At 69.3% G+C, this 43,228-nt stretch carries 46 protein-coding genes and 1 tRNA gene; 31 read left to right on the forward strand and 16 right to left on the reverse strand.

Annotated elements, in window-relative coordinates; translation table 11 throughout:
* Positions 1–172 precede the first annotated feature (172 nt).
* Both ASG29_RS08790 and ASG29_RS08795 read left to right on the forward strand, forming a co-directional pair.
* A complete protein-coding gene (locus tag ASG29_RS08790; protein ID WP_055982919.1) occupies positions 173–502 on the forward strand; it encodes a hypothetical protein in 330 nt (109 codons plus the stop codon).
* A gap of 103 nt (positions 503–605) precedes the next feature.
* Positions 606–1,022 carry a hypothetical protein gene (locus ASG29_RS08795; RefSeq protein WP_055985335.1) on the forward strand — a complete coding sequence of 139 codons (417 nt, stop codon included), beginning with the start codon at positions 606–608 and terminating at the stop codon, positions 1,020–1,022.
* On the opposite strand, the gene ASG29_RS08800 is transcribed toward ASG29_RS08795, so the two are convergent.
* The 5 genes from ASG29_RS08800 to ASG29_RS08820 all read right to left on the reverse strand — a co-directional run bounded on the left by ASG29_RS08800 (position 1,019) and on the right by ASG29_RS08820 (position 4,813).
* Positions 1,019–1,975 carry a cell wall hydrolase gene (locus ASG29_RS08800; protein WP_082515870.1) on the reverse strand — a complete coding sequence of 319 codons (957 nt, stop codon included), beginning with the start codon at positions 1,973–1,975 and terminating at the stop codon, positions 1,019–1,021. The two genes, ASG29_RS08795 and ASG29_RS08800, sit on opposite strands and share 4 nt — an antisense overlap.
* 53 nt (positions 1,976–2,028) lie before the next feature.
* The gene (locus ASG29_RS08805; protein ID WP_055982921.1) at positions 2,029–2,223 is read right to left on the reverse strand and encodes a hypothetical protein; all 195 of its coding nucleotides are present in this window, start codon (positions 2,221–2,223) and stop codon (positions 2,029–2,031) included.
* A complete protein-coding gene (gene tgt, locus ASG29_RS08810) occupies positions 2,220–3,362 on the reverse strand; it encodes a tRNA guanosine(34) transglycosylase Tgt (protein WP_055982923.1) in 1,143 nt (380 codons plus the stop codon). Before tgt ends, ASG29_RS08805 begins: the two co-directional genes overlap by 4 nt.
* Positions 3,359–3,883, reverse strand: coding sequence for a hypothetical protein (locus tag ASG29_RS08815; protein WP_055982925.1), 525 nt, complete (start codon positions 3,881–3,883; stop codon positions 3,359–3,361). The genes tgt and ASG29_RS08815 overlap by 4 nt, the downstream gene beginning before the upstream one ends.
* 114 nt (positions 3,884–3,997) lie before the next feature.
* Positions 3,998–4,813: an LD-carboxypeptidase gene (locus ASG29_RS08820; RefSeq protein WP_055982927.1), complete on the reverse strand. Its 816-nt coding sequence runs from the start codon at positions 4,811–4,813 to the stop codon at positions 3,998–4,000.
* A gap of 131 nt (positions 4,814–4,944) precedes the next feature.
* Between ASG29_RS08820 and ASG29_RS08825 the strand changes: the two genes are divergently transcribed.
* The 12 genes from ASG29_RS08825 (at position 4,945) to ASG29_RS08880 (ending at position 14,194) form a co-directional block, all read left to right on the forward strand.
* Complete coding sequence (locus ASG29_RS08825; protein ID WP_055982929.1) at positions 4,945–6,348, forward strand: glutamate ligase domain-containing protein; 1,404 nt, start codon at positions 4,945–4,947, stop codon at positions 6,346–6,348.
* A gap of 55 nt (positions 6,349–6,403) precedes the next feature.
* Entirely contained in the window at positions 6,404–6,805 is a 402-nt protein-coding gene (locus tag ASG29_RS08830; protein WP_055982931.1) for a hypothetical protein, read from the forward strand.
* Positions 6,802–7,005 (forward strand): helix-turn-helix transcriptional regulator, encoded by a 204-nt coding sequence (locus ASG29_RS08835; protein ID WP_055982933.1) that lies wholly within the window; start codon positions 6,802–6,804, stop codon positions 7,003–7,005. Before ASG29_RS08830 ends, ASG29_RS08835 begins: the two co-directional genes overlap by 4 nt.
* Before the next feature lie 31 nt (positions 7,006–7,036).
* On the forward strand, positions 7,037–7,753 hold the full coding sequence (locus tag ASG29_RS08840) for an alpha/beta hydrolase (protein WP_055982935.1): 717 nt from the start codon (positions 7,037–7,039) through the stop codon (positions 7,751–7,753).
* Complete coding sequence (locus tag ASG29_RS08845) at positions 7,750–8,454, forward strand: tetratricopeptide repeat protein (RefSeq protein ID WP_055982937.1); 705 nt, start codon at positions 7,750–7,752, stop codon at positions 8,452–8,454. The genes ASG29_RS08840 and ASG29_RS08845 overlap by 4 nt, the downstream gene beginning before the upstream one ends.
* A 14-nt stretch (positions 8,455–8,468) precedes the next feature.
* Entirely contained in the window at positions 8,469–8,903 is a 435-nt protein-coding gene (locus ASG29_RS08850; RefSeq protein WP_055985340.1) for a VOC family protein, read from the forward strand.
* Positions 8,903–9,628: a hydroxyacylglutathione hydrolase gene (gene gloB, locus ASG29_RS08855; protein ID WP_055982939.1), complete on the forward strand. Its 726-nt coding sequence runs from the start codon at positions 8,903–8,905 to the stop codon at positions 9,626–9,628. The genes ASG29_RS08850 and gloB overlap by 1 nt, the downstream gene beginning before the upstream one ends.
* Positions 9,629–9,665: 37 nt before the next feature.
* Positions 9,666–10,073: a hypothetical protein gene (locus ASG29_RS08860; protein ID WP_055982941.1), complete on the forward strand. Its 408-nt coding sequence runs from the start codon at positions 9,666–9,668 to the stop codon at positions 10,071–10,073.
* A gap of 4 nt (positions 10,074–10,077) precedes the next feature.
* Positions 10,078–10,431 carry a hypothetical protein gene (locus ASG29_RS08865; protein ID WP_055982942.1) on the forward strand — a complete coding sequence of 118 codons (354 nt, stop codon included), beginning with the start codon at positions 10,078–10,080 and terminating at the stop codon, positions 10,429–10,431.
* 3 nt (positions 10,432–10,434) lie between these two features.
* Complete coding sequence (locus ASG29_RS08870) at positions 10,435–11,745, forward strand: cystathionine gamma-synthase family protein (protein WP_055982944.1); 1,311 nt, start codon at positions 10,435–10,437, stop codon at positions 11,743–11,745.
* Positions 11,746–11,755: 10 nt separating this feature from the next.
* Positions 11,756–12,517, forward strand: a complete 762-nt coding sequence (locus ASG29_RS08875) for an SIMPL domain-containing protein (RefSeq protein ID WP_055982946.1) — start codon at positions 11,756–11,758, stop codon at positions 12,515–12,517.
* Positions 12,518–12,739: 222 nt separating this feature from the next.
* A complete protein-coding gene (locus tag ASG29_RS08880; protein ID WP_055982949.1) occupies positions 12,740–14,194 on the forward strand; it encodes a flavin-containing monooxygenase in 1,455 nt (484 codons plus the stop codon).
* Positions 14,195–14,309: 115 nt separating this feature from the next.
* Here ASG29_RS08880 and ASG29_RS08885 read toward each other — a convergent pair whose 3' ends face one another.
* From ASG29_RS08885 to ASG29_RS08895, 3 genes are all read right to left on the reverse strand, one after another.
* Positions 14,310–15,452 (reverse strand): serine hydrolase domain-containing protein, encoded by a 1,143-nt coding sequence (locus tag ASG29_RS08885; protein ID WP_055982951.1) that lies wholly within the window; start codon positions 15,450–15,452, stop codon positions 14,310–14,312.
* Positions 15,453–15,639: 187 nt separating this feature from the next.
* The gene (locus tag ASG29_RS08890; protein WP_235532841.1) at positions 15,640–15,927 is read right to left on the reverse strand and encodes a hypothetical protein; all 288 of its coding nucleotides are present in this window, start codon (positions 15,925–15,927) and stop codon (positions 15,640–15,642) included.
* A complete protein-coding gene (locus ASG29_RS08895; protein WP_235532843.1) occupies positions 15,924–16,886 on the reverse strand; it encodes a glycerophosphodiester phosphodiesterase in 963 nt (320 codons plus the stop codon). The genes ASG29_RS08890 and ASG29_RS08895 overlap by 4 nt, the downstream gene beginning before the upstream one ends.
* A gap of 112 nt (positions 16,887–16,998) precedes the next feature.
* On the opposite strand from ASG29_RS08895, the gene ASG29_RS08900 reads away from it, so the two are divergent.
* Genes ASG29_RS08900 through ASG29_RS08910 form a run of 3 tightly spaced genes read left to right on the forward strand, consistent with a single transcriptional unit; the run spans position 16,999 to position 20,704 of the window.
* Positions 16,999–17,502, forward strand: coding sequence for a 2Fe-2S iron-sulfur cluster-binding protein (locus ASG29_RS08900; protein ID WP_156457958.1), 504 nt, complete (start codon positions 16,999–17,001; stop codon positions 17,500–17,502).
* Positions 17,499–18,464, forward strand: coding sequence for an FAD binding domain-containing protein (locus ASG29_RS08905; protein ID WP_055982954.1), 966 nt, complete (start codon positions 17,499–17,501; stop codon positions 18,462–18,464). The genes ASG29_RS08900 and ASG29_RS08905 overlap by 4 nt, the downstream gene beginning before the upstream one ends.
* A complete protein-coding gene (locus ASG29_RS08910; protein ID WP_055982956.1) occupies positions 18,461–20,704 on the forward strand; it encodes a xanthine dehydrogenase family protein molybdopterin-binding subunit in 2,244 nt (747 codons plus the stop codon). Before ASG29_RS08905 ends, ASG29_RS08910 begins: the two co-directional genes overlap by 4 nt.
* A gap of 82 nt (positions 20,705–20,786) precedes the next feature.
* On the opposite strand, the gene alr is transcribed toward ASG29_RS08910, so the two are convergent.
* Together alr and ASG29_RS08920 are read right to left on the reverse strand one after the other, a co-directional pair.
* The gene (gene alr / locus ASG29_RS08915; protein ID WP_055982959.1) at positions 20,787–21,812 is read right to left on the reverse strand and encodes an alanine racemase; all 1,026 of its coding nucleotides are present in this window, start codon (positions 21,810–21,812) and stop codon (positions 20,787–20,789) included.
* Positions 21,809–23,425, reverse strand: a complete 1,617-nt coding sequence (locus tag ASG29_RS08920) for an MFS transporter (protein ID WP_055982961.1) — start codon at positions 23,423–23,425, stop codon at positions 21,809–21,811. Before ASG29_RS08920 ends, alr begins: the two co-directional genes overlap by 4 nt.
* Before the next feature lie 197 nt (positions 23,426–23,622).
* Between ASG29_RS08920 and ASG29_RS08925 the strand changes: the two genes are divergently transcribed.
* The 8 genes from ASG29_RS08925 to ASG29_RS08960 all read left to right on the forward strand — a co-directional run bounded on the left by ASG29_RS08925 (position 23,623) and on the right by ASG29_RS08960 (position 32,001).
* Entirely contained in the window at positions 23,623–24,603 is a 981-nt protein-coding gene (locus ASG29_RS08925) for a M48 family metallopeptidase (RefSeq protein ID WP_055982964.1), read from the forward strand.
* A 207-nt stretch (positions 24,604–24,810) separates the two neighbouring features.
* Entirely contained in the window at positions 24,811–25,539 is a 729-nt protein-coding gene (gene dapB, locus ASG29_RS08930) for a 4-hydroxy-tetrahydrodipicolinate reductase (protein ID WP_055982966.1), read from the forward strand.
* Complete coding sequence (gene nth / locus ASG29_RS08935; RefSeq protein WP_055982968.1) at positions 25,536–26,204, forward strand: endonuclease III; 669 nt, start codon at positions 25,536–25,538, stop codon at positions 26,202–26,204. Before dapB ends, nth begins: the two co-directional genes overlap by 4 nt.
* Positions 26,201–26,566: a hypothetical protein gene (locus tag ASG29_RS08940; RefSeq protein ID WP_055982969.1), complete on the forward strand. Its 366-nt coding sequence runs from the start codon at positions 26,201–26,203 to the stop codon at positions 26,564–26,566. Before nth ends, ASG29_RS08940 begins: the two co-directional genes overlap by 4 nt.
* A gap of 45 nt (positions 26,567–26,611) precedes the next feature.
* Positions 26,612–26,688 (forward strand) — tRNA-Arg (locus tag ASG29_RS08945).
* 283 nt (positions 26,689–26,971) lie between these two features.
* Positions 26,972–27,481, forward strand: coding sequence for an RNA polymerase sigma factor (locus tag ASG29_RS08950; protein WP_162242958.1), 510 nt, complete (start codon positions 26,972–26,974; stop codon positions 27,479–27,481).
* A gap of 13 nt (positions 27,482–27,494) precedes the next feature.
* Positions 27,495–28,496 (forward strand): FecR family protein, encoded by a 1,002-nt coding sequence (locus ASG29_RS08955; protein WP_055982974.1) that lies wholly within the window; start codon positions 27,495–27,497, stop codon positions 28,494–28,496.
* A 463-nt stretch (positions 28,497–28,959) separates the two neighbouring features.
* The gene (locus ASG29_RS08960) at positions 28,960–32,001 is read left to right on the forward strand and encodes a TonB-dependent receptor plug domain-containing protein (protein WP_235532844.1); all 3,042 of its coding nucleotides are present in this window, start codon (positions 28,960–28,962) and stop codon (positions 31,999–32,001) included.
* Between the two features lie 407 nt (positions 32,002–32,408).
* On the opposite strand, the gene ASG29_RS16705 is transcribed toward ASG29_RS08960, so the two are convergent.
* Entirely contained in the window at positions 32,409–33,116 is a 708-nt protein-coding gene (locus tag ASG29_RS16705; protein ID WP_156457959.1) for a hypothetical protein, read from the reverse strand.
* Between ASG29_RS16705 and ASG29_RS08970 the strand changes: the two genes are divergently transcribed.
* Positions 33,103–33,534: a hypothetical protein gene (locus tag ASG29_RS08970; protein WP_156457960.1), complete on the forward strand. Its 432-nt coding sequence runs from the start codon at positions 33,103–33,105 to the stop codon at positions 33,532–33,534. The two genes, ASG29_RS16705 and ASG29_RS08970, sit on opposite strands and share 14 nt — an antisense overlap.
* Positions 33,535–33,591: 57 nt before the next feature.
* On the opposite strand, the gene phhA is transcribed toward ASG29_RS08970, so the two are convergent.
* Positions 33,592–34,476, reverse strand: coding sequence for a phenylalanine 4-monooxygenase (gene phhA, locus ASG29_RS08975; protein ID WP_055982981.1), 885 nt, complete (start codon positions 34,474–34,476; stop codon positions 33,592–33,594).
* 22 nt (positions 34,477–34,498) lie between these two features.
* Here phhA and ASG29_RS08980 point away from each other — a divergent pair, with 22 nt between their 5' ends.
* Positions 34,499–35,161, forward strand: a complete 663-nt coding sequence (locus tag ASG29_RS08980) for a DUF2459 domain-containing protein (protein WP_055982984.1) — start codon at positions 34,499–34,501, stop codon at positions 35,159–35,161.
* Here ASG29_RS08980 and ASG29_RS08985 read toward each other — a convergent pair.
* From ASG29_RS08985 to ASG29_RS08995, 3 genes are all read right to left on the reverse strand, one after another.
* Positions 35,158–35,538, reverse strand: coding sequence for a hypothetical protein (locus ASG29_RS08985; RefSeq protein WP_055982986.1), 381 nt, complete (start codon positions 35,536–35,538; stop codon positions 35,158–35,160). The two genes, ASG29_RS08980 and ASG29_RS08985, sit on opposite strands and share 4 nt — an antisense overlap.
* Before the next feature lie 392 nt (positions 35,539–35,930).
* Complete coding sequence (locus tag ASG29_RS08990) at positions 35,931–36,374, reverse strand: DUF3597 domain-containing protein (protein ID WP_055982988.1); 444 nt, start codon at positions 36,372–36,374, stop codon at positions 35,931–35,933.
* Entirely contained in the window at positions 36,371–37,618 is a 1,248-nt protein-coding gene (locus tag ASG29_RS08995; RefSeq protein WP_055982990.1) for a hypothetical protein, read from the reverse strand. The genes ASG29_RS08990 and ASG29_RS08995 overlap by 4 nt, the downstream gene beginning before the upstream one ends.
* A 172-nt stretch (positions 37,619–37,790) precedes the next feature.
* Here ASG29_RS08995 and ASG29_RS09000 point away from each other — a divergent pair, with 172 nt between their 5' ends.
* The 3 genes from ASG29_RS09000 (at position 37,791) to ASG29_RS16410 (ending at position 39,374) form a co-directional block, all read left to right on the forward strand.
* Positions 37,791–38,063 (forward strand): BrnT family toxin, encoded by a 273-nt coding sequence (locus ASG29_RS09000; protein WP_055982992.1) that lies wholly within the window; start codon positions 37,791–37,793, stop codon positions 38,061–38,063.
* A complete protein-coding gene (locus tag ASG29_RS09005; RefSeq protein ID WP_055982993.1) occupies positions 38,023–38,307 on the forward strand; it encodes a BrnA antitoxin family protein in 285 nt (94 codons plus the stop codon). Before ASG29_RS09000 ends, ASG29_RS09005 begins: the two co-directional genes overlap by 41 nt.
* A 143-nt stretch (positions 38,308–38,450) precedes the next feature.
* Positions 38,451–39,374 carry a RelA/SpoT domain-containing protein gene (locus ASG29_RS16410; protein WP_235532845.1) on the forward strand — a complete coding sequence of 308 codons (924 nt, stop codon included), beginning with the start codon at positions 38,451–38,453 and terminating at the stop codon, positions 39,372–39,374.
* A 23-nt stretch (positions 39,375–39,397) separates the two neighbouring features.
* On the opposite strand, the gene uvrA is transcribed toward ASG29_RS16410, so the two are convergent.
* Positions 39,398–42,295, reverse strand: coding sequence for an excinuclease ABC subunit UvrA (gene uvrA, locus ASG29_RS09010; RefSeq protein ID WP_055982995.1), 2,898 nt, complete (start codon positions 42,293–42,295; stop codon positions 39,398–39,400).
* 277 nt (positions 42,296–42,572) lie between these two features.
* Here uvrA and ASG29_RS17510 point away from each other — a divergent pair, with 277 nt between their 5' ends.
* Complete coding sequence (locus ASG29_RS17510) at positions 42,573–43,199, forward strand: PEPxxWA-CTERM sorting domain-containing protein (protein ID WP_055982997.1); 627 nt, start codon at positions 42,573–42,575, stop codon at positions 43,197–43,199.
* The last annotated feature ends 29 nt before the right edge of the window (positions 43,200–43,228 follow it).

Raw genomic sequence — 43,228 nt, forward strand, 5'->3', positions numbered from 1 at the left:
CCTCACCCAACCCTCTCCCCGCAGGGGAGAGGGCTTGCGCGGTAATCTGAACGGCCCCGCCGGATCCGCGACAGGCGGTTACACTTTCGTACGATCCTTGCGAAACATCCGCGACGGTTGCGCCCTATTTCCTTTCCATCGGCTTCAAACGCCGGTGAAAAGGAGATTTATCATGAACCGCTTCAAGACCGCCTTCGTCGCCGCGCTCACCATGGCCGCGGTCGCGGCGCCCGCCGTCGCGCAGGCCGCCCCGTGGCAGTCGATCAACCAGCGGCAGGCGCGGCTGGACCAGCGGATCGACCAGGGCATCCGTTCGGGCGCGCTGAACCGTAACGAGGCGTATCGCCTGCGCACCGATTTCCGCGGCCTCGCCAATCTGGAGCAGCGCTATCGCCGGTCCAACGGGCTGTCGAACTGGGAACGGCAGGACCTGAACCGCCGCTTCGACGCGCTGAGCGCGCGCGTGAAGATCCAGAAGCGCGACCGCCAGTATCGCCGCTGACCCCGTCGCGCGCCCCGCCGGTTTCCGGCGGGGCGTTGCGCGTGCGCAACCAAATCGTCGTGCCGATCATTCGTCCCGTCGTGAAGGCAATGGGAGAATGATGATGAAGGCGATGATGCTGGCCGCCATCGGCGGCGCCGCGATGCTCGCGGGATGTTCCACCTACGGCGACGGTTACGGTCCGCGCAACGCGGGCTACAACGGCTGGGGCGCGTACGACTACAACCGTGCCGATCCGGCGGCGGGCGGCTATTACGCCGATCGCTACTATCGCGACGCGCCGACCTATCGCGAGCGTCGGCTGTCGCGGCGCGACCGCGTGTATGCCGGACAGGACGGCCGCTATTACTGCCGCCGCAGCGACGGGACGACCGGCCTGATCGTCGGCGGCCTGGCGGGCGGTGCGCTGGGCTCGATCATCTCTCCCGGCGGATCGGGCCTGCTCGGCGCCCTGCTGGGCGGCGCGGGCGGTGCGGCACTGGGCCAGTCGGTCGATCGCAACAACGTGCGCTGCCGCTAACGCAGCGGGCGACCCGAATCCTTCCAGCGATCGAGGATCGTGGATTCGGGCAGCCGTTGCTCCGGCGCGACCGGGGCGAGGGGTGCGCCGCTGGTGACATAGCGGTCGCGCATGTCGGGCGGCGGCGGCGCGGGTGGCGTCGTCGCCGCTTCCGGTACCGCCTGCGTCGATCGAAGGTGCGGTCCCGGCACCGGTTCGCCACCGCGATACCGCTGCACGAAGGCGGCGGCGGTGCCCCAGAACCCCTTCCACCGGTGGAAGAAATGGGCGCCGACCGCGTCGGTCATCACCAGCGTCCGGTTCCACGCGGGCGTGACCGCGAACGTATGGTAATGCGTCGCAAGGCCCACGGGCGTGTACACCAGCCCGTTCAGGACCGCCGCCGCATTGCGCGTCGCCCGTGCCCAGCCGCCGCGCGCGGGCGCCCGCGCCATCGCGCCGTCGCAGGCGAAGCTGAACTGGCACACCGATCTTTCAGAGCCCTGATACACCACGCCGCAGATCGTGGCGGGGAAGGCGGGGTGGCGCACGCGGTTCAGCACGACCTGTGCCACCGCCTGCTGCCCCGCATCGCTTTCGCTCGCCGCCTCGTAATAGACCGCGGTGGCAAGGCAATCGAGCGCGCGACCGCGGTCGACCGGCGCGATCCCCGACAGCGAGAAGGCGCGCGCGGGTGCGGTGGTCGGCGCGCTGCCCGCGATCGGCAGCGGCGGTAGCGGCGTGGTGCCCGTCACCCCGCGCGCAGGGGAAGCGAGCGCATAGGATGCCGGAGGCGACGGTGCCGGGCGCGGCGCGGCAGGAATCGCGCGGTCGATCGCCGCCGGGGGAGGCGCAGGCACGGGCGCCAGCAACCGCAGCCCGGCCTGTGCGGCAAGCACGCCCCCCGCCAGCACCACCGCGCCCCACACGGCCAGTGCGGCATGGACAAGCGGAAAGGGGCGGGGCGGGGTCACGCGCCGCCCATACCCGCTATCTCCTTACATCTGCTTGCCGAACCGCGGTCGGATCACCCCTTCCTGTCGCGGTTCGCGAACAGCACCGCGGCGGCGACCGCGGCGGAGCCGATGCCGACGCCCAGGCCGATCTTGCCCAATTGCCAGTGACGCTCGCGCCGCTCCGCCGCGGCCTTTTCCGCGCCCGCGCCCTCGTTCGCCTTCGCCGCGGCGACCGTGGCGAGGATTTCGTTGGGTTCGTCGGTCATCGTTTCTGCTCTCCCTTGCCCGCGGCATACAGCGCGCGGAAATCGTTGGCGAACGTGGTCAGCCGCCCGGCCGCGATCGCGGCGCGCAGGTCGGCCATCAACGCCTGATAGAAGGCGATATTGTGTTCCGTCATCAGCATCGCGCCCAGCATCTCCGCGCTGCGGACCAGATGGTGCAGGTACGCGCGGCTCCACGTCGCGCACACGCTGCACGCGCATTCGGGGTCGAGCGGGCCGGTATCCTCCGCGAAGCGGGCGTTGCGGATGTTGATCGGGCCGGTGCGGGTGAACGCCTGCCCCGTGCGCCCCGATCGCGTCGGCAGGACGCAGTCGAACATGTCGACCCCGCGTTCCACCGCGCCGACGATGTCGTCGGGCTTGCCCACCCCCATCAGGTAGCGGGGGCGATCCGCGGGCAATTGTCGCGGCGCGTAATCGAGGCAGGCGAACATCGCCTCCTGCCCCTCGCCCACCGCCAGTCCGCCGATGGCATAGCCGTCGAAGCCGATGTCGATCAGCGCGTCGGCGGACCAGCGGCGCAGCCCCTCGTCCAGCGCGCCCTGCTGGATGCCGAACACCGCGTTGCGCGACGCATGGTCGCCGCCCGCGTCGAACGCGTCGCGGCTGCGCCGCGCCCAGCGCATCGAGCGTTCCATCGCCGCCGCCTGCACCTCGCGCGGCGAGGTCGTCGGGACCAGTTCGTCGAACGCCATGACGATGTTCGACCCCAGCAGCCGCTGGATCTCGATCGAGCGTTCGGGGGTCAGCAGGTGCTTCGTCCCGTCAAGGTGGCTGGCGAACGCCACGCCCTCCTCGCTCCGCTTCGTCAGCGCGGACAGGCTCATCACCTGATAGCCGCCCGAATCGGTCAGGATCGGCCGGTCCCAGCCCATGAAGTCGTGCAAGCCCCCCAGCCGCGCGACCCGCTCCGCGCCGGGGCGCAGCATGAGGTGATAGGTATTGCCCAGGATCACGTCCGCGCCGGTCGCGCGCACGTCCGCGGGCTTCATCGCCTTCACCGTGGCGGCGGTGCCGACGGGCATGAACGCGGGCGTGCGGATGTCGCCGCGCTCCATCGCCAGGACGCCCGTGCGCGCACGCCCGTCGGTGGCGTGGATATCGAAGGCGACGCGCGTCATCGCCGCGGCGGTCGCCCGCGGGGCGGCTGCGACGGCTTCTCGCCGGGCTTCGGCCCCTGCGTCGGCCCGTTGGCGCCGATCGGCCCGGTGCGATAGGTGACGAGTTCGGCGCGGCTTATCAGTTTGTCCCCGTCGCGATCGTAGCGCGCGAACAGGCGGCTGAAATGATCCTGCATCTCGTTCAGCGTGACCTTGTCGTCCTGATCGCGGTCGACCTCGTACGGGCTGGGCAGGGCGGCGCGATCGCCCAGGTAGCGCAGCGCCCAGTCGGAAAAGGCGATGTAGCGCATCGTGCCCGTCTTCCCCGTGTCGATCGCCTCGAACGACGTCTTCACGCCCGACAGCAGTTCGGACCGGTCGACCATCGCATCGTCGTCGGCATCGAACGTGGCGATCAGCATCGCGACCGGCTCCACCACCATCGTCGCGGGCGTCTGCGGCGTGGCGGGCAGCGGGCCGGACACGATGATCGGCGGCGCTTCCTGCGGCACGGCGGCGGCGAGCAGGAGGGGGAGGATCATGCGGGATTACCTTGGGGAACGCGGGAACGCGGCGTGACTAGCATGGCGATCCGGGCGAAACGATGGCGAGCTTTCGCCGTGTGACCATTCGTCATTGCGAGCATGAAACGGCGTTCACGCGATCCCGAACGGCACCACGCGGTTGGATTGCGTATGCCCCACCTCCGCGCGGCCGAGGTACGGCACCCCCATGTCGCGGCACCAGCGCGCCATCATCGTCTCCAGCGTCTCGCCCCATTTCGGCTCGTTCTCCCCCACGTCGGTCACCGCGCCCAGCCGGACGCCCGCGATGCTGCGCAACTGGGTCGCGTTGGCCATCGTGAACAGCATCCGGTCGATCGCGTACATCGCCTCCGACACTTCCTCCACGATCAGGACATGGTCGGCCAGGTCGGGCAGATAGGGCGTGCCGATCAGCGCGGTCAGGATCGACAGGTTGAACGCCGCCGCCGGGCGCCCGTCGAGGCCGGGTTCCAGCGCGGTGCGATCCTTTCGCGCCATCCACGCCAGCGCGCGCGCGACGGTGGCGTCGCCCTGCTTGCGGCGGATGTCGGCGGGCATCGGGCCGTGGACCGGCCGCCCGATGCGGCGCGCATATAACGCGCCTAGCAGGAAGCCGACGTCGGAATAGCCCATGTACGTCTTGTGCCGCGCCGCCTCGCCCAGCTTCGGCATGATCTCCGCCAGGATACGGTTCGATCCGTAGCCGCCGCGCAGGAACCACAGGGCGTCGATCGACGGATCGTTGGCATATTGCAGGAACGCCGCCGCGCGCGTCGCGTCCGACCCCGCGAAATGCCCGTCGTGGTCGTAGCATTGCGGATGGAAGATCAGGTCGACCTCCGGATAGGCGACCGCGGCGAAGGCGGCGACGGGCGCGATCACGTCCGGGTTCGCCACGCTGCTGGAAGCCAGGACCCCGATCTTCATTCTCGCGCTCCATTCGAACCGATCGTGCTCCCGCGACGGCGGGAGCCCAGTCTGGATCCCCGCCTTCGCGGGGATACACGTGCGACGGGTCAGCTTGCCCCCCCGCACGTTAATCGCGATAGCCCGACATCATGCAGGACAGCAATGTATCGGGCGCGCGCTTCTTCCTCGTCGGGATCGGCGGATCGGGGATGATGCCGCTGGCGATGATCCTCGCCGGGCGCGGTGCGATCGTCGCGGGCTCCGACCGCGGGCTGGATCAGGGCCGCGTGCCCGCCAAGTTCGACGCGCTGACCGCGCTGGGCATCGCGCTCCACCCGCAGGACGGCAGCGGGATCGTGTCGCCTGAGCAGGTCGTCGTCGCCAGCGCGGCGGTGGAGGACAATGTGGCCGATATCGTCGCCGCCACGCGCCTCAATTGCCGCCGGATGTCGCGCGCGGACCTGAACGCCGCGCTGTTCAACGCCGCCGCGCTGCCGATCGGCGTCGCGGGGACCAGCGGGAAATCCAGCGTCACCGGCATGATCGCCGCGATCCTGTATGCCGAGGGACGCGACCCCACGGTCATGAACGGCGCGGTGATGAAGGATTTCGCGCGCGCCGACCGCCCCTTCGCCAGCGCGCTGGTGGGCGAGGGCGACGCCTATGTCAGCGAGGTGGACGAAAGCGACGGATCGATCGCGTTGTACGCGCCGCGGGTCGCGGTGCTGAACAACGTCAGCCTGGACCACAAGTCGCTGGAGGAGCTGAACCGCCTGTTCGGCGACTTCATCGGCAAGGCGGGCCACGCGGTCGTGAACGCCGACAATCCCGATGCCGCCGCGCTGGCGACGACGCTGCCCGCGGCGCGCGTCACGCGCTTCTCGCTGCGCGGCGACGCCGATCTCGTCGCGACCGATATCGAGGAGCGGCCGTTCGCGGTGTCGTTCACGCTGGGCGCCCACCGCGTCGATTTGCAGGTGCCCGGCCGCCACAATGTCGCGAACGCGCTCGCCGCGATCGGGGCGAGCGTCGCCGCCGGGGTCCCGCTCGACCGCGCCTGCGCCGCGATCGGCACCTTCACCGGCCTGCGCCGTCGCTTCGATCTCGTCGGAGAAGCGAAAGGCGTCGCGGTGATCGACGATTTCGGGCACAACCCGGACAAGATCGCCGCCACGCTCGACACGCTCCACGCCTTCCCCGGCCGCATCCTCGCGCTGTTCCAGCCGCACGGCTACGGCCCGTTGAAGGTGATGCGCGGCGAGCTGGTCGCGATGCTGGCGGCGAAGCTGGGGGCGCAGGACGAACTGGTCCTGTGCGATCCCGTCTACCAGGGCGGCACCGTGGTGCGCGAGGTGACGAGCGCCGACATCGTCCGCGACCTGACGCTGGCGGGCGCGACCGCGCGACACATCGCGTCGCGCGAGGCGGCGGCGGCGCATCTGGTCGCCGTCGCCCGTCCCGGCGACCGCATCGTCGTGATGGGCGCGCGGGACGATACGCTGAGCCTGCTGGCGGCGGACATCGTGCGCGCGCTCGATGGAAAGGACGCTTGACGTAAAGCGAGCTTGTCATGTAAAGCGTGCTTCACACAACGAAGGAGCGCGACTCATGTCCTCGACCCCGGCCCAGCGCCGCTACAACCGCGACGTCCTGCAATTCAGCGCCGCCTACGCCGTGCTCCTGTTCGCCGCGATCTGGCTGTTCCGGCATCATATCGCCGTCGGGCCGCTCGCGCTCTTCGCCGCGCTGCTACCCGCCTTGCCGATCATCGGGATCTTCGCCGCGATCGGCCGCTACATCGTGGCGGAACGCGACGAATATCAGCGGATGCTGGTGATCCGGCAGACGCTCGTCGCCAGCGGCCTCGCGCTCACGATCGCGACCGCATGGGGCTTCATGGAAAGCTTCGGCGTCGCGCGGCACGTCGATGCCTATTGGATCGCGGTCGTGTGGTTCGCGGGGCTTGGCCTGGGCGCGTGCGTCAACCGGGTGCTGGAGCGGCGCGTGTGACGAACCACCTGCGCGACCTGCGCGCGCAACGCGGGTGGAGCCAGCAGCATCTGGCGGACCTGCTGGAGGTCAGCCGCCAGAGCGTCAACGCGATCGAGACCGGGCGCTACGACCCCTCGCTCCCGCTCGCCTTCCGCATCGCCGAACTGTTCGACCTCGGCATCGAGGCGGTGTTCGTCAGCCCGTCGAAGCCCGGGTGACGGCCTGCGCGGGGACGCCTATATCCGGTCGATGACCGAGCCACAGCGTCCCCGCATCGCCTTCCACCTGACGCAGGGCCGCGGGCCGACGATCGTCTTCCTGCCCGGCTATGCCAGCGACATGCAGGGGACGAAGGCGCTGGCGCTGGAGGGATGGGCGCGCGACACGGGGCGCGGATTCCTGCGCTTCGACTATGCCGGTTGCGGGCAGAGCGAGGGCGCGTTCGAGGAACAGTCGCTGGCCGACTGGCGCGACGATGCGGTCGCGATGATCGACGCGGCGACGACCGGCCCGGTCGTGCTGGTGGGCAGCTCGATGGGCGGCTGGATCGCGCTGCTGGTGGCGCAGGCGCTGGGCGACCGCATCGCCGCGCTGGTCGGCATCGCGCCCGCGCCCGACTTCACCGACTGGGGCTTCAGCCAGGAGGAGAAACTGTACCTCCTCCAGCACGGGCGCCTGGAACGCCCCAATCCCTACGGCCCCGAACCCACCGTCTATACCCGCCGCTTCTGGCAATCGGGGGAGGCGAACCGCGTGATGGCGGGGCCGATCGCGTTCGATGGTCCGGTGCGCTTCCTCCAGGGGCAGCAGGACACCGACGTGCCGTGGCACCGTACCGTCGCGCTGGCGGGCCTGATCCGTTCGCCGCACGTTCAGACGTGGCTGGTCAAGGACGGCGGCCACCGCCTCTCGCGCGAGGACGATATCGCGTTGCTGATCCGGGCGGTCGAGGACGTCGTGCCATGATCCTGTTCCTGCTGGCGCAGGCCGCCGCGCCGTCGTGCATCGCGCAGGCGCAGGCCGATCCCGCCGCGGCGGAGCGAACCGCGCGCGCCACGGTCGGGGGCGGTGCGACCGCGAAGCAATGCCTGGGCCTCGCGCTGGCGGGGCAGGACCGTTTCGCGGAGGCGGCGGGCGCCTTCGCCGATGCCGCCCGCGCGGGGGAACTGGCGAAGGATCCGCGCGCCGCGGATTACTGGGCGCAGGCGGGCAATGCGTGGCTGGCGGCGGGCGACGCCGCGAAGGCGCGCCCCGCGCTCGACGCCGCGCTGGCGGCGGGCACGCTGACCGGGCTGGCGCGCGGGGAGGCGTATCTGGACCGCGCCCGCGCGCTCGTCGCGGCGGGAAACATTGCGGCGGCGCGCACCGATATCGACCAGGCGCTGGTGTCGGCGGAGGCGGATCCGCTCGCGTGGCTGCTGTCCGCCACGCTGGCGCGCCGCGCCGGCGACCTTGCGCGCGCGAAGGCGGACATCGCGCAGGCGCTGCGCCGCGCCGCCGACGATGCGCAGGTGCAGCTGGAGGCGGGCAACATCGCCGCGGCGGGCGGCGACGCGGACAAGGCGCAGGCGGCGTGGCGGGAGGCGGCGCGGCTGGCACCCGATGCCCCCGCCGGGCGTTCAGCCGCCAACGCGCTTACGCAATTCGCCACGAAGGAGGCCAAGTGAAATATCTCCACACCATGATCCGCGTCGCCGATCCCGACGCCACGATCGCCTTCTTCGACCTGCTGGGCCTAAAGGAAGTCCGCCGGATGGAGAATGAGGCGGGTCGTTTCACGCTCATCTTCCTCGCCACGCCCGAGGACATGAATGCGCCGGGCGAGCGCGCCAATGCGGAGGTCGAACTGACGTACAACTGGCCCGCGGAGGATGGCAGCGCGCCCGAGGACTATAGCGGCGGACGCAATTTCGGCCACCTGGCCTATCGCGTCGACGATATCTACGACACGTGCCAGCGCATCCTCGACGCCGGACACATCGTCCACCGCCCGCCGCGGGACGGGCACATGGCGTTCGTGAAGACCCCCGACGGCATCTCGATCGAGCTGTTGCAGGACGGCGTGCTGGCCCCCGCCGAACCGTGGAAGTCGATGCCCAACACGGGCAGCTGGTGATGCTGGACATCGTCCGCGTACCGGTACTGAGCGACAATTACAGCTGGCTCGTCCATGACGATACCGGCGCGACGATGGTGGTCGATCCGGGCGAGGCGGGGCCCGTCCTCGCCGCCGCGCGCGAGCGCGGCTGGTCGATCGACGCGATCTGGATCACGCACTGGCACCCCGACCACACCGGCGGGAATGCGGACATCGTCGCCGCGACCGGCGCGCGCGTGATCGGGCCGGAGGCCGAGCGGGCGAAGATCCCGACGCTGGACGACGGCGTGGCGGACGGCGACACGATCGCGCTAGGGCGGAGCAATGCCACCGTCCTGCACGTCCCCGGCCATACCGCGGGGCATGTCGCCTTCCACTTCGCCGATGCGGGCGTCGTCTTCACCGGCGACACGTTGTTCGCGATGGGATGCGGCCGGTTGTTCGAGGGCGATGCGGCGCAGATGTTCGGCAACATGCAGCGGTATGCCGCGATGCCCGACGCGACGCGCGTGTATTGCGGGCACGAATATACGCAGTCGAACGGCCGCTTCGCGCTGTCGGTCGATCCCGGCAACGACGCGCTGGCGACGCGCATGGCGGACGTCGATCGCCGCCGTGCGGCGGGCGAGGCGACCGTGCCCACCACGATCGGGGAGGAGCGCGCGACGAACCCGTTCCTGCGCGCCGCGGACGCGGCGGAGCTGGCGCGGCTGCGCAGCGGCAAGGATGCATTCAAGGGCTGAATGCCCTATGGCGACACCGGGGGGAAGGAGACGAACGATGCGCGGACTGCCGATCTTCCTCGCCGCCGCGGCGGCCGGTGCCGCCGTCGCGGGCAGTGCGCAGGACCGCGCCCCCGATCCGCCGTCGCGGGCGCAGATCGCCTATACGAAGCTGATCGCGGGCAAGGTGCCGGGCAAGCCGGTCGATTGCATCGACACGCGCTTCACCCGCCCGACGCTGAGCGCGTACGGCGACCGGCTTATCTACCGCGTCAGCCGCAAGCTGGTGTACGTCAACCGCACGACCGGCGGGTGCGAGGCGGTGGCGCGCGACGACGTGCTCATCACGCGCCAGTACCAGACACGGCTGTGCCGCGGCGACATCGCGCAGACCGCGGACCGGCAGACCGGCTTTCCCAACGGCGGCTGCGCGCTGGGCGACTTCACCCCGTACACCGCGCCCTGAATCCGTGCGCGCCCTTGCCCTGATCGCGCTGGCCGCCGTGGCCGCGACCGCGTCGTCGGACCCGCGCGCCGGGCGCGTCGCGGGCAAGCCGGCGACCTGCGTGTCGTTCGGCCAGACCGAGCGGCTGGTGATCGCCGACCCCGCGACCCTGACGCTGCGCGACGGCCGCCGGCTGTGGGTGACGCAGCCGCTGGCGCGCTGTACGCCGATGAACGTGAACGATATTCTGATCCTGGAACCGCAGGGCGCGCAATTGTGCCGCGGCGACCGGTTCCGCACCGTGCAACCCGGCACGTCGATCCCGGGGGCATCCTGCCGCCTGGGGACGTTCGTGCCCTATGACCTCCCCAAGGAATGATCGATGACCATGCCGACCGAAGATGACCTGACCGGTGTCGAGGGGCGCGTGTCGCCCAAGCCCGAGCTGGAGAAGATCGGCGATCGCAAGCTGAAGCCGTCGACGCTGATGATGGGGCACGGCTACGATCCGATGCTGTCGGAAGGATCGCTGAAGCCGCCGATCTTCCTCACCTCCACCTTCGTCTTCCCCAACGCCGCGGCGGGGAAGCGCCATTTCGAAGGCGTGACGGGCAAGCGTCCCGGCGGCGCGGAGGGCCTCGTCTATTCCCGTTTCAACGGGCCGAACCAGGAAATCCTGGAGGATCGCCTCGGCATCTGGGAAGGGGCGGAGGATGCGCTGGCCTTTTCCAGCGGCATGTCCGCGATCGCGACCCTGTTCCTGGCGATGGTGAAGCCGGGCGACACGATCGTCCATTCCGGCCCGCTCTACGCCGCGACCGAGACGCTGATCGGCCGCGTGCTGGGCAAGTTCGGCGTAACGTGGCTCGATTTCCCCGCGGGCGCGACGCGGGAGGAGATCGACGCCGTCATGACGAAGGCGGCGGAGGGTAACGTCGCGCTGATCTACCTCGAAAGCCCCGCGAACCCGACCAACGCGCTGGTCGACGTGGAGGCGGTCGCCGCCAGCCGCGACGCGATCTTCGGCGCGGAAAAGCCGCCGATCGCGATCGACAACACCTTCCTCGGCCCGCTGTGGCACAAGCCGCTGGAACATTGCGCGGACCTCGTCATCTATTCGCTGACCAAATATGCGGGCGGGCATTCGGATCTGGTCGCGGGCGGCCTGCTGGGGTCGAAGGAGGCGATCAACGTCGTGCGCGCGATGCGCAATACGATCGGCACGATCTGCGACCCCAATACCGCCTGGATGCTGTTGCGCAGCCTGGAGACGCTGGAGTTGCGGATGAGCCGCGCGGGCGAGAATGCGGAAAAGGTCTGCACGTACCTGCGCGATCATCCGAAGGTGGAGCATGTCGGCTATCTCGGCTTCCTCGCCGACGGCACCGATCGGCAGGCGGACATCTATCGCCGCCATTGCAGCGGCGGCGGCTCGACCTTCTCGCTGTACCTGAAGGGCGGCGAGGCGGAGGCGTTCCGGTTCCTCGACGCGCTGCGCATCGCCAAGCTGGCGGTCAGCCTTGGCGGGACCGAGACGCTGGCGTCGCATCCCGCGGGCATGACTCACCTGTCGGTGCCCGACGCGCGCAAGCAGGCGCTGGGGATCACCGACAACCTCGTCCGCATCTCGATCGGCGTGGAGGACGCGGACGACCTGATCGCCGACATGGAACAGGCGCTGGCCGCGATTTGAGGAGAAAGGCATGATCCGTCCCCTGCTTCTGGCCACCGCGCTGATCCTTCCCGTCGCCGCGGCGGCGCAGGACGATGCGCGGCGCGACCGCACGATCCGCGTCATGGGCAGCGGCACGGTGGAGACCGCGCCCGATGTCGCGCGGATCGATTACTGGGTGCGCGGGGAGGGCGCGACGCCCGACGCCGCCACCGCCGCGCTGGCGCAGCGGCAGAAGGCGATCGCCGCGGGTGTGACCGGCCTGCTGGGCGGGCAGGCGGAGGTGACGACCGCAAACGTCACCGTCATCGAGGTGCGCGACAAGGCGTGCGACGACAATCGCGGCTACGGCTCGAACCCGCGGCTGAGCCAGGGGGCGTGCGCGATCGTCGGCCACCTCGCCACGATGCAGGCGGGGGTGAAGACGCGCGCGGTCGACAAATCGGCGACCGCCGTGGGCCTCGCCTCCCGCCTCGGCGCCAGCGACGCGCGGCTGGCGGGGTTCGAGCTGTCGAACCCCGCGGACGCGAAGCGCCGGGCGACGGTGGCGGCGATCGCGGATGCGAAGGCGCGCGCGGAAACGCTGGCGGCGGGTGCGGGCGCGCGGCTGGGCGAGCTGGTGTCGGTCAGCGACCAGTCGGGGGGCGGACCGGCGGAGATGGTCGTGACCGGTAGCAGGCCCGCCGCCGCGCCGCCGCCGCCGCCCCCGCCGCCGCCGGTGGCGATCGATATCAAACCGCGCCCGATCGAGACGCGCCAGCAGGTGTACGTCGCCTATTCGATCGCGCCGTAATCTTCCTTCCTGCGTCATGCCGGGCTTGTCGCGGCATCCACCGCGCCGCGCCCCCGCCGCGTCGGGGTGCGCGGCCCGGTGGACCCCGGCACACGGCCGGGGTGACGGCGGAGTGGAAAGCGACGGGGCGTGCGCGATGACGGCGGATGCTCTGAAGCGATCGACTTAACCCCTTCCCATCCGCCGCCGACCGCGCCATCCTGCGCGGCGAGGAGAGAGCGGATGGCGAAGCGTATCGCGGTGATCGGTGCGGGCATGGGCGGGCTGTGCGCGGCCATCAAGGCGCGCGAGGCGGGGCATGAGGTCCTGCTGTACGAACATGCCGACAGCGTGGGCGGCACGTGGCGCGCGAACCGCTATCCCGGCGTCGCGTGCGACGTGCCCGCGATCCTGTACCAGTTCAGCTTCGCGCCCAATCCGCACTGGAGCCACCATTACGCCCGCGGGCCGGAGATCCACGCCTATACGCAAAGCCTCGTCGATCAGTTCGGCCTGTCCGACTGCCTCCACCTGAACGAGGGCGTCGAGAGCGCGACGTGGAACGGCACCGCGTGGGATATCGTGACCGAGAAGGGCGCGCGCGAGACGGTCGATGCGATCGTCCCCGCGCTGGGCCAATTGTCGCGCCCGCAATTCCCCGCGATCCCGGGGCGCGAGGATTTCGCGGGCGCGATGTTCCACGCCGCCGACTGGCCCGAGGGGCTGGACCTGACGGGCAAGCGCGTCGGCGTCGTCGGCTCCGCCGCCAGCGCGGTGCAACTGATCCCCGAGGTCGCGAAGGCGGCGGCGCATACGGTGGTGTTCCAGCGCACCGCCAACTGGGTCATCCCGCGCAACGACACCGCGGTGACCGACGAGACGAAGGCGCTGATGGCGACCAACCTGGACGTTGCGATGCGGCTGGGCGCCGCGAGCCGCGCGATGATCTTCGACCAGTCCGACGCCTTCTTCTGGCAGGCGTTCCAGTTCACGCCGGAAGGGCGCGCCGCCTTCACCCGCACCGCGCTGGACCATCTGGCGGCGCAGGTGCCGGACGAGGAATTGCGCGCGAAGCTGACGCCGGATTACCCGATCGGGTGCAAGCGGATCCTGATCTGCGACGATTTCTATCCCGCGCTGATGCGCGACGACGTGACGCTGGAAACCGCCGCGATCGAGCGGATCGAGGCGGGCGGGGTACGCACCGCGGACGGTTTCCACGACCTCGATATACTGGTCTTCGCCACCGGGTTCGAGACGACCGAATGGAAATGGTCGATGGACGTGACGGGGGAGGGCGGCACGACGCTGCGCGAGGCGTGGAAGGACGGGCCGGAGGCGTATCTGGGCATCATGGTCCACGGCTTCCCGAACATGTTCATGCTGTACGGGCCGAACACGAACCTGGGCCATAATTCCATCAGCTTCATGATCGAGCGGCAGGTGGATTTCCTGCTCTCGACGCTGGCGGAGGTCGAGAAGGACGACGCCCGCGCCGCCGACGTGACGGCGGAGGGGCAGCGCCGCTTCAACGACCGCATCGCCGCGCTGCTGGAGAATACGGTGTGGGCCGACCCGCATTGCCGCAGCTGGTACAAGGCGGCGAACGGCCGCGTGTACCAGAACTGGGCCGGCAGCTGCGCCGATTATGCCGCGGAAACCAGCGTGGTGGATCGCGAAGCGGTGGCGATCGCCTGAAGACAAGCCCCTCCCCTTCGGGGGAGGAATTGGGGGTGGGGCAGGTGCATCACCGAGGCCGGCGCCCGTAACGCCAGCCGACCCTTGATCGGGAAGGAAAGGCGCCCCTCCGGGATCACCGCCCCCGCGCCAGCCGCTCCTCCTGCGGCGCGAACGCGCTCCGCCTGCCGCGAACGCCGTCCGCCACGCCGGTCGCGAAATAGGCGACGCCCGTTCCCGCGGCGCGGTTCACCCACAGGCCCGAGCGCAGGCCATAGGCGTCGCCCGCATGCCCCACGCGCGCCACGCCGTCCCCGAACGGATCGTCGCGGCACCCGTCGCGACGCGTCGCCAGCGTCTGCACCGCCAGCGCGTAGCGGCACAGGAACCCGCCGTCCCCGCCCTCGCCGGTCACGCCGTTGCCGCCGTCGAAGGTCCACACCGGCGTCGTCAGCACCGCCACCGACGCGGGCGTCAGGAAGCCGTCGCCGTCGTTCAGCAGCACGCGCCCCACCCTCGCCAGATCGCGCATCGACACGCGCAATCCCCCCTGCGGCGAGAACAGCGCGCCATTGTCCCCGGGGACGTAGTGCGCGAGATCGCACGGCCCGGCGGGTGCGTTGACCGGGCAGGGCGGCGGCGCGCCCTTCAGGTCGTCGGTCGCGACCCCGCCGTCGGCGCGGTACAGCACCACCGCCTGCGCCGCGCGTGCCGGGCGGCACGCGGCCCAGTTGAAACAGGCGTCCAGCCCGAGCGGACCGATGACCAGCCGCGCCATCGCGCGGTCGAACCGCTCCTGCGTCACCCGCTCGATCACCGACGCGACGACGGGGAAGTTGAGGTTGGTGTAGCGGAAGAACGTCCCCGGCGCGTGCCCCGCGTCCCACGCGCGCGGATCGCCGACGCGCGCGCGGACGGTGTCGCCCAGCGGGATCGCATAGTCGGCGGCGTCGGTCAGGCCCGAACGATGCGACAGAAGCAGGCGCAGCGTGATCGCCGCATCGGGAAAGCGCGGGTGCCGCAACCGCCAGCCGAGATAGTCGGACACGTCGCGATCGAGGTCGAGCGTCCCGGCTTCGACCAGCCGCATGACGCCCATCGCCACCACGGTCTTGGATATGCTGGCGATCCGCACCGGATCATCCGCCGTGACGCGCCGCCCGGTCCGCCGGTCCGCGACCCCGCGCGCATCGACCTCGGTGATGCCCGAACGATCGAACGCCACCCGCACCTCCGCCGCGCGCGGCGCGCAGGCGGCGAGGAGGAGCGCGGCGATCAAAGCTGCCCAAGGGCGACGGCCGGACGGTCGCGAAATGCGGGCGAGCAGCCCCGACCACGCCGTCACCCCGGACGTGTTCCGGGGTCCATCGTGCCGCCGGATCTTCGGCCGATGCTTGTGCGGCGCGATGGATGCCGGGTCGGGCCCGGCATGACGGCGATGGTCGCGGCCACCGGCGCCCACCCCGCTACCGCCCGCCGTAAGGCGCGCGATAGCCGTCATAATCGCCGCAGCCGTCGCGATCCTTGCGGCATTTCTTCTCCCACGCGCGGCGCTCCTTCTCCTCGCGCTCCGCCGCCTTGCGTTGCTGGCGCACCCATTTCTCGTCGCGCTCCTTCGGGCTGGTGGTGACGCCGTCGACCACCGCCGCGCCCGCCCTTACCGGCAGGGTCGCGACGTCCCACGCCGCCTTCGCCACGCATCCGCCCGTCGCCAGCAGCGGCAACGCCGCCAGCAGGATCAATCCACGCATCATTTCCCCTTCCGTGCCGCGACGCCGATGGCGGGGAAGTCGGTGAAGAAACCGTCCACCCCCTGCGCCAGCGCCGCGCGTATCTCGCCCGTGATATCGCCATGTCCGCGCGGGTTCAGCCCGTGACGGAAGCCGGCGCGCACGAAATAATTCTCCGCCCGGTACGTCCACGGATGGACCCGCAGCCCCGCGGCATGCGCATCCGCGACCAGCGGCGTGGCCGCGTCGCCGTCCCACAGCATCGCCTTGTCGGGCCCGATGCCCCAGGCGTAACGCGCGACGTCGCGCAGCCCCGCGGGCGTCGTCATCGCGGCATAGCTGCCCACCGCGCCGTCCGCGGGCGCACCGTCCGCCGCGACAAGCTGGATCAGCCGCAGCCGCGTCATCCCCGCCAGCCGCTTCAGGTTCGCGACCTCGAACGACTGGATGAAGGCGGGCGCGTCCGGCGCGTCCCACCCCGCGGCATGCAGCGCGGCGACCAGCGGCGCGTCGGTCGGATGCCCGATCGATGCGAAATAGGTCGGATGCTTGGTTTCGGGATAGATGCCGACCCCCGCCTCCTTCGCCAGTGCGATGATCTCCACCAGCGTCGGGATCGTCTCCTGCCCGTCGAAGGCACGGTTGTCGGGGCGCAGCAGCGGCAACCGCTCCCTCGCGCGCAGCGTCTTCAGCTCGGCGAGCGTGAAATCCTCGGTGAACCAGCCCGTCTGCCGCTTCCCGTCGATCTCCTTCGTCGTCCGCCGCGCGGCGAATTCGGGATGGTCGGCGACGTCGGTCGTCTCCGAAATCTCGTTCTCGTGCCGCGCGACCAGCACGTCGTCCTTCGTCGGGACCAGGTCGGGCTCGATCACGTCCGCCCCCTGCGCGATCGCCAGCCGGTACGCCGCCAGCGTGTGTTCGGGCCGCTCCCCGCTGGCGCCGCGGTGCGCGATGACGATCGGTGGGGACAGCGGGGACGGCATCGGCCTATCCTGCATCGGCGCGCATCCGCTGACCAGCAGCGATGTGAGAATGGTTCGCACGGAAACCCCCGGCTTTCCCGGCGTTTGGCTATCGATACGAGGAAGACGCTCCATGCATTTCACCATCAACGGCCAATCCCGCGAGGCCGACGTCGACATCCGCACGTCGCTGCTCGACCTGTGCCGCGAACATCTCGGCCTCACCGGCAGCAAGAAGGGATGCGACCACGGCCAGTGCGGCGCGTGCACCATGCTGGTCGACGGCCGCCGCATCAATTCCTGCCTGACGCTGGCGGTGATGCATCAGGATGACGACATCGTGACGATCGAGGGGCTAGGGCAGGTCGGCAACCTCCACCCGATGCAGGACGCCTTCGTCCGCCACGACGGCTATCAGTGCGGCTATTGCACGCCGGGGCAGATCTGCTCCGCGGTGGGCATGCTGGACGAGGTCAGGAAGGGCTGGCCCAGTCACGTCACGGGCGACCTGACCGACGTCAGCCTCGACGACGGGGAGATCAGCGAGCGGATGAGCGGCAACATCTGCCGCTGCGCCGCCTATCCCAACATCGTCGACGCGATCCGTGAAGTGTCCGCCGCGGAGAAGGTCGCATGAAGACGTTCGATTACGCCCGCGCCGACACCGTCGAGGCCGCGACGACCGGCGGCGGCCGCTTCATCGCGGGCGGGACCAACCTGCTCGACCTGATGAAATTGCAGGTGGAGACGCCCGAGAAGCTGATCGACATCAGCCGCCTGGACCTGACGCATATCGAGGAGCGCGAGGACGGCGGGCTGACGATCGGCGCGCTGGTGCCCAACAGCGACCTCGCCGCCGATCCGCGCGTCATCGCGAAATACGAGGTGCTGAGCCGCGCGTTGCTCGCGGGCGCATCGGGGCAGTTGCGGAACAAGGCGACGACGGGGGGCAATCTGCTCCAGCGGACGCGCTGCTATTATTTCTACGACACCGCCGCGAACTGCAACAAGCGGGCGCCCGGATCGGGCTGCGACGCGATCGGCGGGTTCAACCGCATCATGGCGGTGCTGGGCACCAGCGACAGCTGCATCGCGACGCACCCCGGCGACATGCCGGTGGCGATGCGCGCGCTCGACGCCGTCATCGTCACGCAGCGGCCCGACGGCGACAAAAGGCGGCTGTCGATCCACGATTTCTACCGCCTGCCGGGCGACACGCCGCAGATCGAGACCGTGCTGGAGCCGGGCGAGCTCATCACCCATGTCGAACTGCCCGCCCCGCCGAAGGGGAAGCAATTGTACCGCAAGGTCCGCGACCGCGCGTCCTACGCCTTCGCGCTCGTGTCGGTCGCCGCGGTGATCGACATGCAGGACGGGACGATCGCGGGCGCGTCGCTCGCCTTCGGCGGGCTCGGCCCGATGCCGTGGCGCGACGCCGCGGTGGAGGCGGCGCTGGTCGGCAAGGCCCCCTCGACCGAGGTGTTCGAGGCCGCCGCCGCCGCGCTGCTGCGCGATGCGCGCGGTTTCGGCTCCAACGATTTCAAGATCCCGCTCGCCCGCCGAACGCTGATCGCCTGCCTCCGGGATCTGACCGCATGAGTATCCTCGATATCTTCACGTCGCGCGACACCAATGCGCTGACGATGGACAAGCCGCACCCCGACAGCCTGCTCGACACGGGCGCGCAGGGGCTGATCGGCAAGCCGCTCGACCGCGTCGAAGGCCCGCTGAAGGTCGCCGGCAAGGCGACCTACGCCGCCGAATATCCCGCGGAGAACCTGGCGTACGGCGTCCTCGTCCGCGCGACGGTGGGCGCGGGGCGGGTGAAGGCGATCCACGCCGACGCGGTGCAGTCGATGCCCGGCATCATCGCGGTCGTCACCGACTATGCCGCCTTCATCCGCAATCCCGCGCAGGGCGGCGAGATGGCGGCGCCGGTGCAGGGCGTGGAGGACATCCAGTATCACGGCGAACCGATCGCGGTCGTCGTGGCGGAGGATTTCGAGACTGCGCGCGACGCCGCGACGCAGCTTCAGGTCGAATACGAATATGCCGAGGGCCGCTACGACTTCGACCGCCTTCGCGACGAAACCGACACGCCCCCCGACGGTCAGGTGCCCGCGCACAGCGAGCAGGGCGACCCCGACGGTGCCTTCGCCGCGGCGGCGGTGAAGATCGACGTGACCTATACGACGCCCAGCCAGAATTCCGCCGCGATGGAACCGCACGCCTCCACCGCGGAATGGAAGGAGGACGGCACGCTCCTGCTCCACGGCGCCTACCAGATGGTCGCGAGCGATCAGGCGCAGCTTGCCGACGCGCTGGGCGTGAAGGCGGACAAGGTCCGCATCATCTCGCGCTACGTCGGCGGCGGGTTCGGCTCGAAACTGGGCATCGCCCCCGAAAGCGTCGCGGCGGCGATCGCGGCGAAGCAATTGGGCCGCCCGGTCAAGATCGTGATGGCGCGCCAGCAGGTGTTCGACGCCACCGTGCGCCGCTCGAACACCGAGCAGAACGTGAAGCTGGGCGCGGACGCGGACGGGCGGATCGTCGCGCTGGTCCACGATTCGATCGTCTCCAACCTGCCGGAGGAGGATTATTTCGAACCCGTCGGCATCGGCACCCACTTCGCCTATGCGGGCGAGAACCGGCGCATCAACCACGACATGGTCCGCCTGAACCGTACCGCGTCGGGATCGATGCGCGCGCCGGGCGAGGCCGTCGGGCAGATGGCGCTGGAATGCGCGATGGACGAACTGGCGGAGGCGACCGGCCTCGACCCGATCGAGCTTCGCCGCCGCAACGAGCCGCAGCAGGATCCGGAAAAGCAGATCCCCTTCTCCTCGCGGCAGATGATCCCCTGCCTCGACAAGGGCGCGGACCTGTTCGGCTGGGCGGCGCGCAAGCCCGCCGGGCAGGACCGGCGCGGCGAATGGCTCCACGGCATCGGCGTCGCCGCCGCGGTGCGATCGAACATGCTGATGAAATCGTCGGCACAGGTTACGCTGACCACCGACGGCCGCGCGATCGTCGAAACCGACATGACCGATATCGGCACCGGCACCTACACGATCCTGGCGCAGATCGCGGGCGAGACGCTGGGCCTGCCGCTCGACCGCGTCGTCGTCCATCTGGGCGACGGCGCGGCGGCGCCCTCCGCCGGATCGGGCGGGTCGTGGGGCGCGGGATCGGCGGGATCGTCGGTATATCTCGCGTGCGAGATGCTGCGCGAACGGATCGCGAAGAAGATGGGGGTCGATCCTGAGGCGATGACGCTGAAGGATGGGCGCGTCATCGCGGAGAATCGCGCGGTCGACCTGACCGACCTCGTGGACGAGAATATCGTCGTCACCGGCCAGATCGCGCCGGGCAAGCAGGAGAAGGCGTTCACGCAGGCCAGCTACGGCGCGCATTTCTGCGCGGTGAAGGTGAATGCGGTCACGGGCGAGGTGCGCGTCGAGCGGATGCTGGGCGTGTTCGCCGCGGGCCGCATCCTGAACGAGAAGACCGCGCGGTCGCAATGCCTGGGCGGCATGACCTTCGGGATCGGCGCCGCGCTGACCGAGGATCTCGTCCACGACACGCGCAACGGGAAGATCGTGAACCACGACCTGGCCGAATATCACCTGCCCGTGAACGCGGACGTGCCGCAGCAGGAGGTCGTCTTCCTCGACGAACGCGACATCCACGCGAACCCGATCCATGCGAAGGGAATCGGCGAACTGGGCATCTCGGGCGCGGGCGCGGCGGTCGCGAACGCGATCTACAACGCATGCGGCGTGCGCGTGCGCGACTATCCGATCACCTGCGACAAGTTGCTGCCGGGGTTGCCGGACTGACCTGCTGCCACCGTTCGGCCTGAGCGAAGTCGAAGGCCATGCGCGGCGCATGTGCTTCGACTACGCTCAGCACGAACGGTGGTTAGGCCCACACCCGCGCGAACCTCTTCCCCAGCCCGGTCAGCAATTCATACTGGCTCATCCCCGACGCCGCCGCCGCGCGCGGCAGGTCGGGGTCGAACCGCACCCGGTCCCCCTCGCCGACGGCCGTAGTGCCCAGGTCGAGCGCGACGAGGTCCATCGATACCCGCCCGATCACCGGCAGCACCGCGTCGCCCGCGAACGCGCGGCCGCGATCCGAGAAACCGCGCCAGTATCCGTCGGCATAGCCGAGGTTCACGATCCCCACCCACGTCTCCGCCGCCGCGATCCAGCAGGCGTTATACCCCACCGTCGCGCCCGCCGGCACCAGCCGCCGCTGCAACACCTCCGCCTCGATCGTCGCCACCGGCCGCACGACGTCGGCCAGCGCGGGGGAGGGGATGCCGCCGTACAGCGCCAGCCCCGGCCGCGTGAGGTCGAAGGCGTATTCGGCGCCCAGCGCGATTCCCGCCGAATTGGCCAGGCTCATCCGCCGCGCCCCCGTCCGCCCGCGCAGCGCGGCGAACGCCGCCAGCTGCCGCGCGTTCATCGCGCTGTCGTCGTCCGCGCAGGCGAGGTGGCTCATCAGCGTGTCGATGCTCAGGCCGTCGAGCAGCCCCGCCGCGATGTCGTCCGCCGATATGCCCAGCCGGTTCATGCCCGTGTCGACCATCACGTCGCACGCGCCCCCGTGCGCCGCGCGCCAGCGCGCCACCTGCGCCGCGGTGTTCAGCACCGGCCGCACGCCGGGCAAAGCGATCGCCGCCATGTCGTCGGCGCGCACGCCGTGCAGCACGGACAGCGATGCGCCCGACCCCGCCAGCGCCGCCGCCTCCGCCCAGGTCGCGACGAAGAAGTCGCGGCACCCCGCCGCCCGCAACCGCGCCACCACGTCGCGCGCGCCCAGGCCGTAGCCGTCCGCCTTCACCGCCGCGCCGCACGCCGCATCCCCGCTCATCCGCGCCAGCGCGCGCCAGTTGGCGACGAGTGCGGCGGTATCGAGCAGCAGACGGTTGGGCGCGGTCATCCCTGCGCGGTTAGCGCCTCGTCCCCGCCCGCGCCACCGCCACGATCGTCCCTCAGCCACACCGCGGTGACGATCAGCGCCATCAACGTCACGCCCCAGGTGTACCAGAGGCCCGCATACGGATCGCCCGTCTTGGCGACGATATACTGGCTGATGAAGGGCAGGAATCCGCCGAAATATCCCGTGCCCAGATGATAGGGGATCGACAGCGAGGAATAGCGGATCTCGGGCGGGAACATCTCCGCCAGCAACGCGGCGACCGGGCCGTAGGTGATGCCAGACAGCAGCGACATGCCCAGGATCGCCAGCAGGATCAGCGCGATATTCCCCGCCGACGGCACCACCTTCGCCAGATCGTATCCCGCGTTGCCGAGGGCGGCGTCCAGCGCGGCGGCGTCGGGCTGGCCGATGTCGGTCGATCCCACCGTCACGTGCGTCACGGCTCCGGCGGCGACGGTGTAGGGCACGCCCTTCTTCGACAATCGGTCCAGCAGCTTCCCGCACGCCGTCCCCTGTTCCTTCGCGAACGGGCTGTACGAACAGTCCGCGCCGTGGACGACCACCGGGTTCGTCGCCGCCGCGCGCGACAGCGCCGGGTTCGCCGCCGATCCGATCGTCCAGAAGATCGGGAACAGCAGCAGCAACGTCAGGATATAGCCGACGACGATCGGTTTCTTGCGCCCCACCTTGTCGCTGACGTGCCCGAACAGCAGGAACCAGCCGACGCCCGCCAGCACGCCGACGCCGGTGATGAGCTGCGCGGTCGTCTCCTCCACCCGCATCGTCGTTTGCAGGAAGGACAGGACCGAGAACATCGCGGTGTACCAGATCACGGTCAGCCCCGCCGCGATCCCGAACAGCGCCACCAGCATCCGGCGCACGTTGCCCGGATAGGTGAAGCTGGCCTTCAGCGGATTGGCGACGCGCGTCCCCGCGGCGCGCATCTTCTGGAAGACGGGGCTCTCCGACAGCTTCAACCGCATCCACAGCGAGATCGCCAGCAGCGCGATCGAGAACAGGAACGGCAGGCGCCAGCCCCAGTCCTGCCACGCCGCCTCGGTCATCACCGCCTTGAAGAACAGGATGACGGCGAGGCTGAGCAGGAACCCGCCGACCACGCCCGCCTGGATGAAGCTGGTGTAGAAGCCCGACCGTCCCTTCGGCGAATGTTCCGCGACGTAGATCGCCGCGCCGCCATATTCACCCCCCAGCGCCAGCCCCTGCGCGACGCGCAGCAGCAGCACGATCGCGGGCGCGGCGAAGCCGATCGTCGCCGCACTGGGCGTCAGGCCCACGCCCGCGGTCGCGACGCCCATGAGCGTGATCGTGACGAGGAAGGTGTACTTCCGCCCCAGCCGGTCGCCGAGATAGCCGAACAGCGCGGCGCCTAGCGGACGGAAGCCGAAGCCCACCGCGAACCCCGCCCATGCCAGCAACGTCTGCACCGCCTCGTTCCCCGCGGGAAAGAACGCGCGCCCGATGATCCCCGACGCGGCGAGCGTGCCGTAGATGAAGAAGTCGTACCATTCGAACACCGTCCCCAGCGCGGAGGCGGAGATGACGAGGCGGATGTCCTTGCCGCTCGGTTCGTCGGCGATCGTCGTGTCGGTCATCCGTTCGATCTTCTCCTTCGCTGCGCCGCCCGACCGCCCTCACCCTTCCGCGGCTTCGCCGCTCCCTCCCTCTCCCGCCGGGATAGGAGCACCGGGTGAGGACGGCCCGTGGCAGGCGGCACAGGCAGACGTTTCTCCCTACCTACCCCACCCGCCCGCGCTTGCAATCGCCCCGTGCATGCGCGACCCCGCGCGCGATGATCCGGTTCCTCACCGCCCTCGCGCTCGTCGCCGCGTCGCCCGCGACCGCCGTGTCGCCCGATACCGCCCCGTACGAGGGCCTGCGCGAACTCGACACCCGGCTGGCGCGGATCGCCTATCGGCTGGTCACCGCCAATGTCGCGCTGTGCCGGGAGCAGCAGCCGGTGCTGGGCCTGACCCTCCACGCCATCGACCAATATCCCGCCGCGGATGCGACCGCGGTGCGGCAGGTGTTCGGCTTTCCCGCGCCCGTCGCGGTCGAGCTGGTCGTGCCCGGCGGTCCCGCCGCCGCGGCGGGCGTGCGGGCCGACGACGGCGTGACCGCGATCGACGGCGTCGCGCTGCCGGTCCCCGCGCCGTCGGGGGACGTCACCGCCGCGACACGCGACGCCGCGCAGGCGCGCCTCGCCGCCGTCGCGCCCGGCACGCCGGTCGCCCTGTCGCTGCGGCGCGGCTCCATCGCGCAGGTCGCGAGCGTGCGGCCGGTCGCGGGCTGCCGCGCGGAGTTCGAGGTGCTGGCGACCACGAAGCTGGGCGCATCGTCGGATGGAAGGGTCGTGCAGGTCGGCGCGCCGCTGTTCCTGCGCTTCGACGACGAACAGATCGCGGTCGTCGTCGCGCACGAACTGGCGCACACGATCCTGCGCCACCGCATCCGGCTGGAGGCGGCGGGGGTGAAATGGGGCCTGCTCGCGCAGTTCGGCCGCAACGCGCGCCTGTTCCGCGAGACCGAGACCGAGGCGGACGTGCTCGGCGCTTTCCTGCTGCGCAACGCGGGCTGGGACGCGCAGGCGGCGGTGCGCTTCTGGCGGACGCAGGGAGCGAAGATCGACGGCGGCATGTTCCACAGCCGCACGCATCCGTCCGCGAAGGACCGCGCCGCGACGATCGAACGCGCGCTCGCCGCGATGCCCGCCGCCGCGCCAATCCCCTACGCCCCGGCGATCCTGGCGCAGCGCGACGCGCCGTTGCAATGACGCCTTCCAAAACATTGTAATAGAACGACAAAAAAGGACGCTGTCCTACATCCCGCGATCCTGCCATCGTCCCGCCCGACCGCCGTCGCCGACCGGTCGTCCCGATGCGCGCGATCCGCCCGACCGTGCGACCTTTCGTGACCTTTCGCCCCCGCCGGCCCCTCGACCCCGCTGGCGCCGTGGCGTGGTTCGCGGTAGCAGGCGCGCATGACCAGTATCGGCATCTACGGTTCCGCCGGCCGCATGGGCCGCGTGATCGCCACCATCGTGGAGGCGGAGGGCGCGACCGTCGCGGGCGGCGTCGACGCGGGCGGCGATCCCCTGCCGCTGGCGCAGGCGGCCGACGTGCTGGTCGATTTCTCCACCCCCGCCGCGCTCGAATCGCACCTCGCCGCCGCGGTCGCGGCGCGCACCCCGATCGTGATCGGCACCACCGGCCTGACCGCGGCGCACCACGCGCTGATCGAACAGGCCGCCGATATCATTCCCGTGCTCCAGACGGGCAACACCTCGCTCGGCGTCACGTTGCTCGGCATCCTGGTGCGCGACGCCGCCGCGCGGCTGGGCGCCGACTGGGATATCGAGATCGTGGAGATGCACCACCGGCACAAGGTGGACGCCCCGTCGGGCACCGCGCTCCTGCTCGGCGACGCCGCCGCGGCGGGTCGCGACACGCGGCTGGGCGAGGTGCGGGTGGACAGCCGCGCCGGCCTCGTCGGCGCGCGCAGCGAAGGCACGATCGGCTTCGCCAGCCTGCGCGGCGGCTCCGTCGTCGGCGACCATATGGTGGTGTTCGCAGGGGAGGGCGAGCGCATCGAACTGGGCCACCGCGGCGAGGACCGCTCGATCTTCGCCCGCGGTGCGGTGAAGGCGGCCCTGTGGCTCGCGGGCCGTGCGCCCGGCCGCTACGCCATGGCCGAGGTGCTCGGCCTTTGAGGAAGGCGGACGCGTTCGAATTCTACCGCCGCCTCGCGGAGGCCAACCCGCATCCCGAAACCGAGCTGGAATCGGTCAACGACTACACCCTCCTCGTCGCGGTCGTCCTGTCCGCGCAGGCCACGGACGCGGGCGTGAACCGGGCGACGCGCGCGCTGTTCGCCGCGGTCGACACGCCGGAAAAGATGGTGGCGCTCGGCCTCGACGGGCTGAAGCAGCATATCCGCACGATCGGCCTGTTCAACACGAAGGCGAAGAACGTCATCGCGCTCAGCGAGGCATTGATCGCGCACCACGGCGGCGCGGTACCCGCGGACCGCGACGCGCTGGAGGCGCTGCCCGGCGTCGGGCGCAAGACCGCCAACGTCGTCATGAACACCGCCTTCGGTGCGGAGACGTTCGCGGTCGACACCCACATCTTCCGCGTCGGCAACCGCACCGGGCTGGCGAAGGGAAAGACCGTGCTGGCGGTGGAAAAGGCGCTGGACAAGGCGACGCCCACGCCGTTCCGCCTCCATGCGCACCACTGGCTGATCCTGCACGGCCGCTACGTGTGCAAGGCGCGGCGGCCCGAATGCTGGCGCTGCATCGTCGTCGACCTGTGCGCGTTCAGGCCCAAGACGCCGGCGCCCAAGGTGCCGGTCCCGAAGGAGCCCCGCGCATGACTCTCCGCCCGATCGCGATCCTCCTGCTGCTGTCGACCGCCACCGCCGGCAGCGCGCGCGACCGTATCCCCGCCGCCGTCCCCGACGGCGCACCGCGCGCGTGCGTGCCGTTGCAGAAACTGCGCGAAAGCATCGTCCGGTCCGACCGCATCATCGATTTCCGCATCGCGCGCGACCGCTATTATCGCGTCACCCTGCCGCAGGCGTGCCCGGGCCTGGGGTTCGAACGCCGCTTCTCCTACGCCACATCGCTGAGCCAGTTGTGCGCGCAGGACATCATCACCGTCCTGATGCAGGCGCCCCCGATGGCGGGCGCCAGCTGCGGCCTCGCCCCGTTCCAGCCGGTCCGCATCGCGCGCTGAAAACGGCTTGGCATCCGCCACGCACCCCTGCTAGGCGACGCGAAGGCACCCGTAGCTCAGCTGGATAGAGCGCTGCCCTCCGAAGGCAGAGGCCACTGGTTCGAATCCAGTCGGGTGCACCAGCTTTTTTCCATTGATCGGGACAGGTCGCGGCCCCGCGCGCACGGTGCGGCGACGGACGTCGGCGGCGTCAGCGCGCGGTTGAAGCGCGTCGCGGCTTTGTGATACGCCGGGGCACCGAAGCGGGCGCCAGGGACTGTTGTTTGCAATGCGGATCAAGCTGTCGGGCCGCGTGGACTTCGGTTTCCCCGATCGTGCGCGACGTCCGTGAACCGGACCGGCGCGTCAGCCATGGTGGGCGGTTCGGCCGCCGACGCAACCGACGCGCCCCGGCAGGGGGGCGGCGTGCTGGAAGCCGCATTCGCCGCCAACCGGCGCAACCTGCTCAGCTTCATCCGCTCCCGCCTGTCCAACGACATCGCGGAGGATGTGCTGCACGAGGTGTGGCTGCGCCTTCCCCGGGGCGATGCGTCGGCGCCGGACGTGCGATCGCCGCGATCCTATCTGTTCCGCATCGCGCATAGCGCGATCATCGACCACGAACGGCAGCGGCGGGCCAAATCGGCGCGCGACACCGCCTTTGCGGACGTCAGCCGGATCCTGGAAGACTGCGGCCGCGCGGATGCCGAATCGACGCTGATCCATCGCCAGTTGATCGCGCGCGTCGGTACGCGGCTGCACGCCGCGGGACATCGCGTCGCCACGGTCTTCCGCCGGCACCGGATCGACGGGGCGACCCAGCGCGAGATCGCCGACGAACTGAATGTCAGCATCGGGACGATCGAGGGCGACCTGCGCAAGGCGTACCGACTGCTGCTCGACCTTAAGGCGGAATATGACCAGTCCCATTCCTGAGGCGCAAGGCCGGATGAGCGACCGTCACTGGAACGAGGCGGCCGAAATCGAGGGCGCGGTCGACTGGTCGATCCGGACCGCCTCCCCCGATTTCGACGATTGGGACGCGTTCGGCGACTGGATGGACGGTGACGCCCGTCGTCCCGCGCTGCTCGAACGGGTGGGCGCGGCGGCGGCGTTCGGGGAGCGCTTCGCCGGCCACGACGACGATGTCGCCGCGGACGGCGCGACCGGCGCGGCGGCCGAGGGACCGGTCGCTTCCGCACCGGGGCGCTGGCCGGGCTTCCTGCCGATCGCGATGAAACGGATGATGCCGATCGGCGCCGTCGCGGCGGTCGTCCTCGCGATCGCGCTTGCCGTGGTGCTGGCCGTCCGCCCCCAGCTCCGCGGATCGCGGGACATCGTGACGGTCGCCTCCGCCGACGGCGGGACGCGGGAGATCCGCCTGCGCGACGGTACCGTCGTCGGGCTGTCGGGCACGGCGCGCCTGCAACTGGACCGGGGCGACGCGCGCTGGGCCAGGCTGGACCGCGGCCAGGCGCTGTTCCGGGTCCGGCACGATCCGGCGCGTCCCTTCACGGTGGTCGCGGAGGGGCAGCGGCTCGTGGATGCGGGCACGGTGTTCGAGGTGGCGGTGGAACCCGCCGGGCTGCGCGTGGATGTCGCGGAGGGCGCCGTGCTCGTGAACCCCGATCGCACCGACGTGCGGCTTGATCCCGGGCAGGGCGCGCGCATCGCGGACGGCCGCGTGGTACTCGTGTCGATCCCGGCCGGCGACGTGGGACGATGGTCGCGACCGTCGATGCGGTATCGCGACGCCGCGCTGTCGACCGTGGCCGCGGACCTGTCGATCGCGCTGGGCCGGGACGTGCGCGTCTCGCCGGACCTGCGGGCGGAGCGGTTCACCGGTGTCGTCAGTCCGGCGGGACTGCGCGACAACCCCGCCGACGTCGAGGCGCTGTTCGGTGTCCAGGTCGTCCGGGCGGGCGACGCGTGGAAGATGCGGCGCCCGTAGGCCCGCGACGCGCCGCCGGGCGGGAATCGCGCAGTATCCGGCGGATACGGTCGTCGGCGGCGCCGATCGCGACCGCGGCGACCCTGCCCGAATGCGCCCGACGGCGAACGTTCCTGCGGATGAAATAAAAACTTTAAGGGTTCTGCCCCGCAGCTTCGTCTTCCCCGCGAAGGATCAACCCTGGCGTTGCCTTCAGTCATAAATCCGGGGGCGGGGCAGATGGGACCAACGACGTTGCGCATATTCGGGGGCCGCGTGCCGCCGCTGTCATTCCGTACGCCGGATGGCGTGGCGGGCGGACGGGCACGTCCCGTTGCGACGGAACCGGCCACGCGCTGACGACGGCACGCGGCGTCCGCGGACCGACAAAACCAACCAACTCAACGCTTCAAACGGCCGTTCAGGGCGGCTGCCGGACCGACGTACCGCAATGACGGGCGTCGTCCGAAACGGGGGAAACGACATGAAGACGATCGTGAAACTGATGGCGACGACCAGCTTCGTCGCCGCGATGGCGACGGTGGCGGCACCGGCATGGGCGCAGGAGACGATGCCGACGCTTGCGGGCGATCCGGTCGCGGACGCGAAGCTGCGTGCCGAGGGCGCCGATACCGACACAAGCGGCCGGGACGAACTGGTCGTCACGGGCACGCGTATCGCCCGCCCGAACACCAAGTCGGCGGCGCCGATCGTGACGACCACCGCCGCGGAGATCGCGGCGCAGGGCGCCACCACGATCGAGGAGGTGCTGAACCGCCTGCCGCAGGTGCAGGTCAACACCGAGCAGAATTACAGCGACTCCGAAGGGCGGCAGCGCATCAAGCTGCGCAGCCTGGGCTACGAGCGCACGCTGATGCTGATCGACGGGCTCCGCTTCGGCCTGCCGAACACGATCGACGTCGGCATCGTCCCGACGATGCTGACCGAACGCGTCGACGTGCTGTCGGGCGGCGCCTCGTCGGTATACGGGTCGGACGCGGTTTCGGGTGTCGTGAACTTCATCCTGAAGAAGAATTTCGAAGGCGTGCGGCTGGACGGGACGTACAGCTTCTTCAATCACCACAATCGCGACGGGGTCGCCGCCCAAACGGCCCGGGCGGTCGGGCTGAATTTCCGGTCCGGCTGGGCCAATGACGGCGCGCGCGTCAACCTCAACATCGCGTCGGGCCTGAACTTGTTCGACAACCGGGTGAACATCACCACCTATCTCAACTACGCGCAGTCCGACCTCCTGCCCTTCTCCAATCGCTCGCATTCCGCGTGCGAACTGACCAAGTCAAGCCGCACCGCGGCGCCCGCGTGCCTGCGCGCCTCCTACACCGGCGCCGGCACGATCATTCCGCGCTCCGGGCCGCGCAACGGTCAGTTCCTGGTCAACGATCCGACCGGGTCGAGGACGTTCGTCCCGATCAATTCCGCGCCCGGGACATCGGCGAATCCGTTCGACGACTTCTCCTATCAGCGCGATTTCAAGCGGTGGAACACCGGCGGCTTCCTGACCGCGGAGATCAACGACCAGATCGAATTCTACGCCAACGTGCTGGCCTATCGCGATTCGTCGTTCAACACCCTGCTCAACCGCAACGAAAGCTACCTCAACTTCGGGCAGCCGCCGTATCGGGTGAACTGCGACAACCCGTTCCTGTCGAGCGCGCAGGCGCGCGACCTGTGCGGCGCGTCGGCCGGGGTGGCGGGCAGTTCCGCGCTGCTGGACGTCCGCTATCGTTTCGACGGCCTGCCCGCGCGCCGGACGCGCTACGTCAATCAAAGCTACCGCATCACGTCGGGCCTTCGCGGACGTACCGCCGACGGGATCTGGAGCTACGATCTGGCGGGCATGATCTCGCGGTCGCAGATCGAGTCCTATGGTACGGCGTTCGTTCCCTACCAGCAGTTCAACAACACCCTCGACGTCATCAACGTCAACGGCCGGCCGACCTGCCGCGTCGGCGGCGACTGCGTCCCGTTCAACGCCTTCATTCCGAACAACAGCGATCCGGCGATCGCCGAGTATCTGTTCAACGAAAGCAACCAGGCCGCGATCATCCGGACGCCGCGACTGCTCCAGTTCCTCGGGACGGTCAGCGGCGACCTGGGCAAGTACGGGATCGTCTCCCCGCTGGCATCGCAGGGCGTCGCCGTCGCGCTGGGCGCCGAATACCGGTCGGAACTGGACCGCAACACCCGCAACGCCGCCGCCGCCCGCGACGACCTGGGGGCGGAATCGCGCTTCACGCAGACCGTCCTGGAATCGAACATCGAACTCCAGGCGCCGTTGATCGAGGATCAGTCGTGGACCGACCTGCTCCAGGTCAACGCCGGCTATCGCCTGTCCAAGTACAATCGCCTGCAAGGCAAGTTCGATACCTGGAAGGTCGAGGGCCTCTGGTCGCCGATCGCGGACGTCTCATTCCGTGGTTCGTACAACAAGGCGCAGCGTGCGCCGGACGCCCGGACGGTGAACGAGGCGCAGGACGTCTTCACCGAAGCGGGCTTCTTCTCCGACCCGTGCGGGCCGCGCATCAACCCGAGCGACCCCAACGGCCGGCGGCTTCCCCCGATCTACACCGTCGCGCAATGCCGGAACACCGGACTGCCCGACAACCTCTACAACTCGCCGTCGCTCGCCTGTCCCGACGATGCCTGCACCGTCCGCCAGAACGGCTATCCGCTACAGCCGGAGACCGGTTACACGACGACCTATGGCGTCGTCTTGCGCCCGCGCTTCCTCCGCGACCTGGTCGTGTCGGTCGACCGGTGGCAGATCAATGTGCGTGACGAACTCGCCTTCGTTCAGCCGCAGGAATATCTGAACGAGTGCCTGACATCGGGGCTCGACTATTTCTGCCAGGGCGTCGTCCGAAATCCCGGAACGGGCACATTGTTCAGCGCTGCCGGACGCACCATCACCACCGGTTACGTCGTCCGCGGCGTGCGCAATGCCTATCGGTCCAAGTCGGAAGGTATCGATTTCCAGGGCCAGTACGATCTGAACCTGGGCGGCGCGGGTCGGATCAACCTGAACCTCAACGGGACGCTGATGACGTATGTCGGCGGGCAGGCCACGCCGATTTCGGTTCCGCGCAACTGCGTCGGCTATTTCGGCTATGGCTGCGGTGAAAGCATGCCGCGCTGGGCACACCAGTTCCGCACGACATGGACCTCGCCGGACAAGCAGGCCAATATCTCGCTGAACTGGCGTCACCGCGGCGGCATGCCGCTGGCCGTCTACGCACCCGCCGACCGCGGCGTGCCGGAGCAGCCCGACGATACGAAGTGGACCGACTATCCCGGTATCAAGGCGTACAACTGGTTCGACCTGTCGTTGAGCTTCGACGTGTCGAAGCAGATGACGTTCCGCCTGGCCGCCAACAACATCTTCGACATCGATCCGCCGCTGGTTCCGAACAGCCGCGAGCGGATCGGCCTGCTGCGTACCAACACCGTCATGGGCTATGATCTGCTCGGTCGGCAGCTCGTCGCAGGCTTGTCGGTCCGTATGTGATCGACTCCCCGTCGGCGGCCCTGAAGGGACGTCGACGGGTCGTCCGCAGGAGGGGGTCGCCGGACGGCGGTACCCTCCGGCGGGCGTGCGATGCCGCCACGCTACGGGCGGCGTCGTGAGGAGGCGGTGAGCGGGGCCGTACGGCGGACCACCGATTCGACCGTCGCGCGCGCGCACGGGAAGGGCATGATACGCGCACGGTCGAACCGGTGCCGTCTCGTCACGACCCGCAAGGAAGGATGGACATGCTTGGTTTGACGATGGCGGCCATCGCCTTGCTAACGGTCCAGGCACAGGGTGGCAGTCCGGCCGCGTCGGTCGGGCGTTCGCCCCCGACCGACGTTCGGTTGCGCTGCGACGCGGGTGCGCGCCGTCCCGCGATCGGGTCGCCCGCCATGATCGCCGCGTTAAAGGATTGGGTGGCGCGCGTGCCCGCGGCGCGAAAGGCCGACGCCGCGTTCATGACGGCGCCGCTCGATCGCGCGACAGCCGCCCAGGCCCTGCATATCCTGACCGCCGCGAGGCTGAAGGAACTGGTCGACAGCCGGGGGGGCGAGGTCGCCGCCAAGGCGCTGGTCGTGGACGGAAAGACGCTGCGATGGGAGTCGCGTACCTTCGGCAATGCACCGTTCGGCCACCGCAGCCTGTGGATTTCGATGCACGGCGGCGGCAACGCTCCCCCGGAACTGAACGACCAGCAATGGGCGAACCAGATCCGTCTCTACACCCCGGCGGAGGGGATATATCTCGCGCCGCGCGCGCCCACCGACACGTGGAACCTGTGGCATGAGCCGCATATCGACCCCATGTTCCAGCGGCTGATCGACGATCAGGTGGCGCTGAACGGCGTCGACCCGGACAAGGTCTACCTGATGGGGTACTCGGCCGGCGGAGACGGGGTCTGGCAACTGGCGCCCCGGATGGCCGACAGGTTCGCCGCGGCGGCGATGATGGCAGGGCATCCGGGCGATGCGTCGCTGCTCCCGCTGCGCAACCTGCCGTTCGCGATCCTGATGGGCGGCGCGGACAGCGCATATGATCGCAACAGGCTCGCGGTGGAGCGGACGGCGGCGTTGGACCGGCTGCACGCCGCCGATCCGCGTGACTACGTCCACCTGTCGCATCTATCCCGGCCTGCCGCACTGGATGGACCGGCGGGATGCCGAAGCAGTGCCATGGATGGCGACCTTCACGCGCAAGCCTTGGCCGTCGAGGGTGACATGGGTACAGGACGATGTCGCGGCGACGCGATTCTACTGGCTCGAAATTCCGGACGTCGCGGCGGCGCGTACCGGCGACACGATCGACGCCCGTGTCGTCGGACAGCATATCGTCCTGCGGGGGAAGATACCGTCGGGCCTCATGCTGCGATTGTCGGACGCGCTTGTCGATCTGGACCGTCCCATCCGGGTGACGATGAACGGCGCCGAGGTGTACCATTGCCGCGTGCCTCGTACGGCGCGGGCGATCCAGCATTCCCTGCTGCAACGCGCCGACGGGACATCGGCGGCTACGGCGATACTGACGCTCTAACCAGAGCCCTACCGGGAACGCCGTCGCGCAGTGCACGCGCAACATCGGCGCCCGGAATCACGGGTGTGCTATCTGGCCGGCCCGACGCGCGGCATGTTCCTGCGTGCCGCGGGTCACGACCGTGTCCTCGGGCAGGATCGTCGCGATGGGGATGTCGGGTTCGGCGGCGATCGTCGCGTATAACGGGGCGAAGTCGGTATCGACGGTGGCGCGAAGCAGTTCGTCGAAGCTGGAGATGACGAAATAGTTCTGCTGGAAATCGTCGATGCGATAGTCGGTCCGCATGACGCGGGCGAGGTCGAAGCCGAGCCGGTTCGGGCTGTCGCTTTCCAGCGCGAAGCGGGTTTCGGCGGCGGACGAGACGATGCCCGATCCGTAGATGCGCAGGCCCTCCGGTTCCTGGATCAGGCCGAATTCGACCGTATACCAGTACAAGCGGCCGAGGTTCTTCAGCGCCCCCAGTTCCAGTGCGCGCTGCCCGCCGCGGCCATAGGCCTCCAGATAGTCGGCGAACACCGGGTCCGCGAGCATCGGGACGTGGCCGAAGACGTCGTGGAAGACGTCGGGTTCCTGGATATAGTCCAGCTGGTCCGGGCGGCGGATGAAATTGCCCGCGACGAAGCGGCGGTTGGCCATGTGGTCGAAGAACACGTCGTCGGGGACGAGGCCGGGCACCGCCACCACCTGCCACCCGGTCAGCGCCATCAGCCGGTCGGACAGTTCGGCGAAGTCGGGGATGCCCGGTTTCGACAGGCGCAGCACGTCCAGTCCGCGCAGATACGCCTCCGACGCGCGGCCCGGCAGCAATGCCGACTGGCGGGCGAACAGCGTGTCCCACGTCGCATGTTCCTGCGCGGTGTAGCGGTCCCAGTCCTGCGGGATCGTCCAGTCGACCCCGGCATGGGCGGGCGGGGTGTCGAGAACGTGCGTGGCGTCGGTCATGTCATCGGCATAGCATGAGGTGATGAGGACATGCATCCGACTCCTTGGCGGGATAGCCGCCGCGACCGCGCTGCTGATCGCGGCCTATGCGGTCGCGGCGGCGATCGGCAGCCGGGTCGCGGTGAACGCGTCGTGGCGCGCGCCCGTCGCGGGCGGCGTGACCGTGTGGGTGGAGGACAATGGCGTCCACACCTCGATCGTGATGCCCAAGCGGGCCGCGGGGGTCGACTGGACCCGTGTCTTCCCCGCGGGTGCCATCCGCGATCCGCGCTACGGCGGGTGGGGGCATGTCGCGGTCGGCTGGGGCGAGCGCGGTTTCTTCGTCGGGACCCCGACGTGGTGGGACGTGCGGCCGGGCACGATCGTCAGGGCGGTCGCGGGCAGTCCGGACACCGTGCTGCACGTCGAGCATGTCGCCCCCCCGGTGGCGGGGCGGGCGGTGCGCGCCGTCGTGCTGCGGCCAAGCGAGTACCGGCGGCTGGCGGCGTTCGTGCGCGCATCGCTGGGCGAGGGAGAACCGGTCCGGGGCTATGACGGACATGACGCTTTCTATCCGGGGCGGGGGCGGTACGACTGGCGCACCACGTGCAACGTGTGGACGGGCCGCGCCTTCGCCTTCGCCGGGGTCCGCATCGGGCGATGGACGCCGACCGCGGGGGGCGTGATGCGCTGGTTCCCGCGCTAGTCGGCCTGGTTCGCGACCGTGCCCGCGGTGGCGGCGAGCGTCGGGGCGGGACCGGTGGCGGGGCGCAGCGCCTCGCGCTCGCTGTCCGGCACCGCGGCGGTGGGATCGGGGCGGAAGGCCAGCGGCGCACGATCGGTGCCCGGCGTCGGCGCGTCGAGGGCCAGATCGGGCGCGGCATGCTCGGCGCCGTCGGGGCGGCCGAGCGCGCGATCGAGCCAGCCCAGCTTCAGCGCGCCGAACACGCCCGCCGCGAGCGCGCCGACCGCACCCGCGGCGGCGATCACGATCGTGCGGCCCGCGGTCTTGTCGGCGCGGGGGCGGCGGGTGGCGGGGCGGCGGGCGGGGGCGCGGCGGCGGGGCTTGGGAGTATCGGTCATGGGTGGGTCAACCGCCGGGCGGGGTAGGCGTTCCCGCGGTGGGCCAGTGCGCGGCGTGGCGTGGTAGATGTCATCGGGCGGGCTCGCGGGGTTTCTGGCGGGATGGTGCTACGATATCGCAGGTCGGGGGATGTAGAACAGGGGAAACCGCTAGTATCCGCCAGCACCCCGTCGCCCCGGACGGGCCCCAAGATCCATCGTGCCGCACGGTCGTCGGCTGCTGCCCTTGCGACGTCACGGATGCCGGGGCGAGCCTGGCGTGACGGCGCCGGTTCTCGCCGTCGTGCCGCCTTCGCCGGGGAGGTGGCGATCCCCGCGTGGTGCGAGGGGCCGGGGGGCGCGGACCGCGGGCGGGGGGCCCGGTCGCTTCCGCGCCGGCCCGTCCCGACCGGTCAGTCCTTCAGGCCCGCGGGGACGGTGCCGCCGTTCTTCTCCAGCTCGCGCATCACCGCCTTGTGCAGCCAGATGTTCATCTCCGCCGACCCGTCCGTCGCGCCGGTGTAGCCGAGTTCGGTCGCCAACTCCTTGCGGTTCGACAGGCTGGAATCGATGTCGAGCAGCTTCATCAGGTCCACGATCGAGGTGCGCCAGTTGAGGTCGGGATTGCCCTTCTGCTGCTGGATGCGGGTCAGCACCTGTTCGACGTCCACCGCCTGCGCCGGGGCGGGGGCGGGCGGTGCGGCGGGAGCGGGCGGCGCGGCGGGCGCGGTCGCGGTCGGGCGCGGGGCGGCGGGGGGAGGGGGCGCGGCGGGCGCATCCTTCCGGCCCGAGAATTGTCCGCCGAGCGGGCCGTTGTCGCCGAAGATCGCCTTCTTGATCGCGCCGAAAATGCTCATGGGAAATCGTCCTCGCTGATACCGTCAGGCCAAGACGAAGCAGCCGGGCAAAGGTTCACGCCCGCCGCGCCGGGGAGCGGCGCGCCGGTGGCAGGCCGGGCCGGGGCGTCGCGGGAGGGGGCGATGTCGGGCCGGACGGCCGGATCGGACGGGGTGGCGGGCGCATCGTCGGGCGGGGGAGCGGCCGCGATGCCGAAGAACGCGTCGCGCGCGATCGCCAGCGCCGCCAGTTCCTGCGGCGAATGCCGGTGGGGGTCGCCGCCCATCACCTGCGCCTCCAGCGGGCACAAGGTGCGGCGATAGTCGGGATGGTCGGGCTCGTGCTCCTGATGACCGACGAAGCCGGGCGGGGGCGGGAAGCTGGTCCGCCATGCCTCCCACGCCTCGTCCCACCAGACGCGGTGCGCGTGCGCGTCGGCGGCGTCGGGCGAATGTTGCGAATGTTGAGGCGCGGAAGGGGTATCGGCGGCGGCGTCGATCGCGGGGCAGGCGAGCGCGACGAGGCCCGCCGCCTCCGCGCGCGCCCATTGTTCCGCGGTCCAGGCCGCCCGGTGCGCGGGGTCGAGGTCCGCGACGGCGACCTCCTGCGCGGTGGCGACGCCGGTGCGCGCGAACCGGTCCGCGGCGGCGAGCGCGTAGATGGGCGCGAGATCGGCGGCGGCGGCGTCGCTTGCGTCGTTATCGGCCAGCCCGCCCGCGCGCCGCGCGAGGAACAGGCCCGCGCGCGCCGGCCCCCCGTCATGGCCGAGCAGGTCGAGGAAGGCGTCGAATTCCTGCGCGACCAGCCGCGCGGCGCGCGCATCGGCATCGGCGGCGGCCTCCACCTGCCGGTCCAGCCGGGCGAGCAGCGACAGCGCGAGGCGATTGTCGTGGCGGTGGCGGGTGACGACCGTCTCGCCGCGGACATAGGTTTCGACCTGTCCGTTCAGCGCGCGGACGAGCAGGGTTTCCGCGATCGCCTCCCGCGCGACCAGCGCCGCGGCGCGCCAGCCGAGCGCGAAGGCGGCGCCCTTCGCCGTGCGGCGGAAGGCGTAGGCGGAGGTGACCGACAGGCCGACGCGCGCACAGGCCGCCTCCGCGCCCTCGCCCTCCGCGATCCCTTCCAGGAAGGCGCGCTGGTTCGCGGCGGACCAGCCGTCCTGGCGGCGGGAGATGTGCGCGGGGTCGTGGGGGAGGAGTGGCGGCGGGCTGGTCGCCTTGCGGGCGGGGGCGGTGATGCCTTCCATGGGCGAGGTGACGGTCATGCGCGGTCTCCCGGTGCGGATGTGCGCGGGAGGGTGCGGGATGTTGGAGGGTGTAGGACAGGGGGGATTGGGGTTGGCGGCGCGGCGGGCGTGGACCTTGGTACGAGGCCGGGGTGACGGGCGGTCGGGGCCACGCTTGACGGCTTGATTTCCGTAGTTACATAATGGACGCGTGGAAATCAGCTTTGACCCCGAGAAGCGCGAGAAGACGCTGCGCGAGCGGGGGCTGGATTTTGCGGATGCGGGCCGGTTGTTCGCGGGGCTGACCTACACGCGACCGGACGAGCGGTTCGATTATCCCGAGCCGCGATTCCAGACCTACGGGTTGCTCGATGAGCGGTTGGTGATGGTGGTGTGGTCAGACGCGATGCGGGGACGGCGCATCATTTCGATGAGGAAGTGCAATGAGCGAGAGCAAGCCTGGTTCGGAAAGCACCTGGATTGACCCGGACGATGCGCCGGAATGGACCGACGAGATGATCGCAACCGCGGAAATCGCGGTCGGCGACCGCATCATCCGTCCCGGCGCTTGGCGCACCGCCGGTCGTCCGCCGCTGGGCGCGAGCGCCAAGCGGCAGGTGACGCTGCGGCTCGATCCGGATGTGATCGAGCGGTTCCGTGCGGGTGGCGCGGGGTGGCAGGGGCGGATGAATGAGGCGTTGAGGCGGGCGGTGGGGTTGGCAACCTGACCTAGACGCAGTACTAATATATTTGATAATTATAAAGCGAGCGCGCTAACTTTATGACTTCATTTCCCGAGCCAAAATATACTGCGAGCAGAGTTTCTGCTGCTGGCCGGCGATTTCGTAAAGGTAGGGCTACCGAAGATGACATGCAGGTTATTGAAAATTGGCGTGCGTCTCATGCTCACGTAATTAATACATTTCAAATGACTCTTCGTAACCGAGCGAAGGATAAAGCGAAAGTCGGTCAAAGGTTAAAAAGGCGCGTAACAATTTTAGACAAGGTAGTCAGGGAGCCTAACATGGCTCTTGCGGCAATGAATGATGTTGCTGGCTGTCGATTGATTTTTGAAACGGTGGATGAACTCTACTCATTTAGAGATAGTTTGCGTTTAGCTAGAATGAATAGTAGAAGAAGTGTAGAAAAATCAAAGGATTACATACTCCATCCAAAAATCTCGGGATATCGAGGCGTCCACGAAATTTATGAGTATATGGGTAAGCCGGGCTTTTCGACTGCTTACAATGGCCTTCATGTTGAAATTCAGTATCGGACGAGCGCTCAACACGCTTGGGCTACTGCGGTCGAAACGGCGGGCATGACGTCGTTGAACCAGCCGAAATTTGGTCGGGGCGATCAGGATTATCTAGAGTTTTTTCGAATAGCTTCGGAGATAATTGCACGGACTACTGAGCACAGAACCTCCTGCCTGCCCGAAACAAGTGATAGTGATCTCAAAAACCTCCTCTACAAATACGAGGAGCGGACGCATCTTTTGTCATCGCTTGAAAGACTTCAGACGGCAGCGCCAGTTCTTGACTTCAAGCAGAATACGATTTTAATGTTCTCGCTTGAGCCAGAAACACTTGGACAGTTGCAAACTCGTTCGTATGAGTCATTGACTAGCGCCATGAGAGAACTAAGTGAACTTGAGACAAAATTCGAAGGTAAATCAGATATCGTTCTAGTTAAATCGGTTGATATCCCTAGTCTTACATATGTTTATCAAAACTATTTTTCAAATACTTCCGGTTTTGTCGATATGGTTCGAGATGGGGTTGATTCATTATAGTTTGTAAAATTATTTAAGACAATTCAATTGGTGTTCAGCTCCTTCCCCAACAACGGCGCCAGATACCGCCCCGTAAAGCTGCCCTTCACCCCCGCGACCGTCTCCGGCACGCCTTCCGCGACGATCTCGCCGCCCTTCACGCCGCCTTCGGGGCCGAGGTCGATGACCCAGTCGGCGGTCTTGATGACATCCAGGTTGTGTTCGATCACGACCACGGTGTTGCCCTGCTCGACGAGCGCGTGGAGGACTTCCAGCAGCTTGCGGACGTCCTCGAAATGCAGGCCGGTGGTGGGTTCGTCCAGGATATACAGCGTGCTGCCGGTGGCGCGGCGGGAGAGTTCCTTGGCGAGCTTCACGCGCTGCGCCTCGCCGCCGGACAGGGTCGTCGCCTGCTGGCCGACCTTGACGTAGCCCAGGCCCACCTCGACCAGCATCGCCATCTTGTCGCGGATCGGGGGCACGGCCTTGAAGAATTCGGCGGCGTCCTCGACCGTCATGTCCAATACGTCGGCGATGGAGTGACCCTTGAACTTCACCTCCAGCGTCTCGCGATTGTAGCGCGCACCGTGGCACACGTCGCAGGTGACGTAGACGTCGGGGAGGAAGTGCATCTCGATCTTCAGCACGCCGTCGCCCTGGCACGCCTCGCACCGGCCGCCCTTCACGTTGAAGCTGAAGCGGCCGGGCTTGTAGCCGCGCGCGAGTGACTCGGGCAGGCCGGCGAACCAGTCGCGGATTTGGGTGAAGGCGCCGGTGTAGGTCGCGGGGTTGGAGCGCGGGGTGCGGCCGATCGGCGACTGGTCGATGTCGATGACCTTGTCGAGGTGGTTGAGGCCGGTGACCTTGTCGTGCTTGCCCGCCAGCATGCGCGCGCCGTTCAGCTCGCGCGCGGCGGCGGCGTACAAGGTGTCGAGCGTGAAGCTGGACTTGCCCGAGCCGGACACGCCGGTGATGCAGGTGAAGGTGCCGAGCGGGATGCTGGCGGTCACGCCCTTCAGGTTGTTGGCGGTGGCGTTGTGGACGGTCAGCTTCTTGCCCGATCCCTTGCGGCGCTTGTCCGGCACGGGGACCGCGCGGCGGCCGGTCAGGTAATCGGCGGTGACGCTGCCCTTCGATTTCAGGAGCTGCTTCAGCGTGCCCTGCGCGACGATCTCGCCGCCGTGGACGCCCGCGCCGGGACCCATGTCGATGACATAGTCGGCGGTGCGGATCGCGTCCTCGTCATGCTCCACCACCAATACAGTGTTGCCGAGGTCGCGCAGGCGGCGGAGCGTGGCGAGGAGCATGTCGTTGTCGCGCTGGTGCAGGCCGATCGAGGGTTCGTCGAGGACGTAGAGGACGCCCGACAGGCCGCTGCCGATCTGCGACGCGAGGCGGATGCGTTGCGATTCCCCGCCGGACAGGGTGCCCGACGTGCGGTCGAGATTCAGGTAATCGAGGCCGACGTTGTTGAGGAAGCCCAGCCGCTCCACGATCTCCTTCAGGATGCGTTCCGCGATCGCGCGCTGCTGATCGCCCAGGTGCGACGGCAGGTCGGTGAAGAAGGCGAGCGCGTCGACCACGGACAGGTGCGTGGCGTAGCTGATGTCCTTCATGGCGATCTTCACCGCCAGCGCCTCCGGCTTCAGGCGCGCGCCGTGGCAGACTTCGCAGGCTTGCGAGGACTGGTACTTGCCCAGTTCCTCGCGCATCCACGCGCTTTCCGTCTGTAGCAGGCGGCGGTTGAGGTTGCCGACGACGCCCTCGAACGGCTTCTTGACGTCGTAGGACTTCTTCCCGTCGATGAAGGTCAGGGTGACGGGTTTCCCCTTCGTCCCGTGGAGGATGATGTCGCGCACCTCCTGCGGCAGGTCGGCCCAGGGGGTGTCGAGCGCGAAGTCGTACGCCTTCGCCAGGCTGCCCAGCACCTGCATGTAATAGGGCGAGGGCGGGTTGGATTTCGCCCAGGGGACGACCGCGCCCTTCTTGATGCTGAGCGCGTGGTTGGGGACGACGAGATCCTCGTCGAAGATCAGCTTCTCGCCCAGGCCGTCGCATGCCGGGCAGGCGCCCTGCGGCGCGTTGAAGCTGAACAGGCGGGGTTCGATCTCCGCGATCGTGAAGCCGCTGACCGGGCAGGCGAACTTCTCGCTGAAGACGATGCGGCCGGGGGGGGCGTGGTCGCCAAGGACCGCCGACGCGGGGGTGCGCGGTTCGACGGGGTCGGCGGGGTCGACATAGGCGAGGCCGTCGGCGAGCTTCAGCGCCTGTTCGAAACTGTCCGCCAGCCGCGTGCCGATGTCGCCGCCGACGACGAGGCGGTCGACGACGACCTCGATGTCGTGCTTGAACTTCTTGTCGAGCGCGGGGGCCTCGTCGATCTCGTACAATTCGCCGTCGATGCGGACGCGGGTGAAGCCCGCCTTCTGCCATTCGGCCAGCTCCTTGCGATATTCGCCCTTCCGCCCGCGCACGACGGGGGCGAGGAGGTAGAGGCGCGTGCCCTCGGGCAGGCTCATGACGCGGTCGACCATCTGGCTGACCTGCTGCGCCGCGATCGGTTCGCCGGTGGCCGGGGAATAGGGGATGCCGACACGCGCCCAGAGGAGGCGCATATAGTCGTAGATTTCGGTCACGGTCGCGACGGTGGAGCGCGGGTTGCGGCTGGTCGTCTTCTGCTCGATCGAGATCGCGGGGCTGAGCCCCTCGATATGGTCGACGTCGGGTTTCTGCATCAGTTCCAGGAACTGCCGCGCATAGGCGCTGAGCGATTCGACGTAGCGGCGCTGCCCCTCGGCATAGATGGTGTCGAAGGCGAGGCTGGATTTGCCCGAGCCCGAGAGGCCGGTGATGACGGTGAGCGTGTCGCGCGGGATGTCGACGCTGACATCCTTCAGGTTGTGCTCGCGCGCGCCGCGGACGGAAATGTGGGTGAGTGCCATGGGCGAGGGTTCTACTTCCGTTCCGCGGGGGAGGCCAGTGCCGGGAGATAGGGATGCGGCGGCGGACGGGAAAGGGCGGTGCGCCGTGTCGCCGTCGCGCGGGCCGTTCCGTCAAATCCTTACAATATGGCCGGAATGGAACAAATTGCGATGATATGGCGGGCGATTCAGGTTAAGAAACGATGAGGATCCGCTGCGCCGTAGCGGAACGGGCGGACCGACCGGTCCGTGGGTCGACCGCGGCTTCCCCGATCGACCGCCACGAGGGGGAAACGACATGAAAATCATGTTTGCCGGGACCATCGGCGCCGCGGCGCTGCTTGCCGCCGCACCGGCCATCGCCGCCACGCCGTTCGACCTGGAGGGCGTCGCCGCGGGCAGTTATGCGAGCCTCGTCGTGGACGACGGCCCGGTCCAGCTGACCATCACGTCCGAAGGCGGCGGCGTCGTGCTCGTCGGGGACAGCAATGTGGCGCTGATCGGAAAGGGCGCGGCGAGCGTCCGGGACGGCAGGTTTTCGGCCAAGCGTTTCACGTTCAACCAGTCGATCGGGTCGATCACGTTCAACTACGGCGATGCCGGCGGGGACGACGACAATCCCGTGAACGTGGCCGCGTTCGACGACCTGGGCGTGCTGCTCGGCACCGTCGTCGGCAGCTACGACCGGGACGAGTCGCTGGGCGGGTCGATCACCTCGACCTTCTCGGGCGCGCGCTACTACATCCTGTCCAGCGGGTCGGGCGACGCCAATCCGAACAGCCTGTTCTGGGACGTGGCGTCCTATTCGCTCGCCGGTGGCGGGGTGCCGGAGCCGGCGACGTGGGCGCTGATGATCCTGGGCTTCGGCGCGGTCGGTGGCGCGATGCGCCGCCGGTCGGGCCGGGCGGCCGCCGTCGCGGCCTGACCCTGCCGCGCGCAGGAAAGGGGGGGGGG

The organism is Sphingomonas sp. Leaf412 (assembly GCF_001425405.1).
Taxonomy (GTDB): domain Bacteria; phylum Pseudomonadota; class Alphaproteobacteria; order Sphingomonadales; family Sphingomonadaceae; genus Sphingomonas.

Coding starts and splice junctions, on each gene's coding strand:
- alr (WP_055982959.1), bottom strand. CDS start 21,812: ATGACCGCGCCCAACCGTCTGCTGCTCGATACCGCCGCACTCGTCGCC.
- ASG29_RS08825 (WP_055982929.1), top strand. CDS start 4,945: ATGCAGGACAGCAATGTATCGGGCGCGCGCTTCTTCCTCGTCGGGATC.
- ASG29_RS08920 (WP_055982961.1), bottom strand. CDS start 23,425: ATGACCGACACGACGATCGCCGACGAACCGAGCGGCAAGGACATCCGC.
- ASG29_RS08875 (WP_055982946.1), top strand. CDS start 11,756: ATGATCCGTCCCCTGCTTCTGGCCACCGCGCTGATCCTTCCCGTCGCC.
- ASG29_RS08795 (WP_055985335.1), top strand. CDS start 606: ATGAAGGCGATGATGCTGGCCGCCATCGGCGGCGCCGCGATGCTCGCG.
- ASG29_RS08820 (WP_055982927.1), bottom strand. CDS start 4,813: ATGAAGATCGGGGTCCTGGCTTCCAGCAGCGTGGCGAACCCGGACGTG.
- uvrA (WP_055982995.1), bottom strand. CDS start 42,295: ATGGCACTCACCCACATTTCCGTCCGCGGCGCGCGCGAGCACAACCTG.
- ASG29_RS08900 (WP_156457958.1), top strand. CDS start 16,999: ATGCATTTCACCATCAACGGCCAATCCCGCGAGGCCGACGTCGACATC.
- ASG29_RS08790 (WP_055982919.1), top strand. CDS start 173: ATGAACCGCTTCAAGACCGCCTTCGTCGCCGCGCTCACCATGGCCGCG.
- ASG29_RS08890 (WP_235532841.1), bottom strand. CDS start 15,927: ATGATGCGTGGATTGATCCTGCTGGCGGCGTTGCCGCTGCTGGCGACG.
- ASG29_RS08980 (WP_055982984.1), top strand. CDS start 34,499: ATGAGGACATGCATCCGACTCCTTGGCGGGATAGCCGCCGCGACCGCG.
- ASG29_RS08925 (WP_055982964.1), top strand. CDS start 23,623: ATGATCCGGTTCCTCACCGCCCTCGCGCTCGTCGCCGCGTCGCCCGCG.
- ASG29_RS08985 (WP_055982986.1), bottom strand. CDS start 35,538: ATGACCGATACTCCCAAGCCCCGCCGCCGCGCCCCCGCCCGCCGCCCC.
- ASG29_RS09005 (WP_055982993.1), top strand. CDS start 38,023: ATGAGCGAGAGCAAGCCTGGTTCGGAAAGCACCTGGATTGACCCGGAC.
- ASG29_RS08995 (WP_055982990.1), bottom strand. CDS start 37,618: ATGACCGTCACCTCGCCCATGGAAGGCATCACCGCCCCCGCCCGCAAG.
- ASG29_RS08940 (WP_055982969.1), top strand. CDS start 26,201: ATGACTCTCCGCCCGATCGCGATCCTCCTGCTGCTGTCGACCGCCACC.
- ASG29_RS08955 (WP_055982974.1), top strand. CDS start 27,495: ATGAGCGACCGTCACTGGAACGAGGCGGCCGAAATCGAGGGCGCGGTC.
- ASG29_RS08990 (WP_055982988.1), bottom strand. CDS start 36,374: ATGAGCATTTTCGGCGCGATCAAGAAGGCGATCTTCGGCGACAACGGC.
- ASG29_RS08815 (WP_055982925.1), bottom strand. CDS start 3,883: ATGATCCTCCCCCTCCTGCTCGCCGCCGCCGTGCCGCAGGAAGCGCCG.
- ASG29_RS08850 (WP_055985340.1), top strand. CDS start 8,469: ATGATCCGCGTCGCCGATCCCGACGCCACGATCGCCTTCTTCGACCTG.
- phhA (WP_055982981.1), bottom strand. CDS start 34,476: ATGACCGACGCCACGCACGTTCTCGACACCCCGCCCGCCCATGCCGGG.
- dapB (WP_055982966.1), top strand. CDS start 24,811: ATGACCAGTATCGGCATCTACGGTTCCGCCGGCCGCATGGGCCGCGTG.
- ASG29_RS08805 (WP_055982921.1), bottom strand. CDS start 2,223: ATGACCGACGAACCCAACGAAATCCTCGCCACGGTCGCCGCGGCGAAG.
- ASG29_RS08860 (WP_055982941.1), top strand. CDS start 9,666: ATGCGCGGACTGCCGATCTTCCTCGCCGCCGCGGCGGCCGGTGCCGCC.
- gloB (WP_055982939.1), top strand. CDS start 8,903: ATGCTGGACATCGTCCGCGTACCGGTACTGAGCGACAATTACAGCTGG.
- ASG29_RS17510 (WP_055982997.1), top strand. CDS start 42,573: ATGAAAATCATGTTTGCCGGGACCATCGGCGCCGCGGCGCTGCTTGCC.
- ASG29_RS08870 (WP_055982944.1), top strand. CDS start 10,435: ATGACCATGCCGACCGAAGATGACCTGACCGGTGTCGAGGGGCGCGTG.
- ASG29_RS08960 (WP_235532844.1), top strand. CDS start 28,960: ATGAAGACGATCGTGAAACTGATGGCGACGACCAGCTTCGTCGCCGCG.
- ASG29_RS16410 (WP_235532845.1), top strand. CDS start 38,451: ATGCAGGTTATTGAAAATTGGCGTGCGTCTCATGCTCACGTAATTAAT.
- ASG29_RS08845 (WP_055982937.1), top strand. CDS start 7,750: ATGATCCTGTTCCTGCTGGCGCAGGCCGCCGCGCCGTCGTGCATCGCG.
- ASG29_RS08840 (WP_055982935.1), top strand. CDS start 7,037: ATGACCGAGCCACAGCGTCCCCGCATCGCCTTCCACCTGACGCAGGGC.
- ASG29_RS08830 (WP_055982931.1), top strand. CDS start 6,404: ATGTCCTCGACCCCGGCCCAGCGCCGCTACAACCGCGACGTCCTGCAA.
- ASG29_RS08895 (WP_235532843.1), bottom strand. CDS start 16,886: ATGCCGTCCCCGCTGTCCCCACCGATCGTCATCGCGCACCGCGGCGCC.
- ASG29_RS08910 (WP_055982956.1), top strand. CDS start 18,461: ATGAGTATCCTCGATATCTTCACGTCGCGCGACACCAATGCGCTGACG.
- ASG29_RS08905 (WP_055982954.1), top strand. CDS start 17,499: ATGAAGACGTTCGATTACGCCCGCGCCGACACCGTCGAGGCCGCGACG.
- ASG29_RS08880 (WP_055982949.1), top strand. CDS start 12,740: ATGGCGAAGCGTATCGCGGTGATCGGTGCGGGCATGGGCGGGCTGTGC.
- tgt (WP_055982923.1), bottom strand. CDS start 3,362: ATGACGCGCGTCGCCTTCGATATCCACGCCACCGACGGGCGTGCGCGC.